Annotated in this window: 38 protein-coding genes and 10 pseudogenes (2 of these 48 running past the window's edge); 15 read left to right on the forward strand and 33 right to left on the reverse strand. The window is 62.3% G+C overall.

Annotated elements, in window-relative coordinates:
* On the forward strand, positions 1 to 225 hold the 3' end of the coding sequence (locus NG697_RS00525) for an alkaline phosphatase D family protein (RefSeq protein ID WP_252613165.1). It extends 1356 nt beyond the left edge of the window; the window shows 225 of its 1581 coding nt (coding positions 1357–1581); its start codon lies off the left edge, out of view; the stop codon is at positions 223 to 225.
* Positions 226 to 357: 132 nt separating this feature from the next.
* Here NG697_RS00525 and NG697_RS00530 read toward each other — a convergent pair whose 3' ends face one another.
* The 6 genes from NG697_RS00530 to NG697_RS00555 are packed head-to-tail and all read right to left on the reverse strand — an operon-like array spanning position 358 to position 6728.
* Positions 358 to 2058, reverse strand: coding sequence for a dihydroxyacetone kinase family protein (locus NG697_RS00530; RefSeq protein WP_252607747.1), 1701 nt, complete (start codon positions 2056 to 2058; stop codon positions 358 to 360).
* A 2-nt stretch (positions 2059 to 2060) separates the two neighbouring features.
* Positions 2061 to 2984 (reverse strand): dihydrodipicolinate synthase family protein, encoded by a 924-nt coding sequence (locus NG697_RS00535; RefSeq protein WP_252607746.1) that lies wholly within the window; start codon positions 2982 to 2984, stop codon positions 2061 to 2063.
* Positions 2981 to 4528, reverse strand: coding sequence for a tripartite tricarboxylate transporter permease (locus NG697_RS00540; RefSeq protein ID WP_252607745.1), 1548 nt, complete (start codon positions 4526 to 4528; stop codon positions 2981 to 2983). The genes NG697_RS00535 and NG697_RS00540 overlap by 4 nt, the downstream gene beginning before the upstream one ends.
* The gene (locus NG697_RS00545; RefSeq protein ID WP_252607744.1) at positions 4525 to 5016 is read right to left on the reverse strand and encodes a tripartite tricarboxylate transporter TctB family protein; all 492 of its coding nucleotides are present in this window, start codon (positions 5014 to 5016) and stop codon (positions 4525 to 4527) included. The genes NG697_RS00540 and NG697_RS00545 overlap by 4 nt, the downstream gene beginning before the upstream one ends.
* 15 nt (positions 5017 to 5031) lie before the next feature.
* The gene (locus NG697_RS00550) at positions 5032 to 6018 is read right to left on the reverse strand and encodes a tripartite tricarboxylate transporter substrate binding protein (RefSeq protein WP_252607743.1); all 987 of its coding nucleotides are present in this window, start codon (positions 6016 to 6018) and stop codon (positions 5032 to 5034) included.
* Between the two features lie 47 nt (positions 6019 to 6065).
* Positions 6066 to 6728 (reverse strand): GntR family transcriptional regulator, encoded by a 663-nt coding sequence (locus NG697_RS00555; RefSeq protein ID WP_252607742.1) that lies wholly within the window; start codon positions 6726 to 6728, stop codon positions 6066 to 6068.
* Positions 6729 to 6830: 102 nt separating this feature from the next.
* Here NG697_RS00555 and NG697_RS00560 point away from each other — a divergent pair, with 102 nt between their 5' ends.
* Together NG697_RS00560 and NG697_RS00565 are read left to right on the forward strand one after the other, a co-directional pair.
* Positions 6831 to 7760: a ribokinase gene (locus tag NG697_RS00560; protein ID WP_252607741.1), complete on the forward strand. Its 930-nt coding sequence runs from the start codon at positions 6831 to 6833 to the stop codon at positions 7758 to 7760.
* Positions 7761 to 7845: 85 nt separating this feature from the next.
* Positions 7846 to 8600, forward strand: a pseudogene (locus NG697_RS00565) (alkaline phosphatase D family protein); the annotation flags it as partial.
* A 17-nt stretch (positions 8601 to 8617) separates the two neighbouring features.
* Here the strand turns inward: NG697_RS00565 and NG697_RS00570 are convergent.
* Entirely contained in the window at positions 8618 to 9355 is a 738-nt protein-coding gene (locus NG697_RS00570; RefSeq protein ID WP_252613168.1) for a hypothetical protein, read from the reverse strand.
* 149 nt (positions 9356 to 9504) lie between these two features.
* Here NG697_RS00570 and NG697_RS00575 point away from each other — a divergent pair, with 149 nt between their 5' ends.
* The 3 genes and pseudogenes from NG697_RS00575 to NG697_RS00585 all read left to right on the forward strand — a co-directional run.
* Positions 9505 to 10833 carry a DUF4241 domain-containing protein gene (locus tag NG697_RS00575; RefSeq protein WP_252613171.1) on the forward strand — a complete coding sequence of 443 codons (1329 nt, stop codon included), beginning with the start codon at positions 9505 to 9507 and terminating at the stop codon, positions 10831 to 10833.
* 49 nt (positions 10834 to 10882) lie between these two features.
* Positions 10883 to 11824, forward strand: coding sequence for a metallophosphoesterase family protein (locus NG697_RS00580; RefSeq protein WP_252613173.1), 942 nt, complete (start codon positions 10883 to 10885; stop codon positions 11822 to 11824).
* Between the two features lie 313 nt (positions 11825 to 12137).
* Positions 12138 to 14333 (forward strand): annotated as a pseudogene (locus NG697_RS00585) (Ig-like domain-containing protein); the annotation flags it as partial.
* Positions 14334 to 14855: 522 nt separating this feature from the next.
* On the opposite strand, the pseudogene NG697_RS21290 reads toward NG697_RS00585, so the two are convergent.
* The 4 genes and pseudogenes from NG697_RS21290 to NG697_RS00605 form a co-directional block, all read right to left on the reverse strand.
* Positions 14856 to 15538, reverse strand: a pseudogene (locus tag NG697_RS21290) (alkaline phosphatase D family protein).
* Positions 15426 to 15860 carry a PhoD-like phosphatase N-terminal domain-containing protein gene (locus tag NG697_RS00595; protein WP_252613181.1) on the reverse strand — a complete coding sequence of 145 codons (435 nt, stop codon included), beginning with the start codon at positions 15858 to 15860 and terminating at the stop codon, positions 15426 to 15428. The pseudogene NG697_RS21290 and the gene NG697_RS00595 overlap by 113 nt, the downstream one beginning before the upstream one ends.
* Entirely contained in the window at positions 15848 to 16096 is a 249-nt protein-coding gene (locus NG697_RS21520; RefSeq protein ID WP_509908544.1) for a PhoD-like phosphatase N-terminal domain-containing protein, read from the reverse strand. The genes NG697_RS00595 and NG697_RS21520 overlap by 13 nt, the downstream gene beginning before the upstream one ends.
* 180 nt (positions 16097 to 16276) lie before the next feature.
* Positions 16277 to 17923, reverse strand: a complete 1647-nt coding sequence (locus NG697_RS00605) for a S8 family peptidase (protein ID WP_252613183.1) — start codon at positions 17921 to 17923, stop codon at positions 16277 to 16279.
* A gap of 352 nt (positions 17924 to 18275) precedes the next feature.
* Between NG697_RS00605 and NG697_RS00610 the strand changes: the two are divergent.
* Positions 18276 to 18458: pseudogene (locus NG697_RS00610) on the forward strand (alkaline phosphatase D family protein); the annotation flags it as partial.
* Positions 18459 to 18579: 121 nt separating this feature from the next.
* Complete coding sequence (locus NG697_RS00615; protein WP_252607736.1) at positions 18580 to 19161, forward strand: HNH endonuclease; 582 nt, start codon at positions 18580 to 18582, stop codon at positions 19159 to 19161.
* Between the two features lie 35 nt (positions 19162 to 19196).
* Here the strand turns inward: NG697_RS00615 and NG697_RS00620 are convergent, their stop codons facing one another.
* From NG697_RS00620 to NG697_RS00640, 5 genes and pseudogenes are all read right to left on the reverse strand, one after another.
* Positions 19197 to 19523, reverse strand: coding sequence for a type II toxin-antitoxin system PemK/MazF family toxin (locus NG697_RS00620; protein WP_252607735.1), 327 nt, complete (start codon positions 19521 to 19523; stop codon positions 19197 to 19199).
* Positions 19520 to 19723 (reverse strand): antitoxin MazE family protein, encoded by a 204-nt coding sequence (locus tag NG697_RS00625; protein WP_256470652.1) that lies wholly within the window; start codon positions 19721 to 19723, stop codon positions 19520 to 19522. Before NG697_RS00625 ends, NG697_RS00620 begins: the two co-directional genes overlap by 4 nt.
* A gap of 406 nt (positions 19724 to 20129) precedes the next feature.
* Entirely contained in the window at positions 20130 to 21185 is a 1056-nt protein-coding gene (locus NG697_RS00630; RefSeq protein WP_252613186.1) for a 2,3-butanediol dehydrogenase, read from the reverse strand.
* 63 nt (positions 21186 to 21248) lie between these two features.
* A pseudogene (locus NG697_RS00635) lies at positions 21249 to 21750 on the reverse strand (NAD(P)/FAD-dependent oxidoreductase); the annotation flags it as partial.
* Between the two features lie 68 nt (positions 21751 to 21818).
* Positions 21819 to 22058, reverse strand: a pseudogene (locus tag NG697_RS00640) (zinc-binding dehydrogenase); the annotation flags it as partial.
* A 133-nt stretch (positions 22059 to 22191) separates the two neighbouring features.
* On the opposite strand from NG697_RS00640, the gene NG697_RS00645 reads away from it, so the two are divergent.
* Positions 22192 to 24246, forward strand: coding sequence for a hypothetical protein (locus tag NG697_RS00645; RefSeq protein WP_252613188.1), 2055 nt, complete (start codon positions 22192 to 22194; stop codon positions 24244 to 24246).
* Between the two features lie 8 nt (positions 24247 to 24254).
* Positions 24255 to 25904: an Hsp70 family protein gene (locus NG697_RS00650; RefSeq protein WP_252613190.1), complete on the forward strand. Its 1650-nt coding sequence runs from the start codon at positions 24255 to 24257 to the stop codon at positions 25902 to 25904.
* Here NG697_RS00650 and NG697_RS00655 read toward each other — a convergent pair.
* The 3 genes and pseudogenes from NG697_RS00655 to NG697_RS00665 all read right to left on the reverse strand — a co-directional run.
* Entirely contained in the window at positions 25897 to 29253 is a 3357-nt protein-coding gene (locus tag NG697_RS00655) for a DEAD/DEAH box helicase (RefSeq protein ID WP_252613192.1), read from the reverse strand. The genes NG697_RS00650 and NG697_RS00655 overlap by 8 nt on opposite strands.
* A 227-nt stretch (positions 29254 to 29480) precedes the next feature.
* Positions 29481 to 29974 (reverse strand): annotated as a pseudogene (locus tag NG697_RS00660) (alcohol dehydrogenase catalytic domain-containing protein); the annotation flags it as partial.
* Between the two features lie 12 nt (positions 29975 to 29986).
* Positions 29987 to 30169, reverse strand: a pseudogene (locus tag NG697_RS00665) (NAD(P)/FAD-dependent oxidoreductase); the annotation flags it as partial.
* Positions 30170 to 30464: 295 nt separating this feature from the next.
* Between NG697_RS00665 and NG697_RS00670 the strand changes: the two are divergent.
* From NG697_RS00670 to NG697_RS00690, 5 genes and pseudogenes are all read left to right on the forward strand, one after another.
* Entirely contained in the window at positions 30465 to 30938 is a 474-nt protein-coding gene (locus NG697_RS00670) for a DUF6416 domain-containing protein (RefSeq protein ID WP_252613194.1), read from the forward strand.
* A gap of 80 nt (positions 30939 to 31018) precedes the next feature.
* Positions 31019 to 31229 (forward strand): annotated as a pseudogene (locus NG697_RS00675) (transposase); the annotation flags it as partial.
* Positions 31230 to 31683: 454 nt separating this feature from the next.
* Positions 31684 to 32952, forward strand: a complete 1269-nt coding sequence (locus tag NG697_RS00680; RefSeq protein WP_252613197.1) for a hypothetical protein — start codon at positions 31684 to 31686, stop codon at positions 32950 to 32952.
* 676 nt (positions 32953 to 33628) lie between these two features.
* Positions 33629 to 34255 carry a hypothetical protein gene (locus NG697_RS00685; RefSeq protein ID WP_252613200.1) on the forward strand — a complete coding sequence of 209 codons (627 nt, stop codon included), beginning with the start codon at positions 33629 to 33631 and terminating at the stop codon, positions 34253 to 34255.
* 233 nt (positions 34256 to 34488) lie between these two features.
* A pseudogene (locus tag NG697_RS00690) lies at positions 34489 to 34926 on the forward strand (alkaline phosphatase D family protein); the annotation flags it as partial.
* A 126-nt stretch (positions 34927 to 35052) separates the two neighbouring features.
* Here NG697_RS00690 and NG697_RS00695 read toward each other — a convergent pair.
* From NG697_RS00695 to NG697_RS00760, 14 genes are all read right to left on the reverse strand, one after another.
* A complete protein-coding gene (locus NG697_RS00695) occupies positions 35053 to 36186 on the reverse strand; it encodes a Wadjet anti-phage system protein JetD domain-containing protein (protein WP_252613201.1) in 1134 nt (377 codons plus the stop codon).
* Positions 36183 to 39617 carry an ATP-binding protein gene (locus NG697_RS00700; protein WP_252613211.1) on the reverse strand — a complete coding sequence of 1145 codons (3435 nt, stop codon included), beginning with the start codon at positions 39615 to 39617 and terminating at the stop codon, positions 36183 to 36185. The genes NG697_RS00695 and NG697_RS00700 overlap by 4 nt, the downstream gene beginning before the upstream one ends.
* The gene (locus NG697_RS00705) at positions 39614 to 40285 is read right to left on the reverse strand and encodes a DUF4194 domain-containing protein (RefSeq protein WP_252613213.1); all 672 of its coding nucleotides are present in this window, start codon (positions 40283 to 40285) and stop codon (positions 39614 to 39616) included. The genes NG697_RS00700 and NG697_RS00705 overlap by 4 nt, the downstream gene beginning before the upstream one ends.
* The gene (locus NG697_RS00710) at positions 40282 to 41754 is read right to left on the reverse strand and encodes a DUF3375 domain-containing protein (protein WP_252613216.1); all 1473 of its coding nucleotides are present in this window, start codon (positions 41752 to 41754) and stop codon (positions 40282 to 40284) included. Before NG697_RS00710 ends, NG697_RS00705 begins: the two co-directional genes overlap by 4 nt.
* A gap of 103 nt (positions 41755 to 41857) precedes the next feature.
* The gene (locus tag NG697_RS00715; protein WP_308293066.1) at positions 41858 to 42853 is read right to left on the reverse strand and encodes a DUF3320 domain-containing protein; all 996 of its coding nucleotides are present in this window, start codon (positions 42851 to 42853) and stop codon (positions 41858 to 41860) included.
* The gene (locus NG697_RS00720) at positions 42817 to 43656 is read right to left on the reverse strand and encodes a DEAD/DEAH box helicase (protein ID WP_252613219.1); all 840 of its coding nucleotides are present in this window, start codon (positions 43654 to 43656) and stop codon (positions 42817 to 42819) included. The genes NG697_RS00715 and NG697_RS00720 overlap by 37 nt, the downstream gene beginning before the upstream one ends.
* A gap of 363 nt (positions 43657 to 44019) precedes the next feature.
* Complete coding sequence (locus NG697_RS00725; protein WP_252613222.1) at positions 44020 to 45075, reverse strand: restriction endonuclease; 1056 nt, start codon at positions 45073 to 45075, stop codon at positions 44020 to 44022.
* Between the two features lie 12 nt (positions 45076 to 45087).
* Positions 45088 to 47136 carry a BREX system Lon protease-like protein BrxL gene (gene brxL / locus NG697_RS00730; protein ID WP_252613225.1) on the reverse strand — a complete coding sequence of 683 codons (2049 nt, stop codon included), beginning with the start codon at positions 47134 to 47136 and terminating at the stop codon, positions 45088 to 45090.
* Positions 47133 to 49457: a BREX-1 system phosphatase PglZ type B gene (gene pglZ / locus NG697_RS00735; protein ID WP_252613227.1), complete on the reverse strand. Its 2325-nt coding sequence runs from the start codon at positions 49455 to 49457 to the stop codon at positions 47133 to 47135. Before pglZ ends, brxL begins: the two co-directional genes overlap by 4 nt.
* A gap of 21 nt (positions 49458 to 49478) precedes the next feature.
* Positions 49479 to 52664, reverse strand: coding sequence for an Eco57I restriction-modification methylase domain-containing protein (locus tag NG697_RS00740; protein ID WP_252613229.1), 3186 nt, complete (start codon positions 52662 to 52664; stop codon positions 49479 to 49481).
* Between the two features lie 13 nt (positions 52665 to 52677).
* Entirely contained in the window at positions 52678 to 56133 is a 3456-nt protein-coding gene (gene brxC, locus NG697_RS00745) for a BREX system P-loop protein BrxC (protein ID WP_252613231.1), read from the reverse strand.
* A complete protein-coding gene (locus NG697_RS00750; RefSeq protein ID WP_252613233.1) occupies positions 56130 to 56687 on the reverse strand; it encodes a BREX protein BrxB domain-containing protein in 558 nt (185 codons plus the stop codon). Before NG697_RS00750 ends, brxC begins: the two co-directional genes overlap by 4 nt.
* Entirely contained in the window at positions 56684 to 57448 is a 765-nt protein-coding gene (locus tag NG697_RS00755) for a hypothetical protein (RefSeq protein WP_252613236.1), read from the reverse strand. The genes NG697_RS00750 and NG697_RS00755 overlap by 4 nt, the downstream gene beginning before the upstream one ends.
* A 199-nt stretch (positions 57449 to 57647) precedes the next feature.
* Positions 57648 to 57671: the 3' end of a DEAD/DEAH box helicase gene (locus NG697_RS00760; RefSeq protein ID WP_252613238.1), read on the reverse strand. Its footprint extends 3087 nt past the window's final position; 24 of the gene's 3111 nt are visible here — the last part of the coding sequence; the start codon falls outside the window, past its right edge; the stop codon is at positions 57648 to 57650.

The following is a 57671-nucleotide window of genomic DNA, read 5'->3' on the forward strand; positions in this document are numbered from 1 at the left end:
ATCACCTCCACCGGCAACGGCACCGGCTCCACAGTCGACCCGGTCCAGGCCTGGAACCCGCACCTGAAGTTCTACAACGACAACCGCGGCTACGTGAACACGAAAATCACCAAGGACGCCCTCACGGCCGACTTCCGGGTCCTGGACCACGTCACGACTCCGGGCTCCCCCGTCAGCACGAAGGCCTCCTTCGCCATCCAGGACGGAGTCCCGGGGCTCCAGTAGGGCATGTCGACTGTTTGCGGTTGAGCCTTTCGGCCCTGCGGTGGGGCTCATCGTCCAGGCCCCACCGCAGTCAAGCTCTCAGCCTGACCGTCAACGAATGTAGGTGACAGCTCCACCGAGGCCCCTAGGTAATTACTGCAAGTTTGATTGTGCTCTAACGAACTCCTCTGTGAATCGCAGTACGGCCACACTTCCAGGGTCGCGGTGTCCCACGCTGCGTTCCCCCTGCCACGCGGCCCGGCCCCGCCGCGATTGAAGCTGCGTGGTTCGGTCCACTGCAGAGCGTGCTGCTTCGACGACCTTTTCACCCGCGATCGGTCCCAGCAGCAGCGCGTTCGTGATCGGCAGCAGCACGTCGACGAGGGTCTTGTCTCCCGGCTCTGCACCCCCGCGTTCCATAATTCGATCGGTGAAGGCCCGGACCACGTTGGCTATCTCGTCTGGAACGAGGTCATCTGCCGTACCGAATTCGTCGAGTGTTCCGAGCAGGCCCGCACCAACGAGGGCCGCAAACGTTGAAGGATTCGCGGACGCAAAGGCCGCAGCGGCAAAACGAACAACGCTCGCTGCGTCGGCGTCTTCAGGCAGGGCCCGTAGGGAACCCACAACGGACTCGCTCCCGGCGGCGACTGTGATGCCCAGGTCACCGTCGCCGAGCACGGCGTCGAGCTCGCGCAACTCGTCCTTGTGGCTGAGCATCGCGGGCAGCGCGGCGAGCAGGACTTCCCGCAGCCGGCTGGGCCTTCCCGTGCGCCGCACCGACGCCATGTTCCCCGGCCTGTCCAGGTCCACCAGCTCCGGGCGTTCCGCCGTTGTTCCCGTTGGCTCAACCGTCCCCTGCCGGAAGAACGGCGAGGATGCGGGGGCGGCGATGAGCCGCTCAAGCTCGTCGTCGAGTTCCATGATGGAGACGGAGGCGCCGGCCATCTCCAGGCTGGTCACGTATTCCCCGATGTAGCGGTGGGCGATCGTAACTCTCCTGTCCCCGAGGACTTCGGCGAGCCGGCGGTAGATGACGTAAAGCTCTTCGAGCGGCGTCGCTCCCAGCCCGTTGACAAGTACCGCCACCCGCCTCCCCGGCGTCAGCTCGAGTTCCTTGTCGAATTCGGCGACGAACCGGTCGGTGATGGCATCGGCACTCTCGATCGGGCCGCGGTGCGTCCCCTGCTCGCCGTGGATTCCGACGCCGATCTCCATGTCGCCGTCGTCCAGGCTGAAAGTAGCCTCTCCCGCCGCCGGAAGGATCGTGGGCGAGAGTCCGACTCCCATCGTCCGGGTGGCGTCCGCGGCTTTCTGTGCCACCCGTGCCACTTCGGCCAGTGGTGCCAGTTCGTCGGCAATGGCACCTGCGGCTTTGTACACCAGGACGAGGCCAGCGACACCCCGCCGTGTGGCTGCCGACTCCGCGGGGGCGGAGAGGATATCGTCGGCGCCCAACACGGTTTCGACCTGGATTCCCTCGGCGCGGCAGAGTTCCGCCGCGAGGTCGAAGTTGTAGACGTCTCCCCCGTAGTTGCCGTACAGGTAGAGCAGCCCGGCACCGCCGGATACCGCGCGGGATGCCGCGTGGATGTGCGCCGCTGACGGTGAGGAAAAGACGTTTCCGACGGCGACGGCTGAACAAAGGCCGCGGCCGACGTATCCGAGGAAGAACGGAAGGTGGCCCGAGCCGCCGCCGGTCACGATCCCCACCCGGCCGACCATCGGCGAGTCCGCGCGGACCAGCGTACGGTTGTCGGTCGTGGCGGGGCGCACTTCCCCTGGATGCGCGGCGAAGATCCCTTGCATGACCTCATCGACGAACGAATGCGGATCGTTGATGATCTTCCGCATGTTCAGACCGCTCCGAGCACGGCGGCCTTGGCGAGATCGCCGGCAGGGGCTTCAGCGATGACTGCTGCGAGTTCCCGGATGCGGGCCGCATCCGGTTCATCCACCGGAGCGACGGCTGACCGGACGGGGCTGGCGCCGAAGCCACGGGCTGCGATGCCGGCTTTGAGGTGCGTCAGGCTTCCGCCGCGCACCGCTGCCACGGCCGCCACCACGTCCGCCTGGCGGAGCTGAACCTCGTCGGCATCTCCGGAAACCAGGGCGTCGCGGAGCGCGACGAACGGTTCCGGGTATGCCGAGGACACTCCGGAGACGATGCCGTGGCCGCCGGCCCCGATGAGGGCTGCGAAGGAGACGTCGTTGCCCGAAAAGACGGTGAATTCTTCCGGCCGTGCCCGCAGGAACCCGGCCACGCTCTCGTCCGTCTCACCGCTGAGCTTTACGCCGGCCACGCCACGGCTGGAGAGCTCCGCAAGCACGGAGTGACGTGACTGGGTCGATGTCCTTGCTTCAAAAAGGTAAGCGAAGACGTCGGCACCGGGGGTTGCCGCCACCAGCTGGGAATAGTAGTCCAGCACCTGGGCCTCGGGGGCAGGCTGGAAATACGGCGTGATGGCAGCCATTTTCGTTGCACCGTGGGCCACGGCGCGTCTGGCCAGTTCCACCGCTTGGCGTGTTCCCGCGGCACCGACGTGGATGTACACCCTGTCTGCCGGGAAGACCTGGAGGGCGATGTCGAGGATTTTGATGCGCTCGTCGTCGGTGAGTGTCGGGAACTCACCGGATGTGCCCGCGGGGAACAGCGCGTCCACGCCCTTTTCGCGGAGCCATTCCAGGTGCCGGCGGATTTCGGCCTCGGCGAGGGCTCCGTCCGCTGAGAAGAGGGTGGGGGTGGCGGTAATGACGAGGGGGGAGGTCGGCGGGGTCATGAGATGGTTGTCTCTTTCTGTTCAAGCGGCTGGTCGGTAGGGTTCGAGCTGGTGGAGGCCGCGCGGCGCACTGCGCGGCGGGCGCGCAGGCGGTCGATGACGGGCGGCAGGGTGACAGCCGCGAGGCTGATCAGGAGGATGGTCACCGCGATCGGGCTGCCGAGAATGTTCTCGGGTCCGCCGATCTCCAGTGCCCGGCGGAGGTTGCCTTCGGCGAGCTTGCCGAGGATGAGTCCCAGGACGACAGGACCGGCGGGGAATCCGTGGCGCCGCATGAAGAGTCCGACGACGCCGAAGATGAGCATCACCACCACATCAATGACGCTGTTGTTGACGGCGAACGTCCCCACCATGCAGAAGACAATGATGACGGTCCACAGGTAATGCGGTTTCAGTTCCAGGAGCTTGGTGACCCCGCGGAGGCGCAGGAGGCTGAGGCCCAGCGTGAGGACGGTGGCAACCGCGAGGATGCCGGCGATGCTCCAGACGAGGTCCGGTTGTGACGTGAACAGGGCCGGTCCGGGCTGGATGCCCCAGACGATCAGGGACCCGAGGACCACTGCCATGACGGAGTCGCCGGGAATTCCGAGTGCCAGTGTTGTGGCAACCGACGGCCCGATGCCCGCGTTTGATGCTGTGTCGCCCGCGGTGAGTCCTTCGATCGATCCTTTCCCGAACTCTTCCGGGTGCTTTGACGCCTTCTTGGCGGCGGCCCAGCTCATGATGCCGGCGATGTCGCCGCCGGCTGCCGGCATTGCACCAACGACGGCGCCGATGCCGGTTCCGATGCCCAGTGGCTTGACCATCCGCTTCATTTCGGAGCGGTTGGGCCACCAGCGGCCAAAGTTGGAGATCGGCGTGTGCTTTTCGGCCCGGTAGGACAGCATCTGGTCCAGGATGTCGGCGATCCCGAACAGGCCGATGATCACGGCAATGAACGGAATCCCGTCGCTGAGTTCCAGGACACCGAATGTGAACCGTTCGGTTCCCGTGATCGGATCGCGCCCGACGGAAGCCAGTGCCAGTCCTACAGCGCCGGCGATAAGGCCCTTGCCGATCTTGCCGCCGGAGACGCCGACCATCATGGTCAGTCCGAAGACGACCAGTGCAAAAGTCTCCGCCGGTCCGAACTCGAGCGCCAGCCGGGAAATCGGTATCGCCGCGACGACCAGGAGGATAAGCCCGAGGAAGGTGCCGATCGCCGAGGCAAACGCGGAAACGGTCAGGGCAACCCCGGCAAGCCCCTTCTTGGCCATCGGATAGCCGTCGAATGTCGTGCAGATCGACGCCGGGGTGCCGGGGGTGTTGATCAGGATCGCCGGCACCCGGTCACCGAAGTTCGCGGCCACGTAGATGGTGAGCAGGACGGCGAGGCCCGGGATCGGATCCATGCTGAGGGTGAAGGCGCTGGCCAGGGCCACTGCCATTGTGGCGGTGAGCCCCGGGAAGGTGCCGACGAGCATGCCGGCGAGCGCGCCGATCAGGATACAGAGGAGGACGGTGGGGTCGGCGATCTGACCCAGGCCTTCGGCGAGCGCGTTCATAGCGGAACTTTCAGCAGCAGGACAAACAGGGCGTACAGCACGAGGGAGACGAGGAACGGGAAGAGAAGCAGCGCCCTCCACCCGCGGCCTCCGATGATGTAGGACAGTCCGGCAACGAGCCCGAACGTGGCAACCCGGAAGTCCAGGAAGTACCAAAGCACTCCGTAGCCGAAGGCGGCGGCGATGACCGCGGCGACGCGGATCATGCCGAGCCTGGTCGGCGTCGTCAGCTCATCCCCGGACTTGCCGTCGGATATCTGGTCTTTGACTGCCACACCGATGGACAGCAGGCAGATGATCGCGCCAAGAATTCCAGGCCACCAACGGGGGCTCAGCCCCGTGGCGATATCCGGCTCTTTGACGTACTGCGTGAGCAGCAGCAACAGGCCTCCGACGGCCAGGGAGGCAAGCGGACCAACCAACTGGTAGGCACGTCCGACATGCCTTTCCGGTGCAGTCCCTGTCCCTGCGGTCTGGTCACTAGACACTGTGGATTTCCTCCGCTACTTGGCGAAGAGGGTGGAAAAGCGCTTGGCCTCGGCGTCATAGAAAGCCTGGAAGGCCTCAGGTGCCTCGTAGACGGGAAGGTTTCCGGATTTCTTGATGACCGAGACGAAGCTTTCGGACTCGGCAGCGGCCTTCACGGCGGCCGCGAGCTCATCGCGGACGTCGTCGGGGAGTCCGGCGGGTGTGCCCACGGCTCCCCAGCCGCCGATCGAGACGTCCGTGCCAAGTTCCTTGGCGGTAGCCACGCCGGGCAGGGCTGCGGATGCCTTGTCGTTGAGGATCGCGAGGACACGTAGGCGGCCGTCGGCAGCGGCAACAGAGGTTTCGGAGACGCCGGCTGCGACGGCATCGACCTGGCCGGCGATCGCCGCGTTCACGGCCGGGGCGCCGCCGTCGAACGGAACCGGCTTGAGCTCCACCCCTGCGGTCTTGTTGAGTGCTTTGGTCGCTGCCTGCCAGATGGAGCCCGCACCGGAGTTGGCCACGGTGATGGTTCCCGGCTTAGCCTTGGCGGCGTCGATCAGGTCCTGCAGGGTTTTGTAGGGGCTGTTGGCGGGGACGGCGATGGTCGCCGGGACGGACACGATCTGGCCGAGCAGGTCATAGCGTGCCGGGTCGATGTCGTAGCCCTGGTAGCCGAGCATGACGGTCTCGACCGGGAGGTATCCGATGGTGTAGCCGTCGGCGGGACGCGCCGAGAGGTACGTCAGGCCCACTGAGCCGGCCCCGCCAACACGGTTTTCCACCACGATCGACTGGCCGAGCTTCTTCTCCATCTCTGCGGCCAGGGTGCGGGCGGACAGGTCGGAAGCGCCGCCGGCCTGGTAGGGCACCACCATGGTGATGGACTTCGAGGGGAAATCACCGCTCTGGGCGGCCTCGCCGCCGCGGTTGGCGCAGCCGGCAAGGGCGACGGCGGCGATGGCGGCAGCTGCCGCGGCGGGCACGATCCGACGGAATCGGGTACGGGTGTTGTGATTCATGGGGCAGAGCTCACTTCCTTGTGAATGAATAAAGCAGGGAAAAACAGTCAGCTTCCGACGTACACCTTGCGGAGCCGAAGCCGGGAGCTGTCCAGGTGGTCGGCAAGCTCCTCAAGTGCGGCCTCGTCCTTTCCGGTGCGGATAAGGTCCGCGAGGACTTCATGGGCATGCAGGGCTGTCTGGAGACGGTCGTGCTCGAGGTTCACCACGAGCAGCAGGTTCTCGATGGTGGGCTGGTACTTCGACCACACGTCGGCGAGCCTGCGGTGGTGCGAGGCAATTCCGAACGAGCTGTGGAACTGCATGTCGGCCAGGGTGAACTCAGCCGGATCTTCGGCGGCGACGGCGGCGCGCATGCGCTCGATCGCGTTCTTCAGGAGCGCATCCAGCTCCGCGCGCCGCTCGACGATGGCCGTTTGCAGGCCAAGGCGTTCCAGCGATGCCCGCAGCGTGAACAGCTCGTCGATGTCGCCTGCAGTCAGTTCGACGACGGCGGCCGAGCGGCCGCGGGATTCAACAAGTCCCTCCTCCGTCAGCGTCCGGATGGCCTCACGGATGGGGCCGCGGCTGACCTGGAACACGTCGGCTAGCTTGGACTCGACGAGCAGGGAACCCGCAGGCAGTTCTTGGGTGATGATCTGCCTGCGAAGGACGTCCACCACCTGGTCGCCCAGGAAGTTTGCTCGCTGTACGAGGAGGGGCTGCGTCATTGGATCCTCATTTGTTTACTGTTTACCGTTTACGGTTTACCGTTAGCAGTAGACTACATGATCTTGCTCACAGGGCAACCCTCAATCCAAAAAAGGACAGCAATGAGCTCACGCGTCGCAGTAATCGGATCCATCAACGCCGACCTGACAGTCGGTGTCGAACGCCATCCGCGCCCTGGCGAAACAGTGCTCGGCAGCGGCGGGGAACTTGCGCCCGGCGGCAAGGGCGGCAACCAGGCTCTCGCTGCAGCGCGCCAGGGAGCGGAAACTGTCATGATCGGCGCCGTGGGCAGCGACCCGCACGCGGACATCGCCACCCGGCTGCTCCGCCAGGAAGGCGTGGACCTCAGCCACGTGAGCGTCGTCCCCGGGCCTACGGGCCTGGCCATCGTTGCCGTCGATCCGGGCGGGGAAAACAACATCATTGTGGTCCCCGGCGCCAATGCCCGCCTCACCCCAGGCCACATCGCGGCTGCAGAGGACACCCTCGCTGCCTGCGCGGTGGCGGTCATCCAGGGGGAGATCCCGGCTGAAACCATCGAGTTCGCCTCCGAGAGCCTTGGCAGGCTGGGCGTCCGGCAGGTCCTCAACCTTGCCCCCGTGCTGGACCTTCCGCCGTCAGTGCTTGGACGGTCCGATCCTTTGGTTGTCAACGAACACGAGGCGGCACAGATCCTCGCCGAAGCCGGAGGCAGGGCTGTCTCCCTCACCACGACGGATGCAGCCTACGGCCAGGAACTCGCGGGAGCGCTCGTCGAAAGCGGGATCAGGTCAGTGGTGGTCACACTGGGATCTGCCGGCGCGGTTTTGGCCACCAGCGAACTCAGCATTCACATTGACGCGCCCAAGGTCGAAGCGGCGGACACCACCGGGGCAGGTGACGCCTTCGTGGGTGCCCTGGCCGCGTGCCTGGCGCGGGGCAGCGACCTGCAGAGTGCCTGCGCACAGGCAGTCCGCGTTGCCGCCTTCTCGGTCCGGGGGCACGGAGCGCAGGACTCCTATCCGGCAGCAAGCGAAGCGCTCCCCCGCTGACCCGGCGTGTTCGAGAGAGAGCAACAGCTGACGACGCCACTCAGTACACGGGGTGCTCAAGGGCCTCCGCCGGTGACGCGAAACTCCGGACCTGGTCCTGCACCTGGGTGACTACATCTATGAGTACAAGGAGGACAGCTACGTGATCGGCGGCGGCAACCCGTGCGGCAGCGGCACGCGCAGTAGAAGTCCGACGTCGACCTGCGGGCAGCACACGCGATCGCGCCGTGGCTGCTGGTGTGGGATGACCACAAGGTGGACAACAACTGGGCAGACGGGATCCCGGAAAACCGGGACGCCAACCAGCTGAACGACACCACCGAGCGTTCCGGCAGAGCGGGACCGCCGCGTTCCAGGCATACTACGAGAACATGCCAGCAGGTATTCTTCGCCGAAAAGGACCGCAACAAGGCCCCGGAGATCGACGACGTCTCCATGGACGGGTGGGACGGCTACGCCGCCTCCCGCCGCCGCATCACCCAGGGCTGGGTGGACGCGAACGTGCGCAACGCCGTGGTCCTCACCGGCGACGTCCACCGCAACTGGGCCAACGACCTCAAGGTCGACTACAAGGATCCGGCCTCCCCCGTAGTGGGCTCGGAACTGGTGTGCACGTCCATCACCTCCACCGGCAACGGCACCGGCTCAACGGTGGATCCCGTGATGGCCTGGAACCCGCACCTGAAGTTCTACAACGACAACCGCGGCTACGTGAACACCCGCACGATGACCGCCGACTTCCGCGTGCTGGACCACGTCACGACGCCGGGATCCCCCGTCAGCACGAAGGCCTCCTTCGCCATCCAGGACGGAGTCCCGGGATTGATAGCGCGGGCGTAGGGCCTGCCGTTGGAAGGCTAAGGCTGGACAACATTCACGAGTTCTGACCGTCTTCCGGTCTGCAGGTCCTCGGTCAGGACCAGCGCACCGACCTCGGGGCAGTGATATTTATGCTCCCGGGAATTCTTTTCAAGCGGCGTCCAGTCATAAACCTTGATGCAGTCGGTGTAGGTGCGGGTTTTCGTGGAGACGGTCTCGCCGGTAGCGACGGTGTCCCGCATGTCCTCTGCATGACCAACGTAAAATTCCTGCCTATAGGAATCGCCGGTGCGCTGCTCGGCCTTCATCCAGATGCCGGCTTTTGCGCCATCTTTTCCGTGCACAAAGCTGCCGGCGTGGTCCAGCAACATCCCGTACCAATAGTTGTTCACGTCCTCGCCGAAGTACCACACGTCACCGTTCTTGTGTTGTGCCAGGTAATCCCGGGTTTCCTCTACGAGCTGCCCGTTCTTGTATTCCTTGTCCAGGTAGATGGCCGTCTCAACGCCCTCTATGGTCTTGGTCTCCTGCTGGATTTCGATTTCAATCCTCTCGGTGACGCGTCCTTGCTCGGTCGTTTCGTAAGTCATTTTTTTGCCGACAGGGAGGGCGAAATATTGATTGGTAATTTTGGTGGTGAAATCGGCCGGGTTGATCTGCGGATCGTACTCCGCGGCCCTGCTCCTTTTTGTGTTGTCGACGACAAAAAGTGCCGCCCCGCCAACAACAAGCAACAGGACGACGAGAGCAAAGAATATTTTGGTTCGTTGATTCATGATCTATCCCACTCCTTCTGAGTAGAAATTCCTGTAGGGGGTCAGAGCACCTTTGCTTGCCCATGGCCATAGGAGAAAGGTAGTGCAGTCCGTCGTGAACCTGAACCCCTTAGGAATAGGGGTCACCGTGGGGCGATAGGATGTGCCGCATGACTCAGGACGAGGTACGCGGCAGGATCGAGGCCTTCGCAGCCGATTTCCACACGAGCTGGCAGCGGTCAGGCAAATCGCCAAGCATGTTCGCTTTCGACCCTGGGGTGTTCGAAGCCTGGGCCGCCGAGTTGGCGGACCTGGTCGCGACCCACTGCACCCCGGGAGTCCGCACCGGCCAGGAAGGTGCGTTGTCTTCCAGTCCCGCGCACGACCCGTCCGCCGAGCAGATCACCGACGTCGAGGTCGACGAGGACACGGCGACGGTCCGCTCGGTCATCCAAACGGCGGGGAACACCACCTTCTACTACGAGTACCAGCTGCAGCGAGGCGATGACGGCTGGCGGATTTCCCATCTCTCGACCTTCCTCGACCCGCCCGGCACACCGTTGATCGATCCGGCGCGGGCCGAGGCACTCTTGCAGAGTGCAGCACCCGATGCCGCCCTGCCCGACCTACCAGCCCAGCTGGAGCTCGACATACCGGGATTGTTTACGGCGGGCCGGGTGGTCGCACCGTTCGGCGAACCGACGCCGCTCGAGGTCCTTCACCTCGGCAAGCTCACTTGTGCCTCCGGGGTGCTCACGGTCTTGGACTTGGGTTCGGTTGACGCGCACTTCGTCCCCTTGGCGCGGCGGATCATGCCGGGGACGTACGCCGTCGAAGTCGCCACGGCGGCGGAAATGACGGTCGCAGTACGGCTGCTGCTGTCCGAGGCGCCGGCGGTCAGCTGGCACCCCGCCGAATTCACCGACGGCGCGCACGGGGTAGGGGTCGACGCCGGAAACGTCGCCATCCTCGACGTCGGGTCGCTGGTGGAGTGCCAAGCCCAGCGCGTCGAGGCGATGTTTCAAGAGCACGTTGAACGGCTCATGGAAACACCGGGCACAATGTTCGGCCTCGCCGGCGAGGTAGTGGACGCGGTCATGGTCTCGAGCGGGTACGGTGACGGGACCTACCCGTGCTACTGGGGTTTGGCCGCCGACGGCAGCCTCACCTCGCTCGTTGTCGATTTCCGGGTACTCGCAGAGAACATCCTCCGCACTAGCCGCGTGCCGTTCCAACCCGGCCCCGTCAGCACCCCGGAACTCGCCGGTCACGAACTGCAGATCACCGCGGATGACGGGTCGTTCGTCGTCAGCAGCAGGGGTGAGGACATCACCGGCCTCCGGGTGCTGGCACCGGACGGCGCGCTCCTTGTGGACGGAGACCATCTGGGCACGTTTATCACAGGAGGCATCTCCAGCAGGACGTGGAACCCGGACGCGCCTCCACCGCCCGGCTCCGTCCTCGAGGTCACCGAGTACCTCGGGTACCGACACATCTGAGGGTTATCGGATGAAGTCAGTGCTCACTCGTTTCAGATCCTTCCGGAGCGTGGCCGCAACCGCCGCAGCCCTTCTGGCGGTCTCCGCCGCGGGTTGCACCAGCGCTCCGGAGCCGCCTGATGTTCGGATCGCTGCTGTCGGTGACATGAACGGCGTCGAGGCCTATGCGCCTGATAGCCCTTCCGGTCGGAACGGTGCGGCGATCACCCGGCTCGTGCAGAACAACGAGATTGACGCGTTCCTAGGGCTCGGGGACTTCCAGTACGACACCGCGTATTGCGCGGACTACGTGAACTACTGGACGCGGCTGTGGGGTGGCACGAAGCCCAAGTTGTACTGGGTGTCCGCCCCCAACCACGACTGGCAACCCGGCCGCAACGAAGACCTCGACAAGTTCATGAATGGCCAATGCCCGGGGTCTCCGGCGAAGGCTGCGATCAACCAGGAGCGTGGGTTCATCGGGATCGGGGAACCGTACTCGAAGGACTTCGGGAACTGGCACTTCGCGTTCCTGTCGTCGGCGCAATGGCGGTACAACCCCACGCAGGCTCGGGCGTTGACGACGTGGCTGGACAACGACCTCGCTGCTGCTAGGGCGGCGGGTAAGCACCTGGCAGTTGCATACCACGAACCGTACTTCACATCGAACACGACCCAACATGAGCGGGCCGCTGACCACAAGCCGTGGATCGACGTGATGTGGAAGCACCGGGTCCGTCTGACCCTGTCAGGGTCACAGCACAACTACGAACGGTCATGTCCGGTGAACAACGCTGACCAGTGCGTCAGTGACGGGATGACAGCGTTCCAGGTTTCCACGGGAGGTGTCGATCTCCGCTCCTTCACTAGCAGTCCGTCGTACATCGTGAAGCGGTTCAGCGACACCCACGGGTTCCTTCGGATGACACTCCGAGACGACGGGTCTTTCGACTGGAACTTCGTTCCAACGTCAGGGTCGGACACAGACGCAGGTACGCGTTCCGCACCGTAGCGACGGCTTCTGCTCTCCACCCTCGCCTCTCTCGCCGCGGAGGTGGGCGGTGCTGTGCGCCGGACCGCCAAATAATCCGGTCTTGGGTCCTGAACCAAGAGCGGGTAGTCCGGGCTGAAAGACGGGTAGCGCCTGCGAGAAAACGAGTACAGGGAAGCCCCTCGCCACGCTGGTTGGCCTCCTGACCCGGGCATACACTGACCAGACGCCTGCCGCGACGCCTGACAAAAATCGAAGGGAACCGGTACTGGCACTTTTACGACCGTGGTGATAGGGCGCCCGTTGCCTCCTTCACGGCCACCCCACATCCGGCACCGCGCCGCTGGACGTGGCCTTCACCGATACCTCCACCGACTCGCCGACGTCGTGGTCCTGGGCCTTCGGCGACGGCGGCACGTCCACCGCGCAGAACCCTGCCCACACCTACACCGCCGCCGGAACCTACACCGCAACCCTGACCGCCACCAACGACACCGGCTCAAGTTCGACCACCTCGACCATCACGGTCAGCCCGGCACCGCCCCTCGGTGCGCCCACGTTGGACGCACCCTCCGTCGTCAACCTTGCCAACGTCGCGGCCGTACCCGTCTCCGGCACCGCCGAGCCCGCGGACACCGTGAGTGTCACAGCGTCCGACGGCGCGGGCCATGCCGTGAGCGGAACGGCCACGGCCAGCTCGACGGGAGCCTGGTCCCTTCCGACACTCAACCTCTCGAGCCTCAACGACGGCACCGTGACCCTGACCGCCACCGCGACCGATACGGCAGGCAACGTCAGCCCCGCGACGACAGCAACAGTCCCCAAGGACACCGCGCCCCCCGCCGCGCCGACACTGACGGCCCCCGCCACAGTCACCGCCGCGACCGTCGCGGCCGTGACGGTCAGCGGCAGCGCCGAGGTCGGCGCGACCGTCTCGCTCAACATCACGGACGCCAATGCCGTTCACACCCTCACCGCAACCGCGACCGCGGACGGAACCGGGAATTGGTCCATAACGACACTCAACCTCTCGAGCCTCAACGACGGCACCGTGACCCTGACCGCCACCGCGACCGATACGGCGGGCAACGTCAGCCCCGCGACGACGGCAACGGTCCCCAAGGACACCGCGCCCCCCGCCGCGCCCACGTTGGACGCACCCTCCGTCGTCAACCTTGCCAACGTCGCGGCCGTGACGGTCAGCGGCAGCGCCGAGGTCGGCGCGACCGTCTCGCTCAACATCACGGACGCCAATGCCGTTCACACCGTCACCGCGACCGCGGACGGAACCGGGAATTGGTCCACGACGGCACTGAACCTGACGAGCCTGAGCGACGGCCAGCTCACATACACCGCAACCGCGACCGATACGGCGGGCAACGTCAGCCCGGCGACGACGGCAACGGTTCCCAAGGACACCGCGCCCCCCGCCGCGCCGACACTGACGGCCCCGACCACAGTCACCACCGCGACCGCCACGACCGTGACCGTCAGCGGCAGCGCCGAGCCCGGCACGACCGTCACGCTCAACATCACGGACACCGACGCCGTTCACACCCTCACCGCAACCGCGACCGCGGACGGAACCGGGAATTGGACCATAACGCCACTGAACCTGACGAGCCTGAGCGACGGACAGCTCACATACACCGCAACCGCGACCGATACGGCGGGCAACACCGGCGCGTCCGCAGCGCAGACCGGAACAAAGAAGACGACCGCAACGGCACCGCAGTTCACGAGCATGCCGTCCCAGATCACGGGCGACACGGTGACCGCTGTGCCATTCGCGGGGACCTCCGATCCGGGGGCAGCCGTGGCGCTCACGGCCACCGATTCGGGGAATTACAGCCTATCGGCCACGGCAACGGCGAACGGCTCGGGAAACTGGTCCTCGACGATGAACCTGAGCCAACTCAACTCGGGCATGGTCACGTTCTCGGCCCAGGCCACGGACGTCTACGGCAACATCAGCACGGTGACGACGACGACGAGCCGCATCGGCCCGAGGGTCGTGTCCGTCACGCTCCAGAACGGCGGAACCGCCGATAAAGCGGACACCAACGACAAGGTCGTGGTCGTGTTCAACGAGCCGATGAGCCCGAGCTCGTTCTGCAGCACCTGGACGAGCACCACGGGGCCGTGGACCCACAGTAGCAACAGCGTCAGCGTGCTGATCAGCCGCAACACCTCTGCCCCCTACGACGCCCTGACCCTCTCGGCGGGCTGCACGCAGAACAACTTCGGCACCGTCAACCTGGGCGCCAACTACACCACGAGCAGCGGCGGAAACCTCACCTTCAAGGGGACCGGCTCGCGTGGGGCGTCCTCCGTCTCGCTGAGCGCGGACGGCAAGACCCTCACGATCACACTCGGAACCTTGAAGAGCGGAACCCCCGCCACGGGCGTCATCGCCGGCATTCCCTCATACCAGGGGACAGTGACCGGACAATCGGGCATCGCGACGGACACGAGCGGAGTCCCGCTCGGACGCAATCCCTCCGGCTCCGGGACGGCGTCGCGCTTCTGATCCTCGAATCGCGCGGTTCGATGGTGCGGATGCAGGGTCGGCCAGCCTGCCCACCCCTGCGCACCTGCAGATCACCCTGCGTGCAACGGCGGCGGGGTTACTTCCGGTTCGCCTGGAGCTTCGGAAGCCTCAGCCGCCTTCGGCAGCATGAATTACGACGCCGGTGCTGCCGCCGATGGAAGTCTCCCCTCGCTGGTTGTCGATTTCGGGGTCCTTGCCGAGGATATCCTTCGTACCAGCCGCGTGCCGTTCCAACCCTGCGCCGTCAGCACGCCCGAACTCTCAGGCCTCGACCTGCAGGTCACTGCGGATGACGGCTCATTCGTGATCAGCAGCAGGGGTGAGCGCATCACCGGCCTCCGGGTGCTGGCACCGGACGGCGCGCTCCTTGTGGACGGAGACCGCCTTGGCACCTGCGTCACGGGAGGCAGGTCCAGCAAGACCTGGAAACCGGACGCACCTCCCCCGCCCGGCTCTGTACTCGAGGTCACCGAGCACCGCACCCGTTGCGCGCGGCGGGACTCAGGCGTTCTTTTCGACCTGGGCGATCCCAGCCCGTCCTGCCTCGATAATGGGGGTGACCTCGCAGCGGACGTAACCGCGCTGGGCGTTGTGAAATTTCAGGTGCGGGTTCTCGGCCAGCCATTGCCGGCCGGTGGCATCCATGTCCGCGCCGTTGCCGCCGGAGGTGACGGAGGTGCCCAGGAACTCGGTACCGATCGTCTGGGAGGCCTGGTCGTCGAAGTTGATCTTCAGGTCCGAGGCGGCGCTGCGGTGCGAGTCGCCGCTAAGGATCACGAAGTTCTCCACCCCGCGGTCCCGCACGCCGTCGTAGAGCCGCTGGCGCGCGGCGGTGTAGCCGTTCCAGTTGTCCATGCTGAGGCCGACCTCCGGGCCTGGGGTGGCGTCCACCTGCATGGTGAACACCTGGTTGCGGACTTTTCCATGCCTTCCAGCAGCCAGTTTTCCTGCCCCTGGCCGAGCATGGTCCGGCTCGGCTCCAGCCGCTCGTCACAGCCGATGGCGCGGCCGCCGCCGCAGACCTGGTCGCTGCGGTACTGGCCGGTGTCCACCATGTTGATCTGGGCCAGGTCACCGAAAGCAGCCCGGCGGTACAGCTGCAGGTCCGGCCCGGCTGGCTTCTGTGAGATCCGCAGCGGCATGTACTCGTAGTAGGCTTGGAACGCGGCTGCGCGCCGCTGCAGGAATACGGCCGGGTCCTGGTCCGGTTCCCTGTCCACCTCCGAGCTGCCTGCCCAGTTGAGTGGCCGGCCGGGAAATTCTGGCAGCTGACAAATGCGATCGCAAGCGAGCTGAGTGCAGCGCCGTCTTGGTCCGCCCGGCCGGGCTCACGTACTGTCCGGCACGAAAGCGGTACCAGTAGTGGCGCCCGGGCTCCAGGCCCGCGACTTCCACATGGACCGAGTGACCCAGTTCAGGCAGCGCCGCCGCACCGGCACGCACGACGTCGGCGAAGCCGGGGTCGCGGGCGATCTGCCAGTTCACCTGCACGCTCAGATCCGGCATGCCGCCCCGGCCGTCGAGGGCAGTCGGCTCAGGTGCCAGCTGGTCCAGAGCACCACGCCGTCCGGAAGCGGCTCACCCGAAGCCACGCCCAAAGAGAACGGATTCTCGCCAAAACGCGGGTTGGCCCAGGCCTTGCTGGGGGCTGTGGCAGCCATGCCGGACGGCGGCGGCCAGCGTCCCGCCGCCCAGCAGGGCCAGGAAGCGGCGGCGGTCAGGGGCAAGGGCGGACATGGCATCGAACATGGGGATCCTCCGGTTGCTGGTGAATGCCACCAGTGAACCTTCACCCCCTGTCGGGGACCCCATGAGAACCTGAACCGCCCGCACACAGAAAGTGAACCGGTGCATAACTTCCTGCAGAAACGAGACCTCAGCCGTTCCGTGTCTGACCGTTACAAATCAAACAGAAGGTGAGGTCATACTGTCAGCCGCCGTCGGTGATTCAGCCTCCTGATTGCATATGCAGCAGCCACGCCACCAAGGACCAGTCCGATCGTGATTACCCAGAATGAGTTGTTCGCTGCAGCGGTCACGGTATCCGCCGCAGCGTCATCGAATGTATCCGCTACAGGGGCAATGGTGGCACCGCCACTTGGTAATGGGGCAGGGTTGGAGTTCGCTGCCACTGTTGCCGGTGTTTCCGAAGATGTGGTTTCGGGTCGTTGAGTGGCTTCGTCCACCACCGGCTCAGGTGAGATCACTCCAGGTTCAGCAATTGCCACTGCCTGCGCCGCATTCGCAGCGGCAGGGTTATTTAGGGGCGATGCGGCTGCAGCCTGCTGGGAGGGAGCATCAGCAGGTTCGGGAGCCGGTTGCGCGGGAGCGGGTTGTGCGGGCCCTGGAGCTGGGGCAGTTGCAGCAGGTGCCGGGGCGGCATTGGTCGTAGCAAGGGGAGCGGGAGCTTCATCAGCGGTTACGGGGGGAGCCTCAGCGGTAGACGGGGTAGAAGCTGCTGATCCCTGCAACCCGCAATGCGTACCTACCCCCGCCCATGCATCACCAGGCTGGAGATTGGAGCAGGAGGGAGCAGGTGGATTAGGCGCGGGGATAAATAGCAACCTGTTAGGGGTTGCGCCCTTATTGGCACTGATGACACCCGTCACCGCGTTGTTGGTCATCGACTGGTGAACCTGTGCCGGGGATAACGAAGGGTCACGGGAAAGCAGGATTGCAGCCGCACCGGAAACGTGTGGAGCGGCCATTGAAGTACCGTCCAGAGTGTTGTAGCCGGTAGCAGCGTTGTTCCAAGCAGACCTGATGGATATTCCCGGCGCTTGAATATCAACGCAAGAGCCGTAGTTGGACCATGACGCCTGAGCGTCGTTAATATCCGTAGCTGCAACGGTAATGGCAGACCGAACTCGAGCAGGAGAAGTAGCACAGGCATCAGCGCCGGCGTTGCCTGCTGATGCGACTACCGTCATCCCGTCGTTAACAGCACTTTGAACGGCTTCGTCAAATGAAGAATTAGTGAAACCGCCAATACTGAGGTTTAGTACTGCTGGCTGACCGGCCACGTGGTGCTGAACTGACCAGTCAATCCCTGCCATGATTGTTGACGCCCAGCCGCTTCCATCACACTCAAGCGCCCGGATGGGGATGATGCTGGCTTTCTTGGCAACGCCGTATGTTGTTCCGGCGGCGGTTCCAGCGACGTGCGTCCCATGACCATTACAGTCATTGATTCCATTGCCATCATGAACTCCCCACCAGATTGCAGGAATCCTCCCGGAAAATTCCGTATGGGAAACATGCAGCCCAGTGTCAACAACATAGATGTTCACGCCAGCACCTTCATTGCCGATGCTGTACTGCCCATCTCGCCCTGATCGCTGATCTACCCGGTCAAGCCCCCAAATAGACGTGGCACCAGAGATTGAAACGGGAGTGTCAAGTTCAACTGAGGCCACGTCTTCTGATCTTTTCAGGGACTCCATTTCCTTCGGTGTCGCTACAACTACCGAAGCTTTCATTGCATGGGAAAGAGTCGCCTTAACTTCAATCCCCTGTTGCCGCAGGGACGTGGACTCCGCTTCTGCATTCACATCATTGCCATATTTCACGATGTACCTTTGCTCTCCTGCGGGTGGAGCAGAGGGCGAAGGAGAAGGAACAGTGGCAGATGGCGGATCAGTTGCAAAATCAGCATGAGCAACAGCAGGGGCCAGAGATAGAACCATTGAGGCAAGGAATACGGATGTCGCGGCTTTAAGGAAATACGGCGGTGTGGACATCTGCACTGTTCTTTCGTACGAAGGATGCCTCTTACCGCGGGAGCAGCCATAAGTGATTACCGAGCATTAATAGAAGCTGCACTACCGTGTGCCATACAAATGATAGCGGCGAGGCTCCAGATATTAGACCTCAGCGGACTGATTGTCGAACATTATGGTCCGGCACGAACATCTTGCCTAAGAGCACCTCGTTGAGGACCGCACCATCACCGGCGCCGAGCAGGAGAAGTGGCTGCTGGACGACTTCAAGAACTCCACCCAGCGCTGGGACATCCTGGGCCGGGAGATCGACGACGTCTCCATGGACGGGTGGGACGGCCACGCCTCCTCCCGCCGCCGCCGCTCAGGCTCCACCGTGGGGGCTGGTCGCAAAGTAAGACCCGTCGAAACCCTCGAAACCCCCATCCAAGTCCGCTCGGCTGGGGGTTTCGCCGTTGTTTGAGCGGTACGCTCCTTGAAGCTGAAGAAGGATGGGGGGAAGCGTCATGGTGGAACTGAAACGCATTTATTGGAGCCGGCAGGCGCTGCGGTTGGCATACTCAGCCGTGCTGGTGTGGTTGAGCATCTCGGTGATCCTGGCGCTCCTGCCAAAGTCGAAAGTGGTGTCAGCGTCAGGGGCTGGTATCTCCGCCGCAACCGAGGTCCTGCGCGGGATGGTGGACAGCGTTCTGGCCGCGGTCGCCCTGCCCGGCGCATTTCTTGTCGTCCTGTTCATCGTTGCCGCCATCATCCACAGCAGAGACGTCCGACGCCGGGACCCGGTAAGACGTTTCACGCGCCAGCAGCGCCGCGAAGGCATGGCACGAGCTGCCAATCTGTGTGAAATGGAGGCAGGATTCCGGCGCCGTTGCTCCCGGCCCGCTGAGCACGGCGAACATTTCTACCCCTGGTCCAAGGGCGGATCCACCAGCCTGCAGAACTTTCTCGCCGCCTGCGCCAGGTGCAACCGGGCAAAGGGCGCCAGAATTCCTTCCCCGGGCCAACAGGAACGGATAGAACGACGACGGCGGGACTACGTTACGCCCAACGGTCCCGTTAGCGTCGGCGAGCGGCAGCCGCTTCGCTGACCGCCCCGCCGTTATTGCCGTTGCTTAGGCTCAGCTCAGCGCCCTAGGCCCAGAAAGACGGCAAGGGACTGTTCGACCGCAGTCATTGTCTTGGCGTCTATTTGCCCTAATCGCTGCCCAAGATTGGCGCGCCGAACGGTGGTCAGCTTGTCCACCATGATCTGGCTTTCGCGCTCCAAACCAGTGAACTGGTCCGGCTCAACAGTCAGCCTCAGTAGTGGCGCGCCTGTCAATTGGGACGTCAGCGGCAGAAGAGTGACCGACTCCGACGCCTCAAACAGGTCATCCTGAATTATCAGCGCTGGCCTGGGCTTTTGTGCATATGTTCCGCCTGAGACTGTCCACAACTCGCCTCGATTCACTCCGGCCAGTCTTCCGAAATCTCTTCGATGAAATCCTGGTCGTCCCCGGCCCTGTCGGAGGCGGCAACAGCCAGCGACTGCCGCCGCGCTTCACGCTTGAACTCTTCTGTACGGGCGTCCGGCACCCACATCTGAATCTGCCGAAGGCCGCGCTCACGCATGGCAATCCTGTGCCGCGCAACTCGATCCCTAACACTCATAATCAATTGTTACATGTAACGGAGGGCATCGCACCGCGTAGTTGTTTGGCGTACACAGCGATCGTCCCCGCCGCGTGTACCGGCCCGGCCCGCTGAAACGCTATCCGCACGAGGCCTTCATGGGGTAACCCCATTCAGGGTAGACAGTGCAGAGAACGGGCCTAACGACAGCGGGGCGGTCCCGGATTCCATAAGGGTTAGTAATGAGCCCATCAGCAGACTTTGTGGTTACTCTGATGACCATTAAATCCCGGGGAACACCTTCCCGGAGGTGACAAGGTATTCGTCGCAGCCAAGTAACACTCAGAGGAAGTTCGCGAAGCCCCCGGCAGATCAGCTGGGGGCTTCGCAGTGCCGCGCTCCGGAACTGTGGCGGTGCAGTTCCTCCGCGTAACCTCAGCCACCCCTACGGGTGCACCAGCACCTTCACCGCCGTCTCCTTGTGGTTGATCAGGGTGTCGAAGCCCTGCTCCACCAGGTCCTCCAGCGCATTCCTTCCGGTGATGAACGGCTTGAGGTCCACCTTGCCCTCCTGCACCAGTTTGATGGCCGCAGCGTGGTCCCGGACGTAGGCGATGGTCCCGCGCAGGTCGATCTCCTTGAGCACCAGCTTCTGCATGTCCACCGTGGCCGGCGCGCCCCAGATGGACACGTTGACCACCACGCCGGCGGGCCGGACGGCGTCGAGCATGGTGTCCAGCACGGCGTTCACGCCCGCGCATTCGAAGGCGACGTCCGCCCCGGTACCGCCGGTGAGTTCCAGTACCCGTGCGGGGACGTCCTCCTTGCTGGGGTCCAGCACATGGTCCGCCACGCCGCTGGATACCGCCTTCTCCTTGCGGGCCAGGGTCAGCTCGCTGACGATCGTGGTCACGCCCATGCCCTTGAGGACGGCCGCGGTGAGCAGCCCGATCGGGCCCGACCCGCCCACCAGTGCCACGTCGCCGGCCGTCACGCCGCTGCGCGCCACCGCATGGTGCGCCACGGACAGCGGCTCGATCAGGGCCGCCTCATCCAGCGGGATGTCCCCGATGGGATGCACCCACCGGGCGTCCACCACGATTTTCTCGCTCAGGCCTCCCCCGCCGCCGGAGAGCCCGATGAACCCCATCTTGCGGCACAGGTGGTAATTGCCTGCCTGGCAGGAATCGCATTCGTCGCAGACAAAATAGGGTTCGACGACGACATTGTCCCCCTTCGCGAGGCCCATCACCCCTTCGCCGATTTCAGAGACAGTCCCGGAGAACTCGTGCCCCAGAGTCACCGGAGCTTCCTCCCCCGAGAGCGGGTGCGCGTGACCTGGCGCGGGGACGAAGATGGGACCTTCCAAGTATTCGTGCAGGTCAGTGCCGCAGATCCCGCACCACGCGACGTCGATCTTCACCGTTCCGTCCCGGAGCTCCGGCTCCGGCACATCCTCGATCCGGATGTCCTTCCTGCCATGGAAACGTGCTGCTTTCATGATTCCTCCTCGTGTGATCGGGGTACTGGGTTTCGACAGGCTCAACCACCGCAACCACCGTGGTCAGCGGGTGTGATGGGTGAGCTGCAGTTCGTACACCGGGGTCTCCAGCCCTTCCATCCGGGCCTTGAGCTGCAGGGCCAGGTACGAGGAGTAGTGCCGGCTCTGGTGCAGGTTGCCGCCGTGGATCCAGAGGTTCGGCACGTTGGTGGGCTTCCACATGTTGCGCAGCTCCCCTTCCCAAGGCCCCGGGTCCTTCGGCGTGTCCGAGCCGTACCCCCAGCACTTCCCCACGCGGTCGGCGACTTCGGGAGATACCAGGTCCGCCAGCCAGCCGTTCATGGAGCCGTAGCCGGTGGCGTACACAATCAGGTCTGCCTCCAGTTCGGTGCCGTCGTTCAGGACCACGGCGTTGCCGGTGATCTTGGAAACCTCCCCCGAGCGAAGCTGCACCCGGCCGTCGATGATCAGCTGGGAGGCGCCGACGTCGATGTAGTAGCCGGAGCCGCGCCGCAGATACTTCACGAACAGCCGACCCGTCCACACCGAAGTCCAGGTCAAACCCTGGCGTTCTGGGAAATATCGGGGACGATCACGCCACGACACTACAACGGCGCTCCATAGCGGAGGAAGAGGTAGGACCAGCACCTTCACCGCGGTGTCCTTGTAGATGATCAGGGTGTCGAAGCCCTGCTCCACCAGGTCCTCCAGCGCGCTTCTGCATGTCTACGGCGGGCGCGCCCCAGATGGACACGTTGACCACCACGGCGCCGGGCCGGACGGCGTCGAGCATGGTGTCCAACACTGCGTTCACGCCGGCGCATTCGAACGCGACGTCGGCCCCGTCCCGCCGGTGAGCTCCCGCACCCGCGAATCCGGCTATGCCGACGCGGGTCAGGCCAGTGATCACAGTGGGCGGTCCGCGACGAGAAACGTTCCAGCGCACGCGCTCGTGGAACTGATCATTTGGTCGGGTTGAAGCCGGTGCTGTGGATAGAATACGCGGGTGAAAGCGCCTCAGGTGGTTATGGACCTCGATAGGAAATCTCGGATGGTCCTTCGAGAGGGACTCCTCGTCGACCGCAGGGGTGTTGAGGTCACAGTTCTTTGGAGTGACGGGTCAACCAATGATGTCCGACTCGGTGTTGATGGGGACCACATACTGCTTGCCACCGCGACTGGTGGGCTACGCCACCGAAAGTACGTCGACCCGGTTGGCGCCTCAGAGCTCGTGCGCTCGTCGCCTGCACAGGCTTTCGCGTTCGCCCTTCTCGACTCATCGAAGCCGGTGTCGAGCAAAGACCTCATCGCGCGTGTCGAGGAGGTCTTCACCGGGGATGTCAGCGCCCTGTGGAAGCGGGCCCGTCTGACTTTCGAGGCGAACGAGAGTGTCAAGGCATCGGGTAAGGGTGCTAGCCTCAAGTACCTCTGGGTGGGGCAGGCTCCGCTCGATGCAATCTCGGCTGACCTAGCCGCCCAAATGCGCGGACGGACAGCCATGAAAGAGAACACCGTGACGGTGGAACTCGATGCCGGAAATGCCGAGCGAGGCGTTGACGTTGCTCCGCAGGTCGCCGATGGCGCTGTCGGCAGGCCAATGGATTCTGAAACCCGGAACGAGGGCCGAGGCAGTGCACACGGTGCTGAGGGCGGGCAAATCCACCCGGCTGTCGAACTCGTCCATGCCACTTCGGTCTCAGGCCAACTGCCTGAGAACTGGGCTCGGCTACTGGGCAGTGCCCTGCGGAATCCTTTGGCAGCTGGGCTCGCTGTGGACTCGCTGTCCGATGATGCGCTTCAAGCGGCCGTTCCGGCGCTCGGTCAAGCTGCTTTGATCCTGCAGGCCCTGCCGAGGGACAGCAAGAAGATCAAGGCAATTGATGCGGTGCAATTGGCAGGACCCGAGGGTGCGGCCGCTCTAATAGATGCGGCAGACGCCGAGTTGCGCAGTCTTGAGCCGGCGTCTGCCAGAGCCCAGGAGCTACGGCACGCCAAGGACTTCCTGATTGGGAGGCTGTTGAGCTCGCCCTCGGTTGGTCTCCTCAGCCTGGACACTGTCCTTCGGGCCACCCGCGAGATGGAAACGCCGAAAGATGCTGCCAAGAAGGGTGAGTGGGTCGCTGGAGTTCTGGCAGCCGTCATAGGCGCGATGGATCAGGACTCCTGGAAGAATCTCGCGCTCCAGGACAAGTCTGCGGTGGCCCGGCGGCTCACGTCCGTTCCGCTGAATGCGACCGGCTCGAGGGCACGTGTGCTGGGGTGGATCTGGCGCAATCATCCAGCAGACCTTGCCGACGACATGTGGTGGCGGGGCGTGGAGTTTGACGATCTGGTTGCGGTCGCCACCACGCCCCTGGCCAGCGCGCTCGAGAGCGATGCCATAGCGTCCGCCGTAGTCAAGCCCTTGGTAGTCAAGAGGCTCGCGTCAGCCACGACGAGGCGTCAGTTGCTCACGTCGCTCGCCGCCCCCACTGCACTTGCTCGCCTCATGGATGAAAGTGACGTTCAGCGAGCGTTCGACCGAGTCCTACGGGATGACAACATCGGCCGGGCCTGGCTTGTGCGCCTCAGGAATGAGACACGGATATCCGAGCTTGCTCACCAAGTAGAGGCCCTCACTCGCCAGGCGAGAGAAAAGACGGAGCTGCTCGGCAAGGCCCAGGAAGCCGTGCGGTTGAGTGATGACCGGCTGCACCGCATGGAGGCACAACTTGGCGAGGCCGCCGCGAGCACCAGCGAGCTTCGCGAATCTCAGTCGCGCCAGATCCGGATCGATGTCATGCGCGCCTTTGCGGAGCTCTGCGCGTACGTCGACGGGGCTGCCGACAGTCAGTCCGCTCAGCGCGTCCGGGAGCGGGTGCGGCGGATGGCCGCCCGTGAGGGACTGACTCCGTCGGGTGTCCCAGGCCGGACGGAGCCCTATGACCCACAGCGTCACGATGTCATCGGGGAGCCGCAACTGCCCAACACACCAGTGACTGTCACCGGCATCGGATATACATGGGGCGAGGGTGCCGATGAGATCGTTCTCGTGCGCGCGCTCGTTGAACGAACTTATTAGGAGTTGGAGTGGCTCGAGAGCAGTTTCTGGGTGTCGACTTTGGCACGAGCACGACACTGATCGCGGAGAGCCTGCCGGCGGGCAGGCCGACGGTGGTCCCAATCGGTCACGCCGAATCGTGGATGCCCTCCGCTGCTGCGGTCAGCGGTGACGCCTTGGTGGTCGGCGAGGACGCGCTCACGCACAATCCCGCCGCTCTGATCACTTCGGTCAAGCGCTGCATCACCGGACGCGCGGTAGTCGCGCGAAGCGCCGACGGTTCCGTCGAACGCGACGCCGACGAGGTCATCGGCGCGGTCCTACGCGAGATCGCGAACCGTGCCCGCGCTGATCGGCTCCCCATCTCCAATAAAGGAGTCACGCGACTCGGCTGCCCTGCAATGTGGGACGCGGATCAGCGTGAACGGTTGCTCGGCCTCGCCGAGACGGCGGGCTTCAGCGTCGGCCCCTCGACTCTGATTGATGAGCCGATCGCCGCTGGACTGAACTGGATCGGCCAGCGAACGCAACAGAGGGAGTACTTCGACGAAGAGCGCGTGCTCGTGTTCGACATGGGCGGAGGCACGCTCGACGTCGCTGTCCTTGACGTCACGACCGGCCCGCTCAGGGACCCCGAAATCTACGTCCTCGCCTCAGACGGCCTCAGCGAGGCCGGTGACGTGCTCGACGGAACGATCGTCGCTGACCTGGAGATCGCTCTTGGAGACCAAGGGATCGAGCTCGAGGCGTTGCCCGACGCTGATCTCGCAAGGGCATATCTGATGCGCGCAGCAGCTGAGGCGAAGGTTGACCTCTCGACACACCACGAGACGCAGGTGCATGTCGGCTATCAGGCCGGCAACCTGCCCAGCCTGCGCTACACCCGCGAGCAGCTGGAGGATGCCATGCGTCCGCAACTGGAACGCGCCTGGTCCCTGATCATCTCGACCCTGCGCGCGTCATACCTGACCCGTAGCGAAGGTGCGGTCACATCTGCCCTGCGCCAGATTTCGGAAGAAAGCCTCACCTCAAACGTTGATCACGTTCTCCTGGCCGGGGGCATGAGCCGCGCCTCCGCGGTGGAGAAGTTCCTTAGCAGGAAGCTACCCACCGCCAAGATTCACACCTTCCCCGGCAGGAACGGTGCGCGGGAGGCGATCGTTGCGGGGCTTGCCGAGAACACTTCCTACGAGCAGGTGAATCTGCATCGTCCCGCCTTCGACTTCGTGCTCGAGTTCTCAGCGGGAGACGGGGATCTGACCCGTGTTCCGCTCTACCGAGCACACACGAAGCTTTACGAATGGTGGCAAGCACTGAGCCGGGACCGGCTCAGGTACGAGTGGCCAGACGGTGCCACCGCGGTCAATCGCGATTCAGCTCGATCATTGCCATCAACCGGCTACGGCCGCCTCGCTGTCTATGCGATGGACGGGACGCCGGTCTATCTGCGGCATAAGGAGACCGATGTGCCCGGATTAAAGGTTGCCTTCGGCTATGGTGCTGTCCGCTTCGACCTGTCCACCGAGGGGCGCGTCAACATCACCGACGGCCAGGGAACGAGTCAGTCATTCCGCGTCACGCGCTGGCCAGTGCTCACGGGAGGGTTTGCGCGCCTTGCGCTTCCTGTCAAGGAGCCGGACTGGCAGCCAATGGAACGCCGTTGGTGGGACGTCAAGTAGCCGGACCGACGAGCTCAATCACTGCGACCGTCCTGCGGCTCATCGAGAAGGCCCGCTGCTCCTCCAGCTCGGCCTCAAGCTGCTCAAGGTCCTGACCGAGGTTGCGGATGCGACCTTCTGCCATCCGGATGACCCTCGGATCGCGTTCTCGCTCCATAACGACGTCCAACGTTGCTCTCGCCTTAAGGATCTTGACCTGAAGACTCGCCTTGCGCGCGTCGAGGCGGGCCCTTACCAACGCCTCGTTGTCCAAACGTCTGCGTGACTCCTCCTCACGGTGCCGAGCCCAGCTGACCTCCTTAAGCGATATGAGGAAGGGCTCCATCGGCGTTGGCGTGGCTCCAGTAGCTTCCTCCAGCGATCCGCTCGCCACGGCCTCCAGCAACTGAACGCCGATGTCCGGCGCAACGGCCCCGGTCTGGATATCGATCGCCGTTGACCACAATTCCTTGGTCGGCCTCACTCCTGTCGACGCTACCAAGTCCACCGTTACGGCATAGCGAGTGCCGGGCGGCAGCGTTGCAACCCTGCCTATGCCATAACGATGCAACCCGAGTCTGTCCTGTTCCAGTTGGTGCAGTGCCACGTCAACGATGGGATGTCGGAGAGATAGGAGTTCCACGTCTCGCGTGCTTGCCAGGTCAGCGTCGAAGGTCACTTCGATTGGTTCTCCGTTGCTGATACGGCCTTGGAACAGTATCGCTGACCGACGGCTCGCTCCCTGGGTGCCTCGAAAGCGATAGATGAGGTCGGAGAGCTCATTGCTTCCCCGTAATAGCAGGATGCCGGGATGCTCCGACTTCTCGAGCTTGCCTCCAGTGGCTCGTAGTGTGTGCTCAATGAGGGCGCGCACTTCTGTCGTTCCGACATACCGCCCGTCCGTTGGCCCTGACTCTGAGAGGCCTTCTACCTGCATCTCATCAATCGTGGACAGAGTGGCGCGCTCCTCATTCAGTTGCCGAAGGTTCGCCGCCCTCGTCTCGATGGCCGTTGCGATTTCTTCCGCTCGCTGCCTTCGCTGGGAGTCGTCCAGTCGCGGATCAAGGATTTGGTTAGCTAGGTCACGGAAGTCGTCCCTGAGGATGGGCTCAAGATCTCCAATGGAGTTCTGAAATACGCCGATTCGGGTGTACAGGCGTTCCAAGATGTCGGACTCGATCGTCCCCGGCACATGCATGTTGAGGATAAGGACCTTCTCGTGCTTTTGGCCGAATCGGTCCAAACGACCGATTCGCTGCTCGACTCGCATGGGGTTCCAGGGCAGGTCGTAGTTCACCAGTACGTTGCAGAACTCGAAGTCCAGACCCTCCGATGCCACCTCGCTCGCAATGAGGAAGTCGAATTTCCCATCGCGAAAGGCATCGATGATGGGCTGGCGATCCACCATGCGGATACCGCCGTGGAGCTGCTCGACCCGGAAGTCTGAACTCAGGCGTTCTGCCAGGTACGCGATGGTCCCGCGAAAGGTGGAGAAGATCAGTGCTTGACGCAATCCTTGTTCGCGCAAGTGCGTGAGCTGCCCTAGCAGGGCTTCAAACTTCGAGTCCTCGCCATGCCACTCGAAGGATGTCCAGTCTTCGCGCATTTCCGCCAGGTCCTCTTCGCCATACTCCTCGTCGTAATCCTCCACCGAGCGCGCGAACTGGTCTGCGTTGGCAGAGAGTCGCGCCTGCATGGCGGGCAGGCAGCTCGCGACCTGGCGCAGCGGCATCTGCATGGCGAAGCCGGGTGGCGTTCCGTGCGCGCGAGCCCGGGACATGAAGTGGTCGACGACGCGGTCGTAGAAGCCCTTCTCATCCGGCGACCAGTTCACGACTACCTGATGGGGTTCGCGCACTGCCTTGACGTCGGGTACATCCACCTTCCGGGTCCTTGAGAGCACGCCACTCAAGGTGTTTAGCTCGGAAACGAGGCGTTTGACTTCGGCCCGTTGGCCAGCTTGCAGGGGTGCAGCGGTGTCAAGAAGCTCCTCTAGGCGCGCGTAGTCCGGGCGGCTCGACACGGCGCGGCCGAAGGGCAGTGTCTTAATCGACCGCAGGTGGTGGCGCAGTGCTGAGCCGGATGAGCCGTGAGAGATGCCGCGTTCGATCGCGTTGAGGTGCTGATTCGGCTCAAGCTGCATATGGAAGATTTGGGAGTCCTGGTACATGCCGTCGTCGAGCAGAGTCAGCAGGTTGTACAGGTCGTCAGAGCGCAGGTTGATGGGGGTGGCCGACAGGAACAACAAGTGATCGGCCCAATCGGACAGCAACCCGCCTAGCAGGTTCGACCTCGTGCCGGTATTGCGCAACACATGGGCCTCGTCGACGATGACCAGATCAAATCTCGGTCGGATCCGGGTCAGCTGCTCGAGCACGTCGCTCGCACTGCGGAGGGACTCCACAGAGATGATCGCGTGGAGTTCCGGGTCCCGACCGGCGAGGAGATCTTCGGCGAGGTCAGCCAGCTTGCGAGGCTTGATAACCTCGAGGTCACGGTCGAAACGCCGGCTCATCTCCATGCGCCATTTGTGAGTCAAGGATGAAGGCGTGACCACAAGCGTGCGACGAAGCGGTGACCTCTGCTCCAGCTCGCTCCACACCAGTCCCGCCTCGATCGTCTTTCCGAGACCCACCTCGTCCGCCAGAAGTAGCCGCCCGGTCGGAGAGTTGAGGATCTTGAGCGCAGGGATGAACTGGTAGGCACGAAAGACCGTTTTTGTCGCTCGGTAGGAGTACAGGGTGTTCGAGAGCGGCTCGCGCAACTTCGTCCACGTCAGAGTCATTGCGATCTCCCGTGCCGAAGCGGGTGCCGAGGTTACCCAGAAGGCTGGATCGCGTGGGTCTCCATCCACCTTCTGGAGGGACTCTGGCGCGACGTGCTGAAACTCCCCGTCGACACTCACCTCAATCACGTAGCCAGCGCGCGTGCGAGTAACCCGCCGCACCCGACCAATGCGATCGCACCCGAGCACCTTCACGACATCCTCGGGCGCAAACGAACTTGTGCCGATGAAGGGCAGAGCGTCCTCCCAGTGCTCAACCAGGTCCTCTCGAGCCTCCGCGAGGTGACGCATCCCTCCGTCCGCAGTGAATCGATGGCGGGCGGTTCCATTTGGCCTTTCTTGGCCCTCTCCACGGATGACGAGGGCCTCCCATCGACCCTTGCGGTAGACCCCGTACACACCGTTGAAGAGATTGCCGTCGGAATATCCGGGCGGGAGCTGTCGGACGTCGGCGTCGAGCGCTTCCAACTCTTCGACGTCCGGCCCTGTTAGTTCACCTCGAACGAGGACCCGCTGGGCTCCGATCTCTTTCAGCCAAGCAAGCCCAGATTTCAGGCCACGATAGACCAGGTCATCCATCGACATCAGACGCGGACCTCCCTCGTAGGGATCTGCCCCGAGTTTGGTTGACGCTCGGGGATTTAATGGTGATCGTGCCGCTTCTGCGGCTGCCTAGATCATCTCAGACTCAACGGGGTGCGAATCTTGAGGAGATCGATGTCGTCGTGTGATCGGCAATTTCCATACAGCCATCGTCCCCTGCAGACCACTGAGAACAATTTTCGACACTCTCTTGTCTACAGGAACATCTCCACCGCGTGGTGCGCCACGGACAGCGGCTCGATCAGCGCCGCCTCGTCCAGCAGGATGTCGCCGATGGGGTGCACCCACCGCGCGTCCACCACGATCTTCTCGCTCAGCCCTCCCCGCCGCCGGACAGCCCGATGAAGCCCATCTGCCGGCACAGGTGGTAGTTGCCCGCCTGGCACATGTCGCAGTCGCCGCCCACAAAATAGGGCTCGACGACGACGTTGTCCCCCTTCGCCAGGCCTGTCACCCCTTCGCCCACTTCAGAGATTGTCCCGGAGAATTCGTGTCCCAAGGTCACAGGCGATTCCTCGTGCGAGAGCGGGTGCGGATGCCCCGGCGCCGGGCAGAAGATGGGGCCTTCTAGGTACTCGTGCAGGTCGGTGCCGCAGATGCCGCACCAGGCGACGTCGATCTTTACCGCGCCTGCGCGGAGTTCCGGCTCCGGCACACCCTCGATCCGGATGTCCTTGCGGGCGTGGAAACGTGCTGCCTTGATGGGCTCTTCCTTTCAACGGGTGTGGTGGCTGGGCTGCAGTTCGTACACGGGTGTCTCCAGCCTTTCCATGCGGGCTTTGAGCTGCAGGGCCAGGTATGAGGAGTAGTGCCGGCTCTGGTGCAGGTTGCCGCCGTGGATCCATAGGTTGGGGACGTTGGTTGGTTTCCACATGTTGCGCGGCTCCCCCTCCCACGGGTCCATGAAAACCTCATAACGCGGGCGCATAGCACTGTTTCATTCGAAAGCTCTTGAGACTTAATCGCCGCAGCGGCCTAAATACCGCGGCTATGCCCTCCGCTTCCGCAACCTCACCAACGCCATCGCTGTACCAGCCTGAAAAGGGCCCGATTCAGGCTGGCGACTGCACCCTCGACTGAAGAAGTCCCTTAGAAGTAAGAGGGAAGTAAAATAGTGCTTTACTTAAGTATTTAAACACTCCATACTTATCTCATAGCGAGGTAACCACCTCCGATGACAGAAGGAGAATACGATGCCCGACATCACTGTTCCAGTTCCTGACGACCGTACTGCGGAGTTCTACCAGTTCTTCGGACTTTGGCTCGCAGGGTCTCTGACCCTCCCCGATGGAGGTTTTCAGAGCCTTCCAGAGGCTATGGGCGACTCGAGAAAGCGCCGGAACTGGACTGGCTCGGACGATGACCGGGAGGACGCTAGGAAGCTCTGGTCCAAGATGACCAGCCGCGCGAAAGGCTTCTACAACCTCCTGATCGACGCCCCGGGAACCGAGTTCACGGGGAATCAGATCGCGAAGGAGCTGAGCATCTCCAACGGTGCGAATGGCGTCGCCGGTGTGCTCGCCTGGCCGGGTCGGTACTGCCTTAACATGAACCGTAACCTGCCCCAGCGTTGGAAGGACGGCGAGGTTGGTGCTCCGTCCGTTTACTGGATGGACGCTGACGTCGCAGCGCTGTTTGCAGCAGTGCGGTCTGACCTCGACGGCTGAGGCTGGCTAATCACGCTGCACTCGGCAATCGGCAGCGTGGAGCGTGAAGGAGGTCTCGAACTGGAGATCTCCCCTCGCGCGAGGTGGCCGTACTTGGCCGGACCATAAAGGGGCTCGCCGCTGACACTCTGACCCATTTGGACCGCCCGGCACCTCCAACGGACCCGAGGAGTCGATCAACGGCCGCATCGAACACCTCTGGGCTCGGCTCTCGGCTTCCGCAATCCAACCAACTACATCGCCAGATCAATGTTTGAAACCGGCGAATTCAAGCCCAGGCCACACCGCGGATTAAAAGCCGCTAATCTCGGTGGACGATCTACTGACCTTACGGAAAAACTATGTCTGGAAAACTGGACAAGGCGGCCGCCTTGCTGGAGAACGGCGGAGCCAAGGCCAAAGCCAATGGCGCCAAGCTGCACTCGCTCGCCAGGGATCCAGAAATGCAGGCAAAGTAAGAAAAATAGCGGGCGAAGGCATGCGGGCATACAGGGCAGTTACGAGTCCAGAAGCCAGGCAAGCGTACCGACAGGCAGCGCAAATTCTTGACAAGGCCCGGAGGAAAAGTCCCCGACTCTAGCCGGGCACGCGCCTTGCTTGGCATGAGAGGAAGCATGGGCGCAGCAGAAGTTGCCTAACTAGAGATTCGGGCAGGCGCCTCCACCCAGATTTACCCTCAGACTCTTTGGGCGCCGCGTAGGACTTCCAAGCGTTTTGCTGAGCCACCGTGTGACAGAATGCCGATGTGATCGAATCATCTAAGGAAATCGGAATCCATGTCTCCGGAGGCGCAGCAGTCGTCGCAGGAGACCCCGACCTGATCGGTGCCCTCCTCGCCCGCTTGGACGTAGACGTGAGGCAGATACAGTCGGCCGGCAAGGGAACTCTAGACCTAGTCGCTCAAGCCTCCGGGCTCGGGGCGGTCTTGACCTCGATGGACGGAAGCTGGGTGCAACTCACCCCCGAGTCGCACCAACGACTTCTCGAGTTGGCGAAATTCAATCTTCCTCAGGGCGACGTGTTCAGCGGAGTGCTCCGCGGAGCTAAGGGTCAAATCGATTCTTTTGCGCAGTTCACATCCGGCGGAATGAACCCGCTTATGATGTCCAACCTGGCGACCCTGACCGCGACAATGGCGCTTCGTAGCGCTGTCGCGCAGCTTGAGGAACTGGCCCAGGCCATGGACGTGAAACTGGATCGCCTCCTTGACGACAATAGGGCCCGGGCCCTAGGCGATGTTCAGGGCCTCACTCAGGTACTCCTTCGCGCATTCGAGCTGTACGAGGAGACCGGCAAGATCACTGAAACTGCCTGGTCTCAAGTCGCAGGCCATGCAACGGCACTTGCACAAGCCAGTTCGCATGCCTTGGCACAGATAGAGCTTCTGACGCGGTCCCTGGATGTTCGTTCTACGGCCGAAAAGGCCAGCGCGGCTGAGGCAATTGCCAGCAAAGAACTGCGTTCATGGCTCGTGATTCTGGCCGCGTGCCAGGCGAACCAGCAGCGCCTCGAAACACTTGAGCTGGTTCATTTGCGTCAACGTGATCCAGAAGCTGTCGAGGCACACGCCGCGTCAATTCGAGGATCCGTTGCCAGACGGGAGGAAGCAGCGGCAAGCCGCTTGCAGTCGTTGCAGGATGCGTTGACCTCCGCGGCCAACATCAGCGATTTTAATCGTGTTCGAAGCCCCCAGAAGAGTCGTTCGCTTCTGGACTCCGCTGAAACCGCTGTCCGCCTGATCGGCCTATTCGCGCAAATTTACGGGCTGGAAGGGCTGCTTGAAGGAAAGGTTGAACGCGAGACGTGGCGTAAGTCGCTCTCCGATTTCGCCAAGACCTCTACAACGGCCGTTTCGTCCGTAGCCAAGGCGGTCCCCGTTGGGATCGCAAAGGTGGGCGGTGATGCTGTGATCCGTGCGGCGAGCCAAATCGAATCGAAGCGAGCGCCGAGAGAAGCTATGCCCGAACTTTCTGAGAAAAAGGCGGAAGAGAGCACTGCAGAGCGTTCCCTCTGAGGTGGGCTCGTCCTACTTTGGCCTGAGTGAAGGCATTTGCGGCTGGACGGCTTGGTACGCAGAATCGAGGCCTTCGTGGCCGATTTCCACACCAAATGGCAGCGGTTAGGCAAATCGCCGGGGATGTTCGATTTCGACCCCGGCGTTGGTGGCCGTGGGCCAGGCAGGAGAGCGGACCGGGCTGTCCCTGGAACGCGTGGCATCAACGTGGACGACGCACGGATCCCGGACAACGCAGGCAACTCCCGGTACACCAGCCCGTGGTTCCAGGTGGTCCGGCGGCCTACTTCAGCACGCTGCAACGGATGTACGACACGAGTCGTAGTTGCGCGCTCAGACATCAATGTTCGCTTTCTTGGAGGCAGCGTCGCTCCTGGTGTCAGACGAATCGAAGACCGGGATGATCTCCCACTCGCCCGAGGGCGAGGTCGTATTGAACGATGCTTAACGGGAGATCGTAGGAGTTGCGTCTTGGTGGACATCGCCCTCTCTGTGGTTCGGTGCGCATCGGCTCGCAGCCGCATATCCAGGGGTCCGTAGGGCGCGCCATAATCGGCCAGTTCCTACTTGCGTATATGGTTCGAGGGGACTTGACGCGACGATCTGGTTGTGGCCGTTCCACACCGCTGAATTCCGAGGCGTTTCGACGTCGAACGAAACTGGAGACTGGATCGTCATGAACTTTTTCAGAGCACGGGTTCTGCTTTGGCCTGTCCTGCTGATCACCGTGCTGGTTGTCGCGGGAACGGGCGCCGCCTTCGCATTCGGTGGACTCAATGCTCTCGCTCTCAGTTCGCTGTTCGCCAGCAGCTCGAACGAACGCGATTCGCAGGTGGTTCAGGCTGTCACGCGCGTGCAAGAGGTCGCCTTGCTCAGCCTTCACATCGAGGGTGTCTCGAGGAACGAAAGCAATGGAGAGATTTTCGGCGTGGCCGTACCCGCGAGCGAGAAGACGACGCTGATCCAGTACAAGTTCGACGCAAAACTAGGCATCGATGGGTCACAGGTGAAGATCGAACCCACCGGCCCAGAGTCGTTTCGGGTGACTGTCCCTCAATTCATTGGCATTGGCTTTGACGATCCCGTGTTCGAGGCCCCCCTCGAGAGCAACAACGCGCTTAGCTGGATGACACCGCCAGCCGTTCAAACTCGCATGATCAACAACATTCTCAGCGACGAGAACAAGCAGAAGTTAATCACCCAGAACGCAACTGCGCTGAAGGAGCAGGCCAAGGTGTTCTACTCCGGAATCATCGCAAGCGTCGATCCCGAATTCACCATCGACTTTGAGTTCGCAGGGTAGATGCCCGCAGCGCCCCGTCCTCGCCGCATGAACCCGATCACGACGATGCTGCTATGTCCGGACAGGTGACAACTACGCTGGAGGAACCCCGGCGAGCCGGCTGGATGGGGAACCCACCCCGTAATCGGTGACAGGGAGGGCCGGTGGTGTTGGGCCACACGACCACTGGTGCTCTCCCATATGATCGGTGGTACTGAACCGCACGATGGGGTGGTGCTCAAAGCCTCAAATACTCAGACAGGAACGCCGCCCCGGAGATCGGCGAAGTCTCCATGGACGGGTGGGACGGCTACGCCTCCTCCGCCGCCGCATCACCCAGGGCTGGGTGGACGCAAACATCCGCAACGCCGTGGTCCTCACCGGCGACGTCCACCGCAACTGAGCCAACGACCTCAAGGTGGACTACAAGGACCCCGCCTCCCCCGTGGTCGGCTCCGAACTGGTCTGCACCTCCATCACCTCCACCGGCAACGGCACAGGCTCCACCGTGGACCCTGTGATGCCCTGGAACCCGCACCTGAAGTTCTACAACGACAACCGCGGCTACGTGAACACCACCATCACAAAGGACGCACTCACCGCCGACGGTCCGCGTCCCGGACTACGTCACGACGCCGGGATCAACCGTCAGCACAAAGGCCTCCTACGCGATCCAGGACGCGTGCCGGGGCTGCAGTAGTGGTTTGAGCAGCAAGCGCACCACGACAACGGCGACGCAGTTCGTTGCCCGCGCGGTCGCCGAAGGACTGCTTGGGGACGTCGAGCAGGGCTGGGCGAAAGGGACTCGGTGCAGCCTATCAACGGCGTGTTGAGACGAGTGTCGCCAGTGCAGTCGGCCAGTCAATGCGCTCCTGTTCCAGTCGCACGTTGCCGTGTGCTGCCAGATATTCCACCACGGCCAGCTCCCCGGGCAGAAGGTGCTGCATCGTCCCGACGGCCGGCTTGGGCTCATGCACCCACAGGTCCATGAATGCCTCTAGTGTGGCCACGTCCATCAACACCGTGCCGACAGGAATGTGTTGGGCCCGCAAACGGTTCAGAATGCCGAAACCGTGGCTGTCTAGATCGCCCCAGTAGACCACGCCAAGGTTGCGAATCCACGGGATCCTGGCCAATCGGTCCACAGCGTAGCCGGAGCCATGGACAACTACTGCACCCGGCAGCAGTGGCATGGCCAACACGGACTCAAGATTTTCAAACACATAGACAACCTCAGGGCTTAGGTCCATGGCGGCCAACTCCGTGACCGGCGCAGCCAGATCCGCCAATCCACCCGGAGCAAGACCGGGATCAAGGAAACGCACACGGACGAGGTCCGGTTTGTCCGCTAACCCCAGCCCACTTCTACAGGTGGCTGCTTCATGCAGCCTCGTGACGAGAGGCCTGAATTTTTGGACCCACTTAGTGTCGACTCCGCGGATGGGCAGTTGGCGGATGTAGAGCCCGGACGCCGGATTTTCCCTGACCCATTCCAGCACTCCGGTGAGTCGGGTGAAGTCCTCGGGCGCCAAGGCGGCAAGTTCCACGGCGCTGCGGCCCACTGCGGTCGCAAACCCGTCCGTATGAGGCAGCGGCACGGAGTCGAGCAGTACCTTGGCCCTGGAAGATGCCCGTTGCCAGTGGGTGGTTTTGCCGGCAAATGCCGCGACAGCCCTGGGGGTGTCCAGTTGCACACGGTCGGGAATCCTCTGCTGGCCCAGGCTGGCCCAGTGCCGTTCCGTCCACAACACGTCGGCGGCCCCTTCCCATGACTTGGCCCAGTCGACGGCGGCGGACACGGAGGCCAATGCTTGTACTTCGGTGGGCGGATGCAAGGGGATGCCAAAGGGAAGCGACGCGTGGTCGCCTATGGACCACGCGCCAACATGGCGGTTGTATTTCTTGAGCGCCTGCGCGGCCGCCCCGGCAGGTGTAACAGGCGTGGGGCTCAAAACAGCGCGCCCGTCTCCGCAGGATCTTCAGCATCCCGGGTTTCCAGCAGCCCTCTGCCGGCTGGCTGCTCCCGGCCCGGCACCTCGGCGGGCGGTGGCGCAGCGTCCGGACCCTCGCCGTCGTCCATGGACAGGGAGCCGATGCGGGAGTCCTGGAACTCCCGGCAGGTGACCACGGCCATGCCCCCGATGTAGTCCTCCAGTGTTTGCAGGAGTTTCAGCGGGGTGGCGAGCACCATGTGGAAACCGAATTCGGTGAAGACGTCCATGGCGATGCGGGTGAAGTTACTGTCCGCCTTATCGAACGCCTCGTCCATGATGACGGTTCCGTAGCGCGGCACGTCCTCGCCATCTCCGGCCAGCTGGTAGCGCAGGGCCGCGGCCAGGCAAAACGTGACAAGCTTTTGTCGCTGACCGCCGGAGAGACCCGCGCTGGAATCGTACACATTGAGCTGCCTGCCGGCGGCGTCCACCTCCGTGGCGGTGAAGCGCACGTGCAGCCGGGTGTCCAGGCATTGGTTCCGCCAGGAGGTGTCGCCGGGTTCGCTGGAGGCGAGTTTCTCCATGATGCGCCGCATGACCTCGAACTTGGCTTCGGCATCGTCGCGGCGCTGGGCCACCCAGGAGCCCGTGCTGATGTCCTGCAGGTCGCTGAGGAACTTCCTGCCCAGCTCGCCCCGGTTCTCCTTGACGACGATCTTCAGGAACCGCCCGGCGTCGAAGGCAGACTTTTTGAGGGAGCCGTTGATGGGAGCCACCCTGTCGCGCACTTCCAACGGCGCGCGGCGGATCTCATTCGCCAATGTGGCCACATTTTGCTGCGACTGGCGTTCCATGAGTTCGAAGAACCGGGTCTCAAAGTCCGGCAGACGGTCTGCGACAAGCTGCTCCAGCAGTGCAAGGTATCCGCCACCATCCTCCACCTGGTCGGTCAAGTCCCCGGCTTTGGCGGACCAACGACGCCGGAACTCTCCCGCCAGCGAGGCGAAGGCTGTCCGTGCGGCTGCGGCCTGGGACGTGGCTTGCTTTTCCTCCGCGCTCAACCCAGTGGCCACCGTCAGTGCGACGTCGCCGATCACCTCGTGGACAATGCTGCGGCGCTGCTTCAGGAAGCGTTCCCGCAGACTGGCAGCAAGCTCCTCAGGCACGCCGGCCGACGCGGCAACACGCGGTCCAAGCTCTAGCACGATGCGGTCCAATCCCGCCAGTTGGGTTTTGACTTCAGCCAGCGCCTCCATGGCGGCCTGCTGGGCCTTCTGCGCAGCCGCCCAGCGCGCCCTGGCCTCCTTCGCGACAGCTTCGGCTGCTCGAAGGTTTCCGCTCGCCTCTAGGATCTCCGCCAGCCGTTCTTTATGGTTCTCCACCCGGGTGCGGGCCCGGCCAGCATCCAGTTGGTCCCAGCTTTGGGTGTCAGTCAGTGCCAGTGCCTCGGCGCGCAGGCGTTCGGCCTCGCGCCGGTTCTCAGCGGCGTCGACCTTGTCGGCGAGCTGGTCGGCCGTGGCTCGGGCGGCCTGGACGAGTGAACTCAGTAGCTCCAGTTTGTCGGCATTGTCGAATCCGAGCACCCACGTTGAGCGGTCGTCCACCCGTGACCGATCGTCTTTTTCGTGTCTGGTGCGTGAGCGTTTGACCTGCCCGGCACGGGTGACAGCTTTCTCCGAACCGCCGAGTTCCGCGGGCGAATAGACGCATTCATAGTCATAGTTGCCTGAGAGGACCGCGTGCAGCCACCCGGCCATAGGACCGTCGGCAACCTGGACCCGCGAGACCAAGGACCGCTCGGTCCGTGCGGGCCGCGGCGGTTCTGAACGGCTAGGGACGGACTCGAAGATCAGCCGCGCGCCCAGAAATAGCCCGTCGACGGCCTCGCGCACTCGGTCAATGTGCTTCTCGGGGACGAGCATGACGGTGGCCAGCGGACGCAGCACCCGCTCGATGGCTCCGGTCCAGTCCGCGAATTCCTTCCGGACCTCTAACAGTTCACCGGCGAACGGAAACGCCGACGCCGGTAGGCCCGCCGCTTCGGCTACAACGGACCTCGCTGTGACCAGCCTGTCGCCGAGATTGGACCGTCGGCCGCGCAGGGATTTGAGCTCCGTTTCGAGGTCGCGGACTTTCGTTTTTGCGGCACCGCGGGCCTCATGGAGCTCATTAATGGCCTGTCTGCTGGCCGCCCGGGCGGCCTCCAGGCCGCTGCGTTCGGTGCGGGCCGCGGCCCGAAGTTCCTCGTACTCTTCGAAGCTGGCGGGGAAGCTAATGCCTACCGCCTCCAACTTTGAGGCCAGCTCCGCGCGCCGGCCCAGGACATCGCGTTCGCGTTCCTGGGCCATGTCCACCTGCGTCTGTTGGTCACGCAGGGCCTGCCCGCCATGGCCGTCCACTTGCCGGCGGGCGGCCGAATGAGCCTCTTCCAGTTCCTCCGTGGTGGCGGTGGCTAAATCGACGTCATGCTGGGCGGTCAGCGCGGCAGACCCGGCGGCCGCTTTGGCGTCCTTGGCCAGTGTGAGCTTCCATTCATCCTTAAAGCTGGGCAACGCCGCGGAAAGTGCGGCGGCCTCGGTGGCGCGGGCGCTGTTCAGCCCGAACGCGCGGGCCGGTTCCTCCATGCCCCGCAGATGTTCCACCTGCTCGCGCGCCTCCACCACCAGCCGGTGGGCCTCGGACAGTTCGCCAAACTGCGCCACTGCGGTAGCGGCGATGTCGAACGTCTTAGGCCTGTCCAGCATGAATTGGCGGAATAGGTCATCGAGGCTGCCCAGCGACTTGGCCGATTGCGTCTTGTGCAGCAGAAGCACGGCATTTTCGCCGGAGATGCCCATCAGGCGGCAGAAGCGACTGGCAAAAGCCGAATGCTTGTCGGTGGCGAACGCGGCCGGCCAGTTGCTCTTGATGCGCCGGGTCTCAATGCCATTGCGCAGGTAGTCGACAAAATCGGTGAGCTTTGCATCCTCCTGCAGGATGATGCTCAACTCGCTGACGTCGGCGGGCGTGTTGGAGCCCCGGCGAAGGTGGTACAGCTTGAGCAGGAGCACCGGCTTGGCGCCCGTGCCGTCGCTGTACCGCAGCAGGATGCCGCTAAAGGTAGCGCCGGTGCGCAGATATTCCGCACGTACTTCGCCCGTCTCGTCATCGGCGCTGCGCCGCCACGCGCCGCGGATGTAGCTCACAATCGTGCGGTCTTCTCCCCGGGCGGAGGTGTCTTGGGCGGCCGCGTTGAAATGCAGCTTCCCTCGTGGCGTCAGCACTGCAGAGACGGCGTCCACCAGCGATGACTTGCCCGAGCCGGAGTGGCCGGTCAGCAAGAAGCCTTTTCGTGAGATATCCAGGCCGTGGTGGCCCTGGAACGTCCCCCAGTTGATCAGCTCCACCCGTTCCAGCCGCCACTGACCCGTCCTGATGCCTGGCGCGGCGGCCGCCGTCGTGATGCTCACTCTGTCTCCTCCCCGGTGTCGGGCAGCTCCGCGGAGCCGGGCTCCGCCTCGGCAGCCAGCCGCTGGTACTCCGCCTGCACTGCAGCAATTTCCTCCGTGCCGAAAACCAGCCTCAAGACGGGCGAGACCTCGAAACGGCCCTCCGTGCTTGTAGCGGCCAGCAGCCCGTATTTGACCATTTTTTGCCAGGACGAGTTGATGCGCTTGGAGAATCCCGTGATGTCGGCATTGTCCTTGCCTCTGTAGACCTGCAGCTGATCGGCCGCCTCGTCCGCACCGATAATGGTCTTGCGGCCGCCGCTTTCCTGAAGAAGCGCCTGCCGCAGGTGGAGCAACAGCGCCGTGTCCAGGAACGTCAGTGTGGCGGTTCGCATGACCGTTGGCGCGTCAACATCCGCGGAAGTGTTACGGACGAAGGCAACCTGTGCGGCGTGGTCGGTGACAAGGTCCAGGAAAAGGTCCGCCAAACGGGACCGGACCGCGTCCTCGTCGGACAAGAGCGCCGTCCAGAGGTTCCCGTGCCGGGAAGCGGAAAGATAGGGGCCACGCAGAAGCTGCACGAGGACGCGGCGGGAGGGCTCGCGCAGGGTCCCCTCGCCGCCCCACAGCGCGACGTCGGATTCCGGTCCCTCGCCCCCAGCTGGCCCGGGCACACCTGATTCGCTCACGGGAGAATCCTTTCGGTGAAGAGGTAGCGGCCCACGGTGCCGCGGCGCATGATGCCAGGGCCATCCGTGGTGTCCGCGGGGTACTGCCAGTTGATATTCTCGCGGCCGGCAAGCGCGGTGGCGTGTTCCTCCGCTAGCACCAGCAGTCCGACGACACTTGCCACACCTTGCGTGGCCGGGTACTCCGCCAAAACGTCGGCGATGGTCGCCGAGCTTTGGCGAACCAGCACCGCATTGAGATTGCCAGTCAATTCGACCATGTCGATCTCGGAGGCGCGGGCCAATGCCCGGAGTTCCTCAATGTCCACAGTGTCGGTATCATGTTGAGCGATCTCGCCGGCCGCTTCGAAGTCCGCCGGATTGTGCAGATTCAGAGCCGCCACCGAATTGAGCGGCACGCTGGTCAGATCCAGCGACAATTCCGTCTTGACAAACGGCTTTACCGATTGCGAGGTCTCCATGGCTTGCCGCAATGCAAAGCGCAGCCGCTGGTTGATCAATCGGTCCTGTTCAAATTCCTGGGACTGGACAAAACGTCGCAGGCTGCGGCTGAACGCAGTCATGACGGCATGGATTTCCGAGCTTCGGTCCTGAAGCGTGGGCAGAATCCGGCGCAGAGTCCTCACTTGCGTCGGGGAAAGCCGGGAGGTGAACGGCCTGTCCATGATGGTGTCGATGCTGTCCTCGAAATCACGTCCCTGTTCCGGGTCGAGCAATAGGGCATAGAATCCGGAAAAGCTCCGTCCGGCCTCGGACTCCGCCAAGAGATCAACTCCCCGGAAGATGTCGTCAAGGACGCTGCCGCGCGGGCCGTCCTGTTCGATCAGCCGTTCCCGCAGCCCGCGGTTGAGTTGCTCAAGTTCGGACCGAACCCTAGCGAAATCACTGGGTATTTCTTCGATGAGGGACAGAACGTCGCGCAGCCGTTCAGCGGCTTGATCGGCAGACAACACGTCAACGTCCCCGGCAGCCGCACGCTCGATTTCGGCATCTACGCGGGCACGTTCCTCATGCAGTGCCCGCAACCGCGAGGTGCTGTCCGGATCCGTTTCGCGGGCCAGCAGGCGCACCCTATCCAGGATGGTGGCCAGCCGCGATTCGGTCACGGCTTGTCGTGGCTCGGACAGCTCTGTGACAAAGCGGATGGCCTGCAGGGAGCCCAGCGACAATTCAAAGGTCTCTTCGCGGGAGCCCTCTGCCGTGCGACGGATCAGGATGCCGTCATTACGCCACGCTGTGCAATATGCCTGGGCCGTCTGCGGCAAGTCGAATCCATTGCCGCGCAGCTCCTCCAGATCCTCCTCAACGTGCTCAAAGAGCTCCGGCGCCGCCAGCCTGCGTTGCTCGCCGCCCAGATGTTTGCTCAGTACAGCCACAGCGACGGCGGCGTTGTTTGCCCGAAGCAGGCGCCATCCTGGGTCCTCGCTCAATAAGCGAGAAGCCGTGAGGGCGGCGCGCAGAACAGTCATGCGTTTACCCTAACCAAGGCCGCAGACAACAACTCGCTCCAGGGGCTATCCGGTGAGCCGTGCGGGCTATCAGGTCGCTTAGAAGCTTTCGCATACTCGGCCCCTATCCCGCAACGTGCACAAGCTCCCCGCGCAGTTCCAGACGTCCTGTGTCCACCCCGTAATGCAGGCCTTCGTTCAACCGGGCAGTGATGCCGGCCGTCAGCCGTTTGCCTCCGAACACGCGGATGGTGTCCCGGTGAAGTTCGTCCACCGAGATGCCGCCAGAGAGCCGGACGATTTCCATCATGGCGTTGCGGAGCTCAACGACGCTGATGTGCTCAGGCTTGCGGACCGTTTCGGGTCCGTTGGGACGGAATTCTTCCCATGACTCCTGGTCCATTGTTGCGTCCCATACAAACCCGTCGGCATCCCGTTGATGCGCACTGCGGTCAAGTAGCTGCAGTACCGAGTTCATCCGTTGTGGATTTACCTTGTTGAGATTGAACGCGGCGCAGGTGAGCTTAGCCAAGCGCTCAACATGGATCGGCCCCTCTGCCTCCACCACGGACTGCATGGCCTCCCGGACGGCAGCGACGGACCGTCGAGACTGCAGGCTGTCCAAGACGTCTACATTTCCGAAGTGACTGACAACCCACGGCTTGTAGCCCGCACGGGCAACGTGCACGACGGCGTCCACCGGCCCCTGGAGACTCTCGGACGCCTTCAGGAACAATCCCCCGCCGATACCCACAGAGTCCGCGCCAAGCTCAGAATCGAACCCGGAGGAAGGCTTCTGGGTCGCCCCTGTGAATGCAGTCTCCAGTTTGTCCAGCACCGCGTCGCGGTCGGCCAGCCACGCCGGCAGCCACACCCGCTCAACAGCAGGCCAGCGCATCATCCGTGTCAGTACATCGCCGGGAAGCCCATCCCGGTCACCGGCTGTTCGTCTGGCCGCCCAGGCAGGACTGTCCAGCAAAACCGCCATCAGGGGTCGGTCAGGCCTGTCCGGAGTCGCAACGCTGATATCCACTTTGAAATCCGACAATCCAACGTCGGTGGCCACCACCAAGCCGCGGTCCCTCAGTGCGTCTGCGATCTCTTCCCGGTGCAGGTCCACCGCAGCGCTACGACGTCCGTCTCAGGGCAAGACGCCCGTCCCCTGCTCGGCCAGATCAAGATAGGAACGCAGATGCTTGATACCGACGAACTCGTCTCCTCGGCCCGCAGTTCGGAAGGGCTGAAGCTGGAGAACACAATGACCTGCCGACGCGCGCGTGTCACGGCCACGTTGAGCCGCCGCTCTCCCCCGGCACGGTTCAGCGGTCCAAAGTTCAGCGGCAAGTAGCCCTTGTCGTTCTTACTGAAGCCCGTTGAGAAGAGGATGACGTCGCGCTCGTCACCCTGGACGTTCTCCAGGTTCTTGACGAACAGTCCCTCGGGGTCGTCGTCGAGCGCTTTGATAATCCGTACATCGTCCGTATCACGGAGCAGACTTTCAATAAGTGCCCGCTGCTGCAGATTGAAGGTGACAACGCCAACAGACGGCGAGTCACTGGCACCGTTGAAGTGCCTCCGCACTTCCGCCCCCACCGGGTTCGTGCGCAGCACTTTGGAGGACCCGGAGCGATGGAACTGGCCATCCACCCGTACGAAGTTCACGCCGTGCCCGGTGAGTCCCGGATCCGGCGCCCCGTGCGAAGGCCCGGGGAATGAGGAGAGCTTGCTTTCGTAGTACTGCTTGTTGCTGAAGGCAATCAGCGATTCATCCTGGCTCCGGTAGTGCCACGAAAGCCACTGCCGCGGCACCCTGGCCTCGACGCACTCGGAGAGGATTGATTCCATGTCCTCGACGGCGGTGATTTCGCTCTCCACGTCGTCCGCGGAATCACTCGACGATTCAGCAAACGACGTCGGCGGCATTTATTTGCCCGGTCCAGTATTTGGAAGCCAAATGGTGGCCGCACCAAGGACAATAGATCTCGCGAATTATGTTCGGCATGATCATCTGCTCCAAAGGCCGGAATTAGTGAACCTTCATTGAAGTTCTTCCTATAGCTCCCGACGAAGGCCCAGCGACAAATCGGTTTCATACTGTCACGGGTGTCGCCCTCCGACATCCTGGAAGTCTGGCCGGTCACTCGGGCCGATAGGTTCAACCAAAGATTGGGCGTTTGATTTCAGAGCCCCAAGCATTTAGGACGAACTTTTTTTGTTGGCTTTTTTGAGGACTTGAAGGGCGGGCCCTTGATGCACCCCGCGGTCCGGAATTTGCCGCTTCGCCTCCTATCCGGCTTCGTCGGCAAGCGTCCAAATCTGTTTCAACGGCAGATCCTGTCTCAGCCGAGCCGGGAAGCCTGGATAGTGTGTCTGCACTTGGCTGACCAGGTCATCGGCATCCCACACGCGAATGGCAAATCTCTGGGAATCGACAAGTTTTCGGGCGGCTCTTGTCAATCCACCCCACGCAACGAGAAGCCCTTGATCCGCTTTGTGAATGGACAATGATCCATGTAGTTGCGATATGGTCGGAGCGTCCACAGGGGATGCCTGGCTTTTCACCTGCACGATCAGTCGCGGGCTATCCAGCCCCAGCAAACCTTTGCCGGCGACAATATCTATGCCGTCATCGGTGCCCTGCCCGTGCTCGGTGCAGACAAAGCCATCGGCCTTGAGGATCTCAGAAACCAACGACTCCATCTTGTGCCCTGAGTACACCTCTGTAATGCGACTTGCTATTGTGTCTGCGGCGTACCGCGAGATGTCGACGGGAACATCCTCTTGATCCAAGTCGTCCGCAGCTTCAGGGACAGAAGATCGAACGGGAGTAAGCAACCGCTCAGATCGCGCTCCCGGATCTCCGCCGGTACTCATGGCCGCACGCAGTCGATACTCGGCGTCGTTCCGCTGAATCCGGCATATGGTCGAAAAAGCCCCTAGTGAATACAGGAGGTCTTGATTGATTCGAGAGCGAGCAACGTCGGTTGCATCCCATCGCACACGGCGGACGTGGCGCCGTTCAGGATCCTCCTCACTTGCGTCGTACTCATAAGGGCCCGTAATTACACCTATGGCGATGGCCGCGGAGCGCTTTAGCGGCATGACAACCAGGTCTCCGACCTCCATGCGTCCGCAAAGCGCCCAGAGCTGGGCCGCAAAATTGCGAAGAGCCCCCAACTTCTGGCCAGGGATGCCCGCTTCAACCCTTTCGAAGACCTTTTCTCGGGTATCCGACTCTTCGAGGGAGCCGACTTCACCGTACCCGGCACCGGTAACGGACTTAGCCAACGCCCACTGTTCCCGTTCTCCCGTACTGCCCGCACGAACCAGCCATGCCGTCATCTTCCGCTCCCTTTACTGCCCATCGAGGGCCTTGATAAGCGCGTCTTGCCCGTCGGTGTAGAACACGAATGCAACTCTTGCAGCGACTTCGTCAGAAACGTCAATCAGTTGCCGCCGAGCCGAAACAGGCAGCAAGAGGGCTGTGGCCCCCTTCTCCATAGCCAATTCCGCGAGCTGGCGAGCATTCAGGACCGTCTCAATCCCTCCACCCAGTGTCAGACTACCTGCAGCTATCAAGCCTCCGCGAACGCTTCGTTGAAGAAGGCTGCTTGCGAGCGCCAGCAAGATGGGTAGACCAAGGCCTTGACCGCTCTTCGCTGCATCCATGGCGCGGGCTTGGACAGTGAATTCATGCCCACGGGGTTCACGGTCCCCCACCAGTGCCCGTGCATGGGAGATGAGGTTCTGCTCAGCAACCTTGACGCTCTCTCGAAGCGGTGCGGGAGCACCTTGGTTTAGCAGTCGAACTCCACTGCCAGGCGAGTCGGTCACGTCTATCCGGTAGAGCCCTGGCCCGCTATCCGGGCCGCCCTCCGCTACGCCCCAAACTTGCCCTGGTGGCAGTGGGTCCAGACCAATGGTGTCAGGACTTTGCAGCTCGGGGGTAGAGACAAACTGCTCAACGCCCTCACCCATCCGGTATCCGAAATGAGTGTTTCGGAACTCGGCGGCGCCGATGCGGCGCTGTTGCTCTTTGACGCGGCGCCTGCACTCAAGGGCCAGCCGGACTGCCCATTCAAGGTCCTCGTCGGGTACCTCCGTTGCGGCGTCAGGATACAGAAGTTTGAGAAGTCCGTCGATTGTCTTGTTGACTGCAGTCAGATCCCTTCCGGAGAGCGCATCGCCAAAGTGTACACGACCTTGGACGGCGGGAAGCCTGGACTGATCGCGTAGCCGCGCCCAGCATTCCGACAGGAAATCGCTGACTAAGCCGAAGTGTCCTGTGAAGTACGACGGGTCCAGTTTCGGGACATCCCACCCTGGTAGGTATGCATGGATGCGGTCCATGAATGCAGTATCGTCGCGCATTTCCTTGGGCAGCGGCGACAGAAGATGGCCGATCCGCTGTTGATGAGCAACATCGACGTCGAAGTTACCCACAAGGGCTATTGAACCGTCGGCACGAATAGACTCTCGGCCACGGGAAAACTCCCCTGACTCCATGTAGCCCTTCATGATGTTCACGCCGTCCTTCTGGTCGAAAGACACTCCTGAAACCTCGTCAAAGCACACGACGTCGTATTGGGCCACCAGACCGCGTTGTCCCGTGGCGTTGTTGACGAACATCCTGGCCACGGTTGCCTTGCCGCCTGAGATCAAGTGTGAGTAGGGCGACACCTGCTGGTACAGGTGGGACTTGCCGGTGCCGCGGGGGCCAAGTTCAACGACGTTGTAGTTGCGGACTACGAACGGAACCATACGCAGCAGAAGTACGTCCTGTGCGCGTGGATCGAGTCGGTCCGCTTCAAAACCTACGGATCGCAGCAGCAGCTGTTTCCACTGCTCAGTTGTGAACTGACCACGCCCGCGCGACAGATGCTGCAGTGAATCCCGCGTGGAGAGCTGAATCGGGCGCAGACTCGTGACTCCGAAGGGCCGCCCGCCCTTCTCCTCGGCAATGGTTGGGTCGTATTCCAGATCAACTTCGGCATAGAAGCCGCCAGTGAGCATCCGTTCATTGGCCGACACCAGAGAATCGGATATTCGCGCGTCACTAATTTGAAGGCTCGGCAGCTCGGCGAAGTACGAATTCGACTTGGCGTCGAGCCGCGCCTTCATCAGCTCGATGACCTTCACCCTGCCGCGCTCACGGGCCCGTGATTTGAAGAGTTCCTCCTCACCAGCCCGCACTGTTCGGTCACTCAGGAGCTCGCGAACGACGTCGAGCCCTTCTGTGATCTCTTCATCATCGGTAGTTGCGCAGTATCGCCCAAGTAGGAATTCTCCGACGTATGTCGGCACAGGATACGCACCTTTGAACTTCTGGGCCAGGTCTTTCCGGACAACGTACCCTTCGAAAGCCTCGGCCGCGATTTCATCTATCGAATCCAGCACGCTCATTCAGTGCCTCCAACGGCGGTCTTGAGTTGGCTCACGATGTTTCCGGATGCGTCGAGAAGTACGACGTAGGCGGGCCGGTGTAGCAAACTGTCATCGGTGACAAGGACCTTGGCCTCGCCTTCCTTCACTGGTTTGGGACCTGCGATACAGCTTCTTGCGTCGCCGGAAGACACTCTGATTTCCACCGTCAACCCGTCCGCGGGGTGGAGGATATCAACCCGGCACCGCATGCCGGTCCACTTCAGCTCTTCGATCTTGGCCTCGAAAGGGCTCGGAGCGCTCGACTGGACTGAGATTACCGGGATCACACATTCCTGGAGGCTCAGTCCCCCATGCGTATATGCCACACCAGCTTCGAAGGAAGAAGCGCCAGGCGCGGACGTCATGGAAACCGATGGGTCCCATGTCCAAGGCACGGTGGGGTAGCCGATGGCTGTAGCGGAGTCGGAAAGGCGCGCGACTCGCTCCTTACGGCATTTCTCGCCCTCGGTCACATGCATGGGGATGGGAGTCGCTTTCCTTAGGGTCCGCGGAGCCAACAGCCAGCCATGATCGGTCACCACCACCACACGCTGCCAACCGGTCTCGAGTAGGGCCGCAACGCGGTCTGCAACGAGCCTCACTTCGCCGTCGATCCTGTCAACGAGCTTGTGCCCGTGCGCATGCCCGCTCGAATCCAAGTCCCCGATCTCGGTCCACCCCCTGCCTTCCGGATTGCCGAGTGCTTCATTCGATAGCTTCTGGATGCCCGAAGAAACAAGTGCCTTTTGGAATGTCACGCCTTCGAGCCCTGCACCCTGTTCGTTTCCGGCAGCGAATCCCGGTCCTGATCCAAGGGCGACCGTAAAGGGTGCAACCGCAGGTTTCCCCGTTGGGGTGACGGTGGGGAAACCCGCCAGCCGGTAATCGATAGTGGCGGTGTTCTTGTCTGCGAGTACGGCATGTAGTCGCTGCCCGACGTCCATTCGAAGTCCATCAACGAAAAGAACGCAGGTTCCATCTTCGACGTCCAAGCCTGTTTGTCCTTTGTAACCACTGGTAGTGGCCGCGCTTTGAAACGCAGTGGCCGTTTCATCCAACCACGGCTCGTAAATCGTGCCGAGCGCAGCTGCTACCGCGTCGCGGTCTGCCGCCTTAGAGGTTGCCGCAAGTGAGCGCACCGCTGAGTCATCAATGCCCCACCCGGACTTGAAGTACCAGTTGGCCTGGTCCCCGACCGTTCCACTGGCCGACGGTTCGGCAAGATGCTGAACGATGTTGGCCAAATACTCCAGCGCCTCTACAATGGGGCTCATCTTCAGGGCGGCCCATACCCATGCACGGCGCGGACCATGCTCCGCCTCGAGGGTCATGATCTGCGCGGCACATTCCTTCGCCGTCCTGGAGCTCAGGTCCGTGAGCGACTTGCGCAGGCTGTTTTCGGCCTCGGTATTGTTCGACGGCCACGAATCAGAGTGACCGCCAATTTCGAACAGTGCATCCGTTTCAGGCTTCGCCTGATTGAGGAGATCGGGGATGCCTTTGTACTTTCCGGGATTATCTACGAAACGCGCCCATACATTTCCCCAGTTACCTCCTCTGGCCCCGAAGAGAGCCGCGGCGTTGAGCACGGAGTCCTTGCGGGGGTCCACCGAATACTGCGACGAAGCCAGTCCGCAGAAGGCCTTCCAACGTGCCGGTGTCATTGACTCCTTGGCCAATTCAGGGTTGTCCATCCACTGGAGGATTCCGGACACATCGTCCGGCATTATCAGCTGCTGGATTCTTCCGGCGTCGAGCCGCCCGAGCGCCATAAGGTCTTCGGTGTTCTGGTTCAACATCTCGCCGAGGCCGTCGTTCAGTGCCGTAGTCGTTGCTGCATCCTTAGCCATAGAGAGGCCTGCGCCGGAGGGGCTTCCTAGGAACGACAACGGTGTCCAGGGTTGTCCATTCTGCTGCTGCCACCACTGAGCACGATGCTGCAGCTCAGCCAATGGCTGAAGCTCCACCGGCGCTGATTCCACACCTCGAACGTCGTTCCGGGACCATCCCGGCAGGTAAACGATCCAGGGCGTCTTGCCGTCCGGACTCGCAAATTGCTCCGGAACATCTACAGACCCGGCGAGCAGCGATCGGATCCAGATGCCCGGCCCCTGCAACATCGCGGGTTGCCAGCTTCCGAGGCGACAAATGGGTGCGGCTTCCTGGAGCTGAGGCACCACGTGCTCCCACAATCGGTCTGGATCTGCCCACAGAACCGCGGCAGGTGCGACCTGACCGGCGCTGTCATGGCGCGCGGAAGCCCGGAGTGACGCGGCAATGGTTGCCCTGAGCTTGGTCATTTCTCGTCCCCAGCTGCGAAGTTAACCACGTGAACTGTGCTTTTCCTGCAGCGTGAGGTGAAGGTCATTAATCCGGTCTGTTCCATCAGAGTTCTTGCCCCGGTCCATTTCCCATTTGACGTTGATTCTTGACCGCAAGACGCCAGCGGTCACGAACGGTCTCAGGTTCAGCCTGACGCCGTCGTCGAGATCTGGGTCCCACCCGATAGGCTGGTCGGCCAGATCCTTCCAACGGACGTAGATGTCGTGTGGCGCCTCACCCTGCAGAATGAGTCCAAGCTTTTGCTGGAGAGTCTCGGCAGCGCGGAGTCTCTCGTCGGCACCAACCTGGCCCCCTGACGCATCTTCCCGTTGCCGAGATATCCAAGTACCCAGCACCGTGTAGGTGAGCTTCTCCAAGGTTGACTTGGTCAGGGTGTGGTAGTTGAGCAACGCAGAGAAACCGTCTTTTCGACCATCCCATACTTGCCAGACAAAGGGCTTGTTCTGGAAGGTCGTGAGGTGGTGTGCAAAGAACTTGTCGCGGAGCCACCCTTCAATGTCACCAGGTTTGCCACCAGCCAACGCCAGCAACTCGTCACGTTTGGCCGACGACCACTCCTCGCCGTAGGCCCGGGCAAGAAGTTCGAGCAGCCGATCGGATGCACTCCGTTCACCGGCGACTGCGGGGATGCAGACGATGCCATCGCTATCGACCAAATCTGACAGTCCGTCGTCGACTTGTTCGGGCCATGTGTATCCGAGGAGCCGCGCTACGGCGACTTGCAGTGGCTCCGTCGAACCCTCCAGCACTCCGGGGAACAACCACTGGGTGACATCATTCGACTCAGGCTCCGGCAATGGGCCGGCTGTCGAGGCCACTGACCGCCAGCGTTCGACGTCGAAAGGCACCTTCACCAGCGTTGCGTTGGTCACTTTCATGACGTCATCAATTTCGCGGACGGATTCGTTGAATTCAGGGCTGGAGCAGAACGCCCAAATGGCGGGCAGATCTTTCTCATCCTTGGGCAGGATGACCGCGGTGTTGTTATCGAACAGCTCACCGGTGTAGAGCGAGACAGGCAGCTTGCCCATCTGAGAGACCGCCACGCCACACTTTCCCCAGGCAGCCCTTCCGCGAATGTATGCTCCCTTTTCTCGACTTAGAGCACCCTGCTCTGCCTCCCACCAAACGATGTGCTCGCGACCGCCATATGCGCCAATAGAGCTGACGGTGCTTTGCTGGAAGTTCCAGTCGGGATGAGGCAGCGGACGCTCCCAGAAGAAGCGCCCGAAGCGGGGATAGTCCGCCGTCGCTATGCCCTGCAGGCCATCGGCATGCGACGCCAGCAGCGATGACTTTTCCACGATGGAGGCTGTGATGCGGTGATCCGGGTTTTGCAGCTGACTTCTCTGAGTCAACATTGCGACGGGGTCAGAGATGAGCGCCTGAGCTTTCGCATCGGGGCCGTCGAAGGATTGGGCTCTGACGCCCATCAGCAGGTGGGATTCTGCAGCTCGACTGGGTTGGATGATCGTGAGTACCACTTTGACGACGTGCCCTGTAATCTGCCGGAAGGCGCCGTGGCCCAAGCGTGCAATGGCCTCGAGAGTTCGCGATCCCAGCAGGTCCCTTCGAAACTGCGTGTAGCTGGTCAGAAGCGTCCAGTTTTGCGGTGACACCGTCACCACCAGACCGTCATTTCCTGCAAACGCGAAGCATCGTTCAAGAAAGGCCGTGGCCAAGTCGCCCTTCGCCACAGGATGATGCGCGTCTATATAGCTCTGCAAATCGGGCGACATGGATGCCCGCATCAGGTATGGCGGGTTGGTGACGACTAGCGAGTATTGGCGGCTGAGCAATTGCGCAGCTCTGGCGATGTCGTTCACAGTATCGCCCAATACCGTTCCTGAAACCTGTTCGTCGGCCACCGCCGCCTCGAGTGCTAGGGCGACCTTGTCCCAATCCGTACTTTCCAATAGACCCGTGCGTCCAAGCAGCGCGGCAGATACCGCGTCCCCCACAGGGTTGATCAGCGAACCTAGAGTGTCCGCATTCCGGAACTGCGAATGTAGGCGGCTCAGGGAACCCCGCAGAGCTTCATCGGCGCCCGCCAGATCTTCCCATTCTGAGCCGCTGGCCCGGATGGGGACGCCCGAGCACGCCAGGTTGGGAGCGGGCAAGGTGCGGTAGCCACCCTGTTTCCATGCTTCGAGCACCAGGTTGAATGTCGCCAGTTGGGTGCAACGCGGATCGAGTTCGAGCCCAAACAGGTTGTCCTTAAGCACAGCGTCCTGGGCTTGCGCCGGGGTGAGGCCCTCTTCTTCTGCCCGCATTCGCCACAGCATCCCGAAGGTGGCGACGAGAAAATGACCAGACCCACAGCATGGGTCCATGACTGTGACGTCCGCAGCGCGGGCCGGCCACTGCTCATGGCCTCCTACTTCAGGAGTCCCATCGTCGGACGCTCGTAAGTAGTCCCACTCTCCAATGAGTGGCGACTCTGGATGGCGGGCAGCCCACCATGCTCCCAAGGAATTTTCCAGCAGGAAGCGAACCATGTAATTCTCGGTGAAGAGCTGCGTCACTGGTGACAGATCGGCCCCGCCGACCTTATTTCCGGCGTCGTTGATCTGCTTTTTTCTCTTGGTCTGCCAGAACTGGTAGACCCAACCCAGCGCGTCTTCGCACCGGTATATCTGCGAGTTCAGCCCAACGATGACTCGCTCAAGTTTCTGAAGGTCTTCAGGGGCCAATCGGATTCGGAAACAGGGGTCCGTCTGGCGGAACACACCCGGCAAGGTCTCACTTGCGTATCCGACAGCTACGGACCACCCATCCGCGTCTTCCACGTCGGCAGCCAGTTCCGCGCATTCCTCGAGCGTGACGGACATACCCATCCCAGGGTGGATCAGAAGCCCGTTCATTTCCAAGAACTTTGCAAACAGCAACCTATGCCATTGCTCGTAAGCAATGTCGGCTACGAGCAACGGAAGGACGTTTCCCCCAACAACGGAGTCACCCAGTTGGCGCGCTTTCTCCCGCAGCTCGCGGCGAAGAATACGTTCGTCATCGTTCAAATATCCCGGCACTTTGTCTTGGGATACCCCGAGGCGAGACACCTCATGTTCGGCTGCGCGTTCTGCTGCGTCGCGTCCGGCCAGGACAGCAGCTTCCAGCACCGTTCGTTCCTTCGCCGACAAGACGAGGCCGGTAACTGTTCCCATATTCACGGAGTCCTCAAATCACAATCGAAGTATTGGAAGCCAGCTCTGATAGTAGATGCGCGCGGACCCGCTCGACGTAGGCGTCGACGTCGTCACTGTTTGAGAGAGTCGCCGCAGGAAGGGCTATCTTCTTCGCCTGCGGAATCGTCAACAGTATGGCCTCAGTTCTGGCTTTCTCGAACCTGCCGCCAAGTGCGGCCTTCCGATCTGCCCAGGTTTCCAGCGGCGCTATATCAAGCGCATCTGCGACATCCTTCGGCGTTGCCACTGACGGCTCGGAGGCTCTCAAAAGATGGTTCTGAGCAAGGATCTTCGCGGCAGCGGTACCGTCTATCGATTCCCAAACCGTGTCCGTGGTTAGTGCCGCCAGCCTCGCATTGAATTCGCTTTCGTACTCCGAATAGGCCAGTTTCAGCTCGCCCCGAAGGGCATCCGCCAGCTCGATAACCGTCGGACCCACCGGGTCCTGATCTTCAAGAAGGGACCGACTTGCGCGAATGGCCTCGAGATTCCCGACTACCGCCGGTGCCCCATGCAGTTGGACTTCGTGACGAGCAAGGCGCTCGGCAAGTTGCCACTTGCCCGTCCGGTCCTCCCGCCGCGCCTTGAGCGTGTCCAGAAGCGCGACGAAAGCGTCCACCGTCTCTGTTGATTTGGACAGTCCAAGCAGGAGCTCATTGCCGTGCAGCGCTCCCAACTGGACGATTTGGGATGGGATCGCGATCACCGGCAATGGGGCGTCGCCTGAAAGAGAGACAGCACGAGTGGAAAGTCGCTCGACCAAAAGTGTCGCGCTGGCTGCTTCCTCGCCAGGGGCGCACGTGATGCCAGCCAATGCAAGGGTCTTGCGAGCACCGATTCGCTCTTGCACGCCGATGGATATTGACTCGCGAATATAGCTGGCGGCGCCAACGCCGGTGGTGGGTATGGAGGGCGCAGCCGCATCCTTCCCGCTGACCTGTGCGCGAATGTCCCCTGAGACTAGCAGGGCGAAGATGGCTCCGTTTATCGCGTCCTTCGGCCATCCATAAGGGGCCCTGGAGAACTTCGAGAGGATGGCCGAGCCCACGGTCCATGTTGAATTCAGGGCTTCAAAGACCAACTTCGCAACAGGATGCTTGTTTGCATCCCCGGTGTACCCGACCGCTTCCAATGCTGCCGTGTTGCCGCCGCGTGCCCGATCAACAACCTTGGACCAGGCCGGATTGTCCGCCAGGGAGAACTGCGGGAACAAGCGATCCGCGGCGCGAAGGGCAGCCCATTCGACTTTGGCCTTCAACGTTGCGCCTTCGGCTCTTGACCCGCCTGCCTGAACGACGCTGGCACCGTCAAGGACTTCCGCGACAAGGGCATCCAGCCTTTCCTTGGCTGAGTCCCGCACAGACTCGACCGAACGCTTGGCGAGCCGGCCTTCGTCCGTGCTGGGCTGCGGTCTGACCTCTATGGCCTCTTTGGCGGCGTGGTAGGTGGCCAGCGCATCCCGGAAGTCGTCCGGGCTGATCTGAGGCAGGTAGGCTCCGACCAGCGACGATTCGGTACCCCACCCCTTCAGCTGGTCCATGAACTGTTTCTCAGTCACGGCCCAGCCGGTCACCGCTCCAACTGGTATGGAATCGTCGCCGGCATCGGGAAGTGTCCCATAAACGACGGCAAGCTGCCTCGGTGCCTTCGTCTGGCCGTGCAGCACACGAGCCGGAAGAAGAGCAGTCACGGCAGCGGCGAATGCATCGTCCCGAAGCATTGCAACCCTGCCGGCGTCTCCGATCAGCGCGGACTTCCTTGCACGATAGTCCTGATCCCAATCCTGGCCTTCTGGTGTCTGGATTCGGTACTCGCCGCTGATCTGTTGAAGTTTTCCTTCTTCAACCAGCGTCGCAAGGATTCTGGGGACGTCCTTCCGGAGCCAGCTCCCGGACTCGTTGAGGTCTTCAACCAACAAGTCGGCAATATGTTCGGCGCTGGGCCGGACCCCTGTGTCATGGAAGCCGCTAGTAGGCAGCAGTCCGATTAGGAAAACGGTAGCCAGCACCCGGGCCCGCAGCGGGCCATCATCAGATCCGAGTCGCTCGTCATCAATGAGCGATTGTGTGTCTCTGGGCAACTTGCCGCTGGAGCGCATCGAGCCCGCGATTGCTTCGTAGATGAAGTCCGCCCCGACGACGGTTCCAAGACGCTCTTCAGACACATGCTGATTGGCCTCGCTGATGACGCGAAGTTGCGAACGAAGCTGGCCGCCTTTTCCGGACATGTCCGCGTTACTAAGAACACCCGCCCAAAACTGACGACGCGAGGGCAGCAACGGGTAGTCCACAATTAACGACCGGTCATCCGATTCTCGGTGCTGAATCTTTGCCCCGGCGAGCTCCCGGCTTATTTCCCCACTCGCCGTGTCCAGCGCAATCTTGATCTCGTTCGTACGCGCCGGATCCTTTTTCAGGACAACCTGACGGACTACGGTGTCGACGTCCTGTGTCTTGAGCTCGACTTGAACGCCGAAGCGGTCGACAATCTTCTGAAGGATCTGGTTGCCGGTCATGGCAGATTGTCCTGTTGCGACGACCAGTACCTTGGAGTCGAAACGAGATGAGCATGCCTCAACTAAGTGCTGGACCTTGAGGGCCTTAGCTGCATCGTCGTTAATGTATTGCTGAAGTTCGTCAAGAACGATCAGAGTTAGAGGGGTGGTTCCATGTACCCCGGAAACCGTCTCCAAGACTTCGCGGACTTGCTCGACAAATTCATCGATAGTCAGGGCTGCCTTGTCCGGGAAGTTCATTCGGAGTTGCTTGAGGAGTTCTGTTGCGTCCGAGGCCTGGCCCGGGCTATGAACAAGTACGGCGTCTGCAAGCGCCCGGGAAACGTACAGGTTTCGTAGTTCGGCATCGACGTCACGGGATTGGTCCTTTAGCGTTTTCGCTACGGAGTCAAACAACCCCTCCGATTTCAGCCACAAGGCGCACCGCGCGGGGCCAATTTTCGTTGGCAAGCCCGCCGCCTGGTAAATGATGGACAGGAAGGCGAGCTCGATATCCTCCGCGCCACCGGTTCCAAGTGTCCCTGCGGCAGACCAAAGCGGGGTCCCGGCGCGTTTTGCTGCCGTGGTCAGCTCTGTGAAGTGATTGGTGATCTGCGACGATACGCGGGTCAAACCTCGGGGGCTGGCTCCATCCGGCATCACTGAATCAGTCCAGAGGTATTCGAGCACCCGAACCATGTGCGATTTCCCGCTTCCGAAAAACCCGCTGACCCATACGGCTGGCTGTTCCGGCCGGCTCAAATGCTCCAAATAGCTTCCCAGGATCCGGTCTAGGCCTCTTTCGTACTCGCCTTCACAGACAAAACTCGTGAGCTCGTACCGGAGAACGCTCCACTCCGCCTCTGATTGGGGTGGGAGCAACTTGGAGACGCCCGTATTTGGAATCTCGCTAGTCCTCGGATCCTTGGAAAATACTTCATAGTTGATGGTCACGAGGCGTCCTCTCCCTCAGTAATCGGAATTGCCCTATAGTTCCACCCGTCGCGAGCATCGAGCAGGCGGTAGTTTGATCCGGAGTGATGTCCGGGAAAGAAAACTGCAAGCCGGCCCCGAATATTTGATTCGGCTGACTCGATCACCCTGCTGGCACGAGTGAATGGAAACAGAGCTCCCGTTCCCAATACAGCAACGATGGTGTCCTCGTCGACATCATCGCTGTCTAGGGCGGCGGTTAGCTTTTCCACGACGAAACTGTCGAAATCTTCTAGCGTTGCTGTCGACAACAACTCAGGTTCTTCATAAAAAGATTCAGCGTATTCATGCTGGGCCAGCCACTCACCAAATGCGTTCGTGAGATCGACGTCCACCCAGGTGTGACCACTATTGGCCGCACGAAATTGAAACTCACCGATCTGCGCTCGTAGGCGGCGTTCAATACTTGGCTCGTAAACTACCAGCCATACCCGCTCGGCTGAGGAGATGTTCCGCTTCCAGGGGAGACGAGCCTGGCGCTCGAATGAATCAGCCAAACCATCTATGACACTCATTTGCCAAGCTCCGGTTCGTTCCTTGATAAGTGTGAGAAGCCAATGTCGTCCACACCGCCGGATGATCTGAATTCCAAATAACCGAGCGTCGACGCTTCGGCCGCGAGCAGTCGGACATGATCCGGGGTTGTATCCAGGAGTTCAGTCCAAGGGGAATCCATCAACAGCGAGCCCCGCAGCCCGGATAGGTGGCCGAGGTAAAGAGCATATGCAGCCGTCGACGGCCTGGCTTGAACGCGGGCTCGCACCTTCAATGCTCTGCCTGAGAGGTGCCCTATCTGCCGCCACGAAGACGCCGTATTTCGGCCGACCTTGCTAAGCGTACTGACGCTGAGTGTGTTGGGGTGGGCATCGCCGACGGCCCTAGCCAGATCCGTCGAGGAGACGGTTTCACCGATATGCCTCCCCCTAACCGCGCTGAAAGAGTCTCTGAGGAACTCGTCTCTGGTGAAGGCAAGCAACCCAGCCATCAGCGGCTGCCCTTGCTTGTCCTCTCCCCATAGGTCTCTCAACGCACGGAATGGAGGGTAATCGGGGTCAAGGGTAAAGACCTCACGAAGCTGCCTGAGTGTGCGCTGGCGGCCTGCACCCGTCTCACGACCAAGCAAGTTCTCGTCGACAACCAATTCCGTGTAGTCGCTTAGTGACGCATCCTTCGGTGCCGAATCAAGGAGCTCGACCAGATGTGCCAGACCAATGGTGTTACTGGCCGTTGTCCTCACGTGACTCCAAACCGCATTTCCGACCGCGTCACTAGCCATAGTGCCCACCTCTCGCAATGTCAGGATCCCAACGCGTTCGGTAAATCGAACACCCTTGCACAGAAGCAGCTCAGTCAGCCGCCACATACAGTTCATCTTAGGCTGAGCCACCGACACCTCAGGTATACGCCGCAGATGGGCGTGTACCTTTGTCGAGCCGACCGCTCGTCGCGTTGCATCGTCTAGCAGGAAACGGCGTTCACTGCGCCACAGCAGCAGCCGT

Origin of the sequence: Pseudarthrobacter raffinosi (genome assembly GCF_023913835.1) — a bacterium.
Lineage (GTDB): Bacteria > Actinomycetota > Actinomycetes > Actinomycetales > Micrococcaceae > Arthrobacter > Arthrobacter raffinosi.

Bases quoted from the DNA above. Each gene is read 5' to 3' on its own strand.
- NG697_RS00750 (WP_252613233.1), bottom strand. From the start codon at position 56,687: ATGAGTGTCATAGATGGTTTGGCTGATTCATTCGAGCGCCAGGCTCGT.
- NG697_RS00725 (WP_252613222.1), bottom strand. From the start codon at position 45,075: ATGACGGCATGGCTGGTTCGTGCGGGCAGTACGGGAGAACGGGAACAG.
- NG697_RS00575 (WP_252613171.1), top strand. From the start codon at position 9,505: ATGACTCAGGACGAGGTACGCGGCAGGATCGAGGCCTTCGCAGCCGAT.
- NG697_RS00670 (WP_252613194.1), top strand. From the start codon at position 30,465: ATGCCCGACATCACTGTTCCAGTTCCTGACGACCGTACTGCGGAGTTC.
- NG697_RS00595 (WP_252613181.1), bottom strand. From the start codon at position 15,860: ATGCCGGATCTGAGCGTGCAGGTGAACTGGCAGATCGCCCGCGACCCC.
- NG697_RS00555 (WP_252607742.1), bottom strand. From the start codon at position 6,728: ATGACGCAGCCCCTCCTCGTACAGCGAGCAAACTTCCTGGGCGACCAG.
- NG697_RS00540 (WP_252607745.1), bottom strand. From the start codon at position 4,528: ATGAACGCGCTCGCCGAAGGCCTGGGTCAGATCGCCGACCCCACCGTC.
- NG697_RS00530 (WP_252607747.1), bottom strand. From the start codon at position 2,058: ATGCGGAAGATCATCAACGATCCGCATTCGTTCGTCGATGAGGTCATG.
- NG697_RS00755 (WP_252613236.1), bottom strand. From the start codon at position 57,448: ATGGCTAGTGACGCGGTCGGAAATGCGGTTTGGAGTCACGTGAGGACA.
- NG697_RS00655 (WP_252613192.1), bottom strand. From the start codon at position 29,253: ATGTCGATGGATGACCTGGTCTATCGTGGCCTGAAATCTGGGCTTGCT.
- NG697_RS00720 (WP_252613219.1), bottom strand. From the start codon at position 43,656: ATGCCGCCGACGTCGTTTGCTGAATCGTCGAGTGATTCCGCGGACGAC.
- brxL (WP_252613225.1), bottom strand. From the start codon at position 47,136: ATGAGCGTGCTGGATTCGATAGATGAAATCGCGGCCGAGGCTTTCGAA.
- NG697_RS00685 (WP_252613200.1), top strand. From the start codon at position 33,629: ATGAACTTTTTCAGAGCACGGGTTCTGCTTTGGCCTGTCCTGCTGATC.
- NG697_RS00560 (WP_252607741.1), top strand. From the start codon at position 6,831: ATGAGCTCACGCGTCGCAGTAATCGGATCCATCAACGCCGACCTGACA.
- NG697_RS00625 (WP_256470652.1), bottom strand. From the start codon at position 19,723: ATGAGTGTTAGGGATCGAGTTGCGCGGCACAGGATTGCCATGCGTGAG.
- NG697_RS21520 (WP_509908544.1), bottom strand. From the start codon at position 16,096: ATGCCATGTCCGCCCTTGCCCCTGACCGCCGCCGCTTCCTGGCCCTGC.
- NG697_RS00710 (WP_252613216.1), bottom strand. From the start codon at position 41,754: ATGACTGTTCTGCGCGCCGCCCTCACGGCTTCTCGCTTATTGAGCGAG.
- pglZ (WP_252613227.1), bottom strand. From the start codon at position 49,457: ATGACCAAGCTCAGGGCAACCATTGCCGCGTCACTCCGGGCTTCCGCG.
- NG697_RS00615 (WP_252607736.1), top strand. From the start codon at position 18,580: ATGGTGGAACTGAAACGCATTTATTGGAGCCGGCAGGCGCTGCGGTTG.
- NG697_RS00570 (WP_252613168.1), bottom strand. From the start codon at position 9,355: ATGAATCAACGAACCAAAATATTCTTTGCTCTCGTCGTCCTGTTGCTT.
- NG697_RS00550 (WP_252607743.1), bottom strand. From the start codon at position 6,018: ATGAATCACAACACCCGTACCCGATTCCGTCGGATCGTGCCCGCCGCG.
- NG697_RS00535 (WP_252607746.1), bottom strand. From the start codon at position 2,984: ATGACCCCGCCGACCTCCCCCCTCGTCATTACCGCCACCCCCACCCTC.
- NG697_RS00740 (WP_252613229.1), bottom strand. From the start codon at position 52,664: ATGGGAACAGTTACCGGCCTCGTCTTGTCGGCGAAGGAACGAACGGTG.
- NG697_RS00630 (WP_252613186.1), bottom strand. From the start codon at position 21,185: ATGAAAGCAGCACGTTTCCATGGCAGGAAGGACATCCGGATCGAGGAT.